Genomic DNA, 40628 nt, shown 5'->3' with positions numbered 1-40628 from the left:
CCCCGCCAAGGGCTCGATGAAGACCAAGATCAAGCGCGCCGGGTGGGACAACGCCTTCCTGCTCTCCATGCTCGGCCATATGCGATAGCCCTGCCTCCATGGGGGAGGGAGGATCGCCGCTCGGCGGCGAGACGGGTGGGGCTGGCCGCTACCGCTTCTTCATACTGCCCAGGATGCCGCGCATCAGCTCGCGGGCGATGGTGCTGCCCGCCTGGCGCAGCAGCGACTTAGTGAAAGCCTCGCCCATCGACTGGCGGTTCGACGCCCGCGGCCGCGGCGCGGCCGGCGCGCGGCCGCGCGGCGCGGGGGCCGGGGCCGGCTGTCCGCCCCACGGCGAGGCCGGCGTCTGGGCGGCCTCGGTGGCCGCCGCCGCCCGCGCCTTCAGCATCTCGTAGGCGCTCTCGCGGTCCTTGACGGTGTCGTAGAGCCCGCGCACCGGGCTCTGGGCCATGATCGCCGCCCGCTCGGCCGGGGTGATCGGCCCCAGGCGCGAGACCGGCGGCCGGATCAGCGTCTTCTGCACCACGGTCGGGGCGCCCCTCTCGTCGAGCACGCTGACCAGGGCCTCGCCGACGCCCAGCCCCTGGATCGCCTCGGCCGTGTCGAAGGCCGGGTTGGCGCGGAACGAGTTCGAGGCCGCCTTCAGCCCCTTCTGCTCGGTCGGTGTGTAGGCTCGCAGCGCGTGCTGGATGCGGTTGCCCAGCTGGCCCAGCACGGTCTCGGGAATGTCGGCCGGGTTCTGGGTCACGAAATAGACCCCGACGCCCTTGGAGCGGATCAGCCGCACCACCTGCTCGACCTTCTCCAGCAGCGGCTTGGGCGCGTCGCGGAACAGGAGGTGCGCCTCGTCGAAGAAGAACGCCAGCCGCGGCTTCTCCGGATCGCCGACCTCGGGAAGTTCCTCGAACAGCTCGCTCATCAGCCACAAGAGGAAGGTGGCGTAGAGCCGGGGGCTGGCGATCAGCTTGTCGGCGGCTAGGATGTTCACATAGCCGCGGCCCGCGCCGTCGGTGCGCATGATGTCGGACAGCTGCAGCGCCGGCTCGCCGAAGAAGCCCCCGCCGCCCTGGTCCTCCAGCACCAGCAGCTTGCGCTGGATGGTCGCCACGGTCGCCGGCGAGACGTTGCCATACTTGGCGCCCAGCTCCTTGGCGTTCTCGGAAGCGAAGGTCAGCGCCGCCTGCAGGTCCTTCAGGTCCAGCAGCAGCAGGCCCTCGTCGTCGGCGGCGCGGAACACCACCGTCAGCACGCCCTCCTGCACGTCGTTCAGGTCGAGCATCCGCGAGATCAGCAGCGGCCCCATCTCCGACACCGTCGCGCGGATTGGATGGCCCTGCTGGCCGAACAGGTCCCAGAACACCGTCGGGGCGGCCTGCGGATTGAGCGTCAGCCCCATCAGCTTGGCGCGCTCCTCGAACTTGGCGTTCGGCGTTCCCGGCTCGGCCACCCCGCAGAGGTCGCCCTTCACGTCGGCGGCGAACACCGGCACGCCGGCGTCGGACAGCCCCTGGGCCAGCACCTGCAGCGTCACGGTCTTGCCGGTCCCCGTCGCCCCGGCGACCAGGCCATGGCGGTTGGCCCGGTTGAGCAGGAGGTTTTCGAGGTGATCCGAGAAACCGATCAGGACGCCGTCGGACATGGGGAGCTCCGCAAGGTTCGTATCCGGCGAAGCTAGCGGGCCGGACGCCCCACGGCGATAGGCTTTCACTTCACCAAGTGTCTCCGCGCCCGGTCTTCGGCCATCCGCGCGAATGGATCCCCGACAGCCGCCAACGCGGCTTCCGGGATGACGCTTGGACTTTGCCCACAGGCATTCCGTCGCGTTCCTGAACGATGTTCACGAAAACTCATTGCCGAATTTTCTGCGGAACCGGTGAGGATAAACCGCAGGAGCACGTCTTATCGGCATAGACACTCCCCACGCCGGTCGAACCGGGGTAGGGATGGTCGAAATTGACGCGGCAGGCTCCGACACTGACAGTCTCGGGGAACCACCACCGCAAAAAGATCTCATGTCCGTCCGAGCTTCAGAGTCCCACACGGTCCGCGTCTCACTCGTCATCCTGGCGGTGATCGCGACCGGTCTTGCCCTCTACCTGCTGCGGGGCATCCTCACCCCCCTGGCGCTCGCCGTGTTTCTGGCCGTGATGGTCGACGGCTTCGCGCGGGTGATCCGCCAGTACATGCCCTGGGTCAGCGAAAAGGCGGCGCTGCCGGTGGCCATCGTGCTCTCGGTTCTGCTGTTCGGCGCGTCCGGTGTGATCATCGCCGAGAACGCCACCACATTCGTCGGTCAGCTGGTCACCTACACCCCGCGGCTCAACAACCTGATCGCCCAGATCGCCGGCCTGTTCGGCATGGACGTGCCGCCGACCATCAGCGACCTGCTGAATCAGCTGAACCCGAGCGCCTACCTGGCCAACTTCGCCAAGGGCCTGCAGGGCTTCGCCTCCGACGCCTTCTTCATCCTGATCTATCTGGGCTTCATCATCGCCTCGCGGCGCGGCTTCCAGCGCAAGGTGGTCGGCCTCTTCCCGCACCATGCCGAGCGCAACGAGGCGATGACCGCCTTCCACCGCATCCGCGACGGGGTCGAGCAGTACCTCTGGGTCCAGACGGTCACCGGCCTGATCATCGCCATCGCCTCGTGGATCGCGATGATCGCGGTCGGCCTCGACAATGCGGTGTTCTGGGCCTTCCTGATCTTCATCGCCTCGTACATTCCGGTGATCGGCGGCGCGGTCGGCATCCTGGCCCCGCCGGTCTTCGCCCTCATCCAGTTCGAGAGCTTCTGGCCGGCGATCATCCTGCTCGGCGTGCTGCAGGCCATTCAGTTCGTGGTCGGCAACATCATCCTGCCGCGCATGCAGGGCGACAGCCTGAACATGGACCCGATCGTCGTGCTGCTCAGCCTGGCCCTCTGGGGCCTGATCTGGGGCATGACCGGGATGTTCCTCTCCACCCCGCTCACCGTCATGGCGATGGTGATCCTCGCCCAATTCGACGGCACCCGCTGGCTGGCGGTGCTGCTGTCGGCCGACGGCCAGCCCGAGAAGCTCCGCGGCCGCCCGGTCGCCGCGCCGACCGAAAAGCCGGTCGCCAAACGCACCCGCCCACCGTCACGCAAGCGTGAAACCAAAGACTGAAAATCAAGGCCTTCAACTTGTTCGCTTCCTCCCTATCTAAGGTCCGTTCGGGCGCCCCCCGAATTCAAGGCGGCTCCGGCCGCTGCGAGCCCCAAGCGCTCCGCCTTCCCCCCCAAGGCGAAGCCACGCGCCGCCGGACTCTCTCCTCCGGCGGCGCCCTCGCATCGGGGGCCGTCCGATGAGCAAGCGACCCAAGCTGACGAGCGCCCAGCGCGCCCTGGTCACGGCCTTCACCGCCCTGGCCGGCGACGACCCCGCCGCGGGCGCCTTCATCGCCCAGGCCGCCGAAGACGCCGCGCCGGACGAACTGCCCGAGCTGCCGGGCAAGGCCCTCGCCGCGCAACTCGCCGACTTCTGGGCCTTCGCCGCGACGCGCAAGGGCGCCGCCCCCGTCATCCGACTGGTCCCGGTCGAAGGCGCCCCGGCGCTCGAACGCCTGGAGATCCTCCAGGACGACGCCCCGTTCCTGGTCGACAGCGTGATGGGCGAGATCGCCGATCAGGGCCTGTCGGTCCGCGCCATGTTCCACCCGGTCGTCGAGGTCGCCCGCGACAAGAAGGGCGCACGCCTGGCCGAGGGTTCGCCTCGCCGGGAATCCATGATCCAGGTCATCCTCGAACGCGTCGGCGCCGACCGCGAGCCCGCCCTCCTGGAGGGCGTGCGCGCTGCGCTGGCCGACGTCGGCGCGGCGGTCGACGACTTCCCCGCCATGCTCGAACTGATGGCCCGCACCATCGGCGAACTGCAGGACGCCCCCGCCGGCCCGACCCGCGACGAGGATCTCGAGTTCCTCCGCTGGCTGCACGACGAGCACTTCGTCTATCTCGGCGCCCGCGTCTACGAATACCCGCGCCTGAAGGACGGCGGCTACGCCAAGGAAGAGCCGCTGTTCCAGCCGCAGGACGGCCTGGGCGTGCTGCGCGATCCGGCCCGCACCGTGCTGCGCCGCTCCTCCGAGCCGGCCCTGCTGACCGCCCAGGTCCAGGCTAGCCTCGATTCCGATCCGGTCATCGTCGCCAAGTCGAACCTGCGCTCGCGCGTCCATCGCCGCGGCTACATGGACTATGTGGGGGTCAAGCGTTACGGCGCCGACGGCAAGCCCTCGGGCGAGATCCGCTTCGTCGGCCTGTTCACCGCCGAGGCCTATGACGAGCCGGCCCACGCCGTGCCGCTGATCCGCGCCAAGGTCGCCGCCGTCCTCGCCCGCGCCGGCAAGGCCCCGGGCAGCCACAACGAAAAGCGCCTGCGCAACATCCTGGAGACCTATCCCCGCGACGAGCTCTTCCAGGCCTCGGAAGACGACCTGCTGGCCGCCGCGCTCGGCATCCTGCACCTCTACGACCGCCCGCGCGTGCGGCTGTTCGAGCGCCGCGACCCGTTCGACCGCTTCGCCTCGGTGCTGCTGTTCGTCCCGCGTGACCGCTACGATTCCGACCTGCGCCAGCGCGCCGGCGAGATCCTGGCCGAAGCCTATGGCGGCCGCGTCTCGGCCTACTATCCGGCCTTCAACGACAGCCCCCTGGCCCGCGTCCACTTCATCATCGGCGTCCAGCCCGGTCACCACGCCGAGCCGAACCTGAAGTCGCTGGAAGCCCAGATCGCGGCCGCCGCCCGCACCTGGGAAGACCGCTTCGCCGCCGCCGTCCGCGCCTCGGGCCGGGCGACGGCGCAGGTCGCCGACATGGTCGCGCGCTACGCCGAGGCGTTCACCGCCGGCTATCGGGAGCGCTACGACGCCGAAGAAGCCCTCGCCGACATCGCGGTCTTCGAGAGCCTCAAGCCGGGCGAGAACGTGCGCATCCGCGCCTTCCGCCGCGCCGCCGACTCCAAGACCCAGCTGCGCTTCAAGCTATACCATCCCGGCTCCCCCGCGCCGCTCGCCGACGTGCTGCCGATCCTCGAGAACATGGGCCTCAAGGCCATGGTCGAGAGCGGCTACCCGGTGATGCCGGCCGGCGGCCGCCGCGTCTATGTCCACGAGTTCGAACTCGACGACCAGCACGGCGAGCACCTGGTGTTCGAGGACGTGAAGACCGCCTTCGAGGACGCCTTCACCGCCGTCTGGACCGGAGCCACCGAGAGCGACGGCTTCAACCGCCTGGTGCTGGAGCTGTCGATCTCGTGGCGCGAGGCGGCGCTGATCCGCGCGCTCGCCCGCTATCGCCAGCAGTCCGGCCTCGACCCCAGCCAGCGGGTCCAGGAGACCGCGCTCTCCAACCATCCGGGCGTCGCGCGGCTGATCCTCGACCTGTTCCGCGCCAAGTTCGATCCGGCCACTGGCGCCGACCTGCCCACGCGCACGGCCCAGGCCGTGGCGGTGATGGACGAGATCGTCCAGGCCCTGCAGCAGGTCGACAGCCTCGACGACGACCGCGTGCTGCGCCGCCTGGCGCTGCTGGTCGGCGCGATCAAGCGGACCAACTACTACCAGCTCGACGAGGCCGGTCAGCCCAAGCCCTACATCAGCTTCAAGGTCGCCTCGGGCGAGCTCGCCGACCTGCCGCTGCCCAAGCCCTATCGCGAGATCTTCGTCTGGGCGACGCACATCGAGGGCGTCCACCTGCGCTTCGGGCCCGTCGCCCGCGGCGGGCTGCGCTGGTCCGACCGCCGCGACGACTTCCGCACCGAGGTGCTCGGCCTGGTGAAGGCCCAGCAGACCAAGAACGCGGTGATCGTGCCGGTCGGCTCCAAGGGCGGCTTCTATCCCAAGCAACTGCCCAAGGGCGGCGCGCCGGACGTGATCCGCGCCGAGGCGGTCCGCGCCTACACCACCTTCCTCTCGGGCCTGCTCGACATCACCGACAACCTCGATCCCGAGGGCAAGGTGGTCCATCCGGCCGGCGTGATCGCCCATGACGGCGACGACCCCTATCTCGTGGTGGCCGCCGACAAGGGCACCGCGACCTTTTCGGACATCGCCAACGGCATCGCCGACTCCTACGGCTTCTGGCTGGGCGACGCCTTCGCGTCCGGCGGTTCGGCGGGCTACGACCACAAGGAGATGGGCATCACCGCCCGCGGGGCCTGGGAAGCGGTCAAGCGCCACTTCCGCGAGCTCGGCAAGGACATCCAGTCCGAACCGTTCACCGTGGTCGGCGTCGGCGACATGTCCGGCGACGTGTTCGGCAACGGCATGCTGCTGAGCCAGCAGACCCGCCTGCAGGCCGCCTTCGACCACCGCCACATCTTCCTCGATCCCGATCCCGATCCGGCGACCTCCTACGCCGAGCGCCAGCGCATGTTCGAGCTGCCGCGCTCGTCCTGGGACGACTACGACCGCAAGAAGATCTCCAAGGGCGGCGGCGTCTTCGCCCGCAGCCTGAAGTCGATCCCGCTCAGCAAGGAAGTGAAGGCTATGCTCGGCGTCGAGGCCGACAGCCTCGCCCCGTCCGAGCTGATGACCGCCATCCTCAAGGCCCCGGCCGAGCTGCTCTATCTCGGCGGCATCGGCACCTATGTGAAGGCCGCGCGCGAAACCAACGCCGAGGCCGGCGACAAGGCCAACGACGCCATCCGCATCAACGGCGCCGACCTGCGGGTCAAGGTCGTCGGCGAGGGCGCGAACCTCGGCCTGACCCAGGCCGGCCGCATCGAGTTCGCGCTGCGCGGCGGGCGGGTCAACACCGACGCCATCGACAATTCCGCCGGGGTCGACTCGTCGGACCACGAGGTCAACATCAAGATCCTCACCGGCATGCTGGAGCGCACCGGGGTCCTCGACCGCAAGAAGCGCGACAAGCTGCTGAAGTCGATGACCGACGACGTCGCCGACCACGTGCTCGACCACAACTACGACCAGACCCTGGCGCTCTCGCTGATGGACCTGGACGCGGCCGGCGAGCTTGAACCTCACGCCCGCTACATGGCCCACCTGGAGGCCCGCGGTCAGCTCGACCGCGCGGTCGAGGGCCTGCCCGACGTCGCCGTCATCGCCGAACGCCGCCAAGCCGGAAAGGGCCTGACCCGTCCGGAAGAGGCGGTGCTGCTGGCCTACGGCAAGCTGGAGCTGAAGGGCGACATGGCCACGAGCCCGGTCGCCGACGACCCCTATTTCGAGGACCTGCTGGAAGGCTACTTCCCCAAGGGGTTGCGCAAGTACGACGATGCCCTGCGCCGTCACCGCCTGCGCCGCGAGATCATCGCCACCGTCGTCGCCAACGACGCCATCAACCGCTGCGGCCCGTCGTTCCCGACCCGGCTGATGGCGGCGGCGTCCTGCGACGTCACCGCCTTCGTCACCGCCTACGAGGCGGCCAAGGCGGTGCTCGGCGTGCCGGCCGCCTGGGACCAGGTCTCGGCCCTCGACGGCAAGATCCCGGCCGCCGGCCAGATGGCCCTCTATCGGCGCCTGGCCTACACCCTGCGCGGCGAGACCTTCTGGCTCGCCCGCCGCGCCGCCCGCGGCGGCCAGGGCGTCGAGGCCCTGGTCAAGCGCTACGGTCCGGGCGCTGCGACCTTGAAGAAGCTGGTGCCGGATATCCTCTCCAGCGTCGAGCGCGAGCGCCTGGAAGCCCAGGTTGCGCGTCTGACCGACGCCGGCGCGCCGGAGGCCCTGGCCCGCCAGGTCGCCGGCCTCCAGCCGCTGACCGTCGCCGTCGACCTCGTCGACCTCGCCGAGGCCTCGAACTGGAAGCTGGAGGCGGCCGCCCGCCTCTATCACCAGGTCGGCGCAGCCTTCGCCTTCGACCGCCTGCGCGCCGCCGCCGGCGGCTTCACGGCCGGCGACGCCTTCGAGCGCACCGCCGTCCGGCGTCTGGTCGAGGATCTGCTGGCCGAACAGGCGGCCGTCACCCGCGCGGTGATGGCCTATGCCGACGACGCCAAGGCCGGCGCCGACGACGAGGCCGCCAAGGCCGCCATCGCCGCCTGGACCGCCGAGCGCCGCGACGTCGCCCTCGCCGCCCGCAAGGCGGTCGAGGAGATCGAGGCCTCCGGCGGGGCCTGGTCCTTCGCCAAGCTCACCATCGCCAACGCGGCGCTGCGCGAACTGGCCAACGTCGAAGCGAAGTAACGCGTCGCACCTTCGGACCAACAAAAACGCCGCGGATCCTCCGATCCGCGGCGTTTCTCTATCTGTCATCCCGGTTTCGGCGCAGCCGAAGACCGGGACCCATGAACACCTGATCTCGCAAGCCCCGGCGGGGCCGCGCCCCTTCCGCGCACTCGGCGCGAATGGGTCCCGGTCTTGCTGCGCAAACCGGGATGACACTCGGATCTAGGTCCTCCCCTCTCGGGGAGGGTGGATCGCAGCGCAGCCGCGAGACCTAGGGAGCCTGCTGACTCAGCGGTGCGCCGCTGCGCGCCGCTGATCCCCACCCAACCTCTCCCCTCAGGCGGGGAGAGGAATGCGCGTCCCTAGTGCCGGAACACCCGCACGCCGGTGAACACCATGGCGATGCCGCGCTCGTCGGCCGCCTCGATCACCTTGTCGTCGCCGATGGACCCGCCCGGCTGGATCACCGCCGTGCAGCCGGCGTCCGCCGCCTGCAGCAGCCCGTCCGGGAACGGGAAGAAGGCCTCCGAGGCGCAGGCCGAACCCTTGAGGTCCAGGCCGAAGTCGGCCGCCCGCAGCGCCGCGATCCGGGCCGAGTCCTTGCGGTTCATCTGGCCGGCGCCGACGCCCAGGGTCTGGCCGTTCCGCGCATAGACGATGGCGTTCGACTTCACGTGCTTGGCGATGGTGAAGGCGAACAGCATGTCGCGCACTTCCTCGTCGGTGGGCGCGCGCTTGGTCACCACCTTCAGGTCGGCCGCCGTCAGGTTGGCGGTGTCGCGGCTCTGCACCAGGAAGCCCCCGGCGACCGAGCGGAAGGTGTCGCCGGCCGCATGCGGGTCGGGCAGGCCGCCGGTCGTCAGCAGCCGCACGTTCTTCTTCTTGCGGAACAGCGCCACCGCCTCTTCGTCGGCGTCCGGCGCGATCACCACCTCGGTGAACACCTCCAGCACCTTGGCCGCCGTGGCCGCGTCCAGCTTGCTGTTGAGCGCGACGATGCCGCCGAAGGCGCTGGTCGGGTCGCAGGCCAGGGCCCGCTCGTAGGCCTCGGCCAGGCTGGCGCCCGTGGCCACGCCGCAGGGATTGGCGTGCTTGATGATCGCGCAGGCCGGAGCCGCCTTGGGGTCGAACTCGGCGATCAGCTCATAGGCCGCGTCGGTGTCGTTGATGTTGTTGTAGCTGAGCTCCTTGCCCTGCAGCTGCTTGGCGGTCGCCACGCCGATCCGCGGATTGGCGAAGCGGTAGAACGAGGCCTTCTGGTGCGGATTCTCGCCATAGCGCATGGTCTGCACCAGCTCGCCGGCATAAGCCTTGCGGCGCGGCGCCTCCTCGCCCAGCGCCTGGGCGAACCAGGCCGAGATCGCCGCGTCGTAAGAGGCGGTGCGGGCATAGGCGCGGGCGGCCAGGGTCTTGCGCAGGGCCAGCGAGGTCGAGCCCGCTTCCTTCAGCTCCGCCAGCACCTCCTCCAGGTCGGCGATCTCCGTGCAGATCGCGACATAGCCGTGGTTCTTGGCGGCCGAGCGGACCATGGCCGGCCCGCCGATGTCGATGTTCTCGACGCAGTCCTCGAAGGTCCCGCCCTTCGCGACCGTCGCCTCGAACGGATAGAGGTTCACATAGACGATATCGATCGCCCCGATGCCGTGGTCGGCCATCGCCTTGGCGTGCTCGGCCGCGTCGCGAACCCCCAGCAGGCCGCCGTGCACGATCGGATGCAGGGTCTTCACCCGCCCGTCCATCATCTCCGGGAAGCCGGTCAGCTCCGAGACGTCCTTCACCGCCAGCCCGGCGTCAGCGATCGCCGCGCGGGTGCCGCCGGTCGAGACCAGCTCCACGCCGGCCGCGGCCAGCGCCTTGGCGGCCTCGATCAGGCCGGTCTTGTCGGAGACCGAGATCAGAGCGCGCTTGGGAACGACGCGGTCGGGAGCGGGCGGGAAATTCGGGGCGGCGGGCACGGCGCAGTCTCCTTCGAAGGGTTCAAAAAGGAAAATGCCCAGGCGAGCGGCGTGATGAGGTCCCGCGCTCCCCGGTGGTCGCCCACCTTAGATTTCGCCAGTCACACGGAACGCCGCCGACTTAGGCCCCCCACGCCCCACGGTCAATGCGGCGAATCCCTCCGCTGTCATCGCGGGACCTACCCCGCCGCCGGGGCCGCGCTCGCCAGTTTCCAGCGCAGCTTGGCGCCGCTCTCGGCCCGGGCCTGGCCGCGCAGCACGACGTGCTGGGTGCGGCGCGGCTTGCCGTCCTGGAAGTAGACGCCGGTCTCGATGTCGGCCGATTGCGCGTCGTTGCGCAGCCACCAGCCGTGGTCGTCGTCGCCGCCGCGCAACAGCACGCTCTTGCCGTCCCGCGCCAGGCTGGCGCTGACGTCTGGGTGCACATGGAAGCGGACCTTGAACGGAATGAACCGCCGGCCGGCCTCGCCCATGTCGCCCTGCTTGACCGGGACCAGCATGTCCTCGCCGCGCAGCTCGTCGGCGACCAGGTCGAGATAGAGCCGCCGCTCGTGGCGCAGGCCGAAGCGCCGGGCCCAGCCGTCGTGCGCCAGCTCCAGCCAGAGCGCCTGCTCGGTCTCGTAGCGGCGCGCCTCGACATGTTCGTAGGCTCCCACCAGCCGCGGGCCCAGGGCGGCGGCGCGGAAACCGCGCAGCGGCTCGCCGCAAGCCTCGTCTGAGATCGACAGGGTCGAGGAGGCGTCGACCAACCGCAGCGCCTGCGGGCCGGCCGCTTCCGGCGACCAGGCGCTGGCCGCGATCAGCCGGCGGCCGTCGGCCAGCACCTCCATGGCCAGCGGCTGGGCGCAGGCGGTGACGCTCCACGCGCCAGCCGCGGGCGGTGCGGCGTCAGCCAAGATCTGCAGGCTCTTGCCTTCCAGCCGGTGATAGCCGTTGCGGGAAGCCGGCGGCTTGGCGGCCGCGCCGCTCTGGCCGGCCTTGGCGGCCGCGACATAGGCCCGGGTGCCGGCCTCGCCGCCCTGCAGCTCCGGCAGCGCCCCGTCGGCCAGGGTGAAGAACCGCACCGCCCCGGCCAACCGGTCGATGGCGCGCATCATCTCCTCGGGGGCCGGCCGGCCGCGCTGCTCGAGCGCGTCGTCCAGGCTGCGCAGGTCGAACAGCAGTTCCAGCGCCGCGCGCGGGCAGCGGCTGGCGTGGCCGCCGTCGGGCGCGACGCTGACCGGCAGCGCTTTGACCAGCCGCATCAGCCCATGCTTCATCAAGAGCTCGCCGGCCTCGCCGCCCAGCGCGGCCCCGGCCAGGGCCGCGGCGCACGCCCGCTCGGCCGCCCGCGCCGGGCCGTCGGCGACCGACAGCAGCTGCCGCGCCTGCCGCGCCAGGTCCTGGGCGATCAGGCCCGCTTCCATGTCCGAGGCCCCGTCGCAGATCGCCTTGGCCCCGCACGCCAGATGCAGCACGCGCCGCTCCAGCACCTCGGGGCTCCAGGAGAACGCGTTCCACTTGCCGAACAGCCCGCGCCAGTCGAGCGTCAGCCGCAAAGCCTCGGTCGCGCCCTCGCCGCCCAGCGCCAGCAGGTCGCGCATCCAGTCGAAGCCGTGCAGCCCGACCGCGAAGCCATGGCTTGGGCTCGGGCGGTCCCAGGGATCGCCGCCGGGCCCGATTTCCATGACCACGCCGGCGAAGGTGAACCGGCCGGCCAGGATCTTCCGACCCGCTTCGGCGTCGGCCGGACGCCAGTCGCGCGGCGCGACGGCCAGCCCCTGCGGACGCGGCCGCGCCAGCAGCGCACGGTGCAGCGGCGAGCCGGCCCAGTCTCGCCGGACCTGGCGCACCACGCCGGCCGCCAGGGCCTGACCCCAGAGGCCGGCTGGATGTTTCGGAATCCTCGGGGGCGCCGCCGCCACCCGGTCAGCCGCCCTTCAGCGCGCGGATGTTCTCGGCGTACTTGGCGGGACCGCCCTTGAACACCGCCGTGCCCGCCACCAGCGCGGTGGCGCCGGCCGAGACGCAGAGCGGCGCGGTCTCCGGGGTGACCCCGCCGTCGACCTCCAGCTCGATGTGCTTGCCGCTGGCGTCGATCATCTTGCGCAGCGCTTCGATCTTGCGCAGCTGCGAGTGCATGAACTTCTGGCCGCCGAAGCCGGGGTTGATCGACATCACCAGGATCAGGTCGATCTCGTCCATCATCCACTGGATGACGCTGGGATCGGTCGACGGGTTGAACACCACGCCGGCCTTGGCGCCCAGTTCGCGGATGCGCTTCAGGGTGCGGTTCAGGTGCGGGCCGGCCTCGGGGTGCACGCTGATATAGTCGGCGCCGGCCTCGCGGAACGCTTCCAGGTACGGGTCGGCCGGGGCGATCATCAGGTGGACGTCGAACGGGATCTTCGCGTGCGGCCGCAGCGCCTTCACGATGTCGGGACCCAGCGTGATGTTCGGCACGAAATGGCCGTCCATGACGTCGACATGCACCCAGTCGGCGCCGGCCGCTTCGATGGCCGCGACCTCTTCGCCGAGCTTGGCGAAGTCCGAGGCCAGGATGGACGGGGCGATGATCGGTGCGGTCATGGTCTTCGACTTAGCCAAGGGTGGAGTTCGGGACAAGGTTGTCTGGGCGACTAAACTTCGCGTCGCAGGCGAGCGACGTAGAAGCCGTCCTGCCCGCCGGGGCGATGATGCGGCAGCAGCCGCAGGGTTCCGTCGGCCAGCAGGCTGGCCTCCGGCGCCCCGCCTTCGCCCGGCGCGGCCGGGGCCAGCTTGAAGTCGCCATGCCGGCTCAGGAAGGCGGCGATCTGCGCCTCGCCCTCTTCCGGCTCCAGCGAGCAGACGCAGTAGACCAGCCGTCCGCCCGGCTTCACCCGCCGCGCGGCCGAATCCAGCAGCCGGCTCTGCACGCCCGCCAGGGCCGCCACGTCGCTCGGGCGCGCGGCCCACAGCACGTCCGGATGGCGGCGATAGGTTCCGGTGGCGCTGCACGGCGCGTCCAGCAGCACGGCGTCGAAGGTCCGCGCATCGTCCCAGTCCCCGGCCTCGGCGGCGACGATCTCGGCGCTCAGCCCCATGCGGTCGAGGTTTTCCTTCACGCGCGTCAGCCGCGCGGCCGAGCGGTCGACCGCCACGACCTGCGCGCCGGCCGCGGCCAGCTGCAGGGTCTTGCCGCCGGGCGCGGCGCAGAGGTCGAGCACGCTTTCGCCGGTCTGCACGTCCAGCAGCCGGGCCGGGATCGCCGCGCTGGCGTCCTGCACCCACCAGGCGCCTTCGCCATAGGCCGGCCAGGCCGCGACGTCGCCCTTGCGGGCCGTGCGCAGGGTCGGACCGGGCAGGATCTCGGCTTCGAGTTCGCCGGCCAGCCGCTCGGCGTCGGCCGCGGACTTCAGGGAAAGATCGGTGGCCGGCTCGTCGGCGATCAGAGCGGCCATGGCCAGCGCCGCCTCGGCTCCGAACGCCGCGCTCCAGCGGGCCAGCAGCCACGGCGGGCAGAGCGCGTCGGGCGCGTTCAGGTCCGGCGGCTCGCGCAGCAGGCCGCGCAGCACGCCGTTGACCAGCCCCTTGAAGGCGCGGGTCGAGGAATGGCTCGCGGCCAGGTCGACGCTGGTGGTCACCGCCGCGAAGGCCGGCGTCTCCAGCACGAAGGCCTGGGCCAGGCCGATCCGCAGGATGTTGACCACGCCGTCGGGCGGCGGCTTGGCCAGCCGGCCCTGCAGGGCGCGGTCGATGGGGCCCAGCCGGCGCAGCGTGGCCATGGCCAGCGCCATGGCGAAGCCGCGGTCGCGGGGCTCGAGATTGCGGAAGGCGGGGCGGGTCAGCGCCTCGTCCAGCCCGGCGCGGCGGGCCAGGGCGGAGGCGAGAATGTCGATGGCGGCCCGGCGGGCGGGCAGGCCGATGTCACGGTCTTCGGTCACCGGCGGTGCGTGCCCTCATTGGGCCCGCGATGCAAGACGCAGGTTGGCGCAGGCCCGGCGAAGCGCTTGGCTCCGCCGGGCCGCCAAGGTGCTTAGAAGCGCTTCGTCACCTGGATCCCGAAGGTCCGGGGCTCGTTGACGAAGGCGGTCAGGTTGTTGAAGTCGATGGCGCCGATGACGTTCGCCTCGTCGGTCATGTTGCGGACGTAGAGCGCCGCTTCCAGACCCAGTTCCGGCGCACGCCAGCCCGCGCGGGCGCCGCCTTCGAAGGCGGTGTCCTGTTGGAACTCGACCGATTCATAGAGGAACAGGTTGAAGTTCTTCTGCAGGACCCAGTCGGTCGAGGCGAACAGCTGCGCGCCGCTCGAAAGGGTGTGCACCCAGTCCAGCGCGATGTTGGCGGTGTATTCCGGCGCCTGCGGGAACGGGTTGCCGTTGATGTTGGCGCGGCGGGTCGTGCCGACGTTCACGATCGGATCGGTGACGGTGCAGTTGGCGCCGCAGAACGCCACCAGCAGGTTGCTGTCCTTGATCTCGGTGTGGTTCCAGGCGAACCCGCCGGTCAGGTTGAAGCCCGCGCCGAGATAGACGTCGCCGTCGATTTCGACGCCGTAGCCCTCGCCCTTGTCGGCGTTGATCAGCTGGTTGAAGTTGCCCTCGCCGCCGATCGCGGTGAACTGCGGGTCGGTGACTTCGTAGAAGTAGGCGGTGGCGTTCAGGCTGGCGCGGCGCTCCCAGAGGCGGGCCTTGAAGCCGGCTTCGTAGGACATCACGGTTTCGGAGTCGGCGGTGGTCACCACGTTCGAGGTGGCGATCCGGCCCTGGATCGACGGGCCGCGATAGCCCTTGGCCACGCGCGCGAAGAGGTTCAGGTCGTCGTTGACCTCATAGAGGGCGCTGACGTCCCAGCTCAGCTGCTCGTCGCCGACCGCCTTGGTCACGTCCAGCGGCGCGCCCAGCGTGCGCTGGCCGCGGAAGTCGCGGCTGTCGTCGGTGTAGCGCAGGCCGGCCGTCAGCTTCAGGGCGTCGTTGACCTGATAGTAGCCCTGGCCGAACACCGACCAGGAGTCCGACTCCTGCACGATGTCGGTGACGATGGTCGGCTGCAGGCCGCCGACGCCGTTGAAGGTCGCCGAGATCAGGTTGAAGCGCTCTTCCCAATAGAAGGCGCCGACCTGCCAGCCGAACGCACCGTCGCCGTTCGAGGCCAGGCGCAGCTCGTAGGTGTCCTGCGTCAGATCGCTGTCCAGGGTGCCGGTCTCGGAGTTAAACGGCGTCTTCCAGGGCGCGCCGGCCGGGGCCGAGGCCACGCCGCCGTCGATGTCGCCGTCGCCGGCCGAGGCGCCCCAGTAGCGGGCGGCCACGCCGGTCAGGGTCGCCGGACCGAAGTCGTAGGCCACCTTCAGCGAGCCCGAGCGGGTCTTCTGCTTCTGGAAGTTGTTGCGGCCGCCGTCATAGTAGACGCGCTCGCGATCGAAATTGGCGTTCAGCTCGTTGGAGCCCTTGGTCAGCACGTTGGCGCGGTTCATCGTGCCGGTGCCTTCGTAGTCGCGGGCCTGCAGGGTCAGCAGGGTCGACAGACGCTCGGTCGGGGCCCAGGCGACGTGCACGCGGCCGGCGCGGTCGTCGAACTCGCCCAGGTCCTTGCCGTTCGGGTCGGCGAAGGCCGGGCTGTACATGTTGTCGACCCAGTCGTCGCGATGGTTCCACAGGCCGGCGACGCGGACCTGCAGGGTGTCGCTGACCGGGATGGTCACGCCGGTCTCGGCGCGCACGGCGCCCAGGTTGCCCATGGCCAGCGAGCCGAAGCCGCCGAACTCGACGCCCGGCTTGACGGTGTCGATCTTGATCACGCCGGCCGGGGTGTTGCGGCCGAACAGCGTGCCCTGCGGGCCGCGCAGCACTTCCAGCTGCTGGACGTCGAACAGCGGGAAGCCCTTCAGGAAGACGTTCTCCAGCACCACGTCGTCGAGCACGACCGAGACCGGCTGCGAGGCGTTGAAGTCGAAGTCCACGTTGCCGAGGCCGCGGATGTAGAAGCGCGGGGCGTAGCGGCCGTTCGAGCTTTCGACCTGCAGGCTGGGCACGCGGGCGGTCATCGACAGGATGTCGCCGCCGCCGGCGGCGACTTGCGCCAGCTTCTGCTCGGTGACCGCGGTGACCGCGAACGGCACGTCGCGGATGTTCTCGCTGCGGCGCTGGGCCGTCACCACGATGTCTTCGACGGTGTAGGCGGCGTCGGCGGTGTCCGCCGTTTGCGACAGGGCGGGCGTGGAAACGAGAAGAGCCAGGCCGCTGACCGTGCAGGCCAACGCGCCGAGACGACGTGACATCAGTATATCCCCGAGGTTTGGATTATGGGCGCCGCCCTACGTTGCAGCGCAAAAAAGAGCCAACACAAAACGGCGTTCGACTCGTGAAATTTTCAAGACGTGACCGCAATCACGCATTGCGGCGTCCCGCCGCGCATTGCCTGTGCGTCGAATTGGTGGAAATCAGGTCCCGTGTCCCAGCCTCATTACCTCACCGACCGCCGCCGTCTGCTCGCCGCGGCCGTCGGGCTCGCCGCAGCGCCGCTGCTGAGCGGCTCGGCCTTCGCCGCCCCCCGCGGCCGTCTGGTCGGGCGCGTGCTGGCGATGTCCGACCTGCATTCGGCCTATGAGCGCACGGGCCAGCTGCTGGCCGCCCTCGCCGCCGAGGTCGCCGCCCACAAGGCGCCGCATGTCATCGCCGTCGACGGCGACGTCTTCGAGCACGGCAACGTCGCGGCGGTGCGCTCCGGCGGCGAGATCGACTGGGCTTTCCTCGCCGCCCTGCCGAAGATCGCCCCGACCGTCGTCAACCTCGGCAACCACGACAACGACATCACCCCAGACCTCGCCGAGGTCGTCGCCCGCATGCGCAGCCTAGGCCTGGCCGTGGTCAGCAACATCGTCGATGCGCGCACCGGCGCCCCCTTCGCCCCGGCCCAGGCCGACCTGCCGCTCGGCAAGCGCACCCTGCGCGTGGTCGGCGTCGGGACCAATTCGATCAACACCTATCCGGCCGCCAGCCGCCCGACGCTGCAGATCCCGGTTCCGGGCGAGTGGGCTCGCGACCACCTCGCCCGCTCGCTGTCCGGCGCCGATCTGGTCATGGTCCTGAGCCACGCCGGCGTCGCTCCCGACCGCGAGATCCTGCCGCTGCTGCCGGACGGGACGCTGATGATCGGCGGCCACAACCACCTGCTGTTCCAGCACCGCCAGGGGTCCAGCCTCTATGTCCACACCGGCTCGTGGAGCAACGCCTACACCGCCGTGGCTCTGTACGCCGCCGGTCCGGGGGACGCGGTCTCGGTCCCGGTCGCCCTCGACGGCCCGATCGCCCCGGCGCTCTCCGAACTGATCCCCGCCGTCCTCGCCCGCACCCTGACCGACGAGGAGCGCGCGATCCTCGGAACCTCGCCCGCCGCCCTCTCGCTCGGCGACACCGGCCGCGCCGTGGCCGCCGCCATGGCCCGCGCCGCCGGCGCCGACGCCGGCTTCATCGGCCACACCACGCTTGGGACCGGCCTGCCGGCCGGCCCGGTCTCGCGCCACGCCTTCGACGCCGTGGTCCGCTTCGAGGGCAAGCTGATGGTCGCCGAGGTCCCGCGCGATCGTCTCGCGAAGTTCCTGGCCCGCGCCAACCAGGACCGCCCGATGCCGCTCGATCAGCGCAACGGCGACTTCCTCTACGGCGAGCAGGTCGCCGCCCCGACCGGCGACGTCGTCCGCATCGCCACCACCGACTGGAACGCCATGAACCAGGGCGAATACTTCGGGGCCAAGGACCTGGCCTTCCGCGAAATCGAAGGCCTGCGCCTCAAGGCGGTGGCGGCGAAGGGTTTGCTGGGCGGAGAGACCTGACTTCCGCCGCTCGGATCAGTCAGGGAAGGTCTCGACGTGGGTCTGAGCCGTGCGGCCGAGATAGACCGCGCGTCGGCCTAAGAACGACACCACATAACCCGTACAGCCGGCCGCCGCGGCCTTCTCGCAAAAGCCCGTGTAGGTGTAACCGTCGACCTGCTGCTGGGCCTCGCGCACCGCGGCCTGCATCCGCGCGCTGTCCAGTTCCGGGGCGATCGGCGTGGTGATGCGATGGGTTTCCAGGTCGAGGCTCCGCCCATCCGGCAGATAATAGGTCGCCCGCGCACGCCGGAAGTCGATCGCATAGCTCTCGAAGCCGGCCTCGATCAGCGTCCCGACGATCTGCGGAAAGGTCATCGCATTGTGTTCCGCGCCGTCGAGACAGGCCTGAGCGGTCTTGCGCTGATGGTCGTTCATCGGAGTGGCTCCCTGGGCTCAATCGGTGGGGACGGCGGCGATGCGGTTCTGCTGCGCGAGACGCCGTAGCAGCGCCTCCAGCCCCGCCCGCTCGGCGGCCGTCAGGGCGTCGAAGAACTCGGCGTCGTTGCGGTCGGCCAGTTCCGCCAGCCGCGGCAGCAATGTCGCGCCGCGCTCGGTCAGGCAAAGCGTCTGGGCGCGGCGGTCGCTGGCGCTGGCGGCGCGGGCCACCAGGCCCTTGGCGATCAGCCGGTCGGCCAGCTTGGTCACCGCGCCGCGCGTCATCGTCAGGTTTTCAGCCAGCCGGCTCGGCGACGTCGGGGCCTGGCCGTACAGCCCGCGCATCAGGCACCACTCGGCCACAGTCACGCCCTGCTCGGCCAGCTTCTGGGAAAAGGCCTGCGATACGTGGTTCGACACCATCCGCAGCCAGAACCCCAGGTGCGCCGTCAGCTCGGAAACCTCTACCGCCATCGCCGCCTCGATTTCGTTGACTAGGAAACTATATGGATATGAATTCCTAGTCAACCAACTGCTTGCGGGCGGTCGCTGGCGCCCGGGCGGAGGAACCTCTATCTCCCTCTCATGAGCGAACCGCCCAACGCCGCCCCGGGGAAGGTGCTGACCCCCGCCGCCCGCCGCGCCCTGGAAGAGGCCGCCGCGCGTCATGCCGCCGAACAGGAGCGCCAGGCCCGCGAGGCCGAGCTCGGCGGCCCCTCCGGTCCCGAGCCGACCCGCTTCGGCGACTGGGAGCGCAAGGGCATAGCGGTTGATTTTTAACCCTTAGGGTTCCCGCGACAGGCGCAAACCGTCGCGTTGCACCCGCGCCCCGCCTAGACTGCCGCCGACAGGTTTCGAACGCGGAGACGACGATGCGGCGATCGACCGGCATGATCATCGGCCTGGCCCTGGCGGCCGCCGGCGCGGCGCAGGCCCAGCCCGCGCCGCAAAACCATACGCCCCGCTTCGCGGCTCCGGGCGAGGCGCCTCAGCCCTACATGCCGCAGGGCCAGGCGCCGCAGGACTTCCGGCCCGCCCCGCAATACCAGCCCGCCCCCCAGCAGGCGCCCGGCCCGCAAGCCTATGGCCCATCCGGGCCCCAGGGCGGTACGCCGCCGAACTACGAGTCCTGGGGCGACGACCAGAACGGCGGCTATCGCTACAGCTGGGGCGATCCGAACGGGCCCGACTACTACGAGGAAGAGTTCCGTCGCCACGCGGTGGGCCCGGAGGTCTACCAGCCGCCGGCCTACGACTACTCCCAGGCCTACGCGCCGCCGACGCCCTGCAGCTGCGGCGGTTATGGCGGCTACGAGATCCCGACCTACGGCTACGCCTCGCAGAACTACGGCTGGCCCGGCCAAGGCTGCTGCGCCGCCGGCGGCGGCGGCGAGGTCAGCTACGCCTCCTCGTCCTCCAGCTGGTCCAGCGGGGTCGGCGGCTATCTGGCCGACGGGGTCTGGCCCGGCGGGTATTGGCCGGGCGGGTACTGGAACGGCGGCTACATGCCGGACGGCCGCTTCGTCGGCATGCGGCGCTGGGACTACGACAGCGGCTGGCGCACCCTGCCCGGCCGCCCGGTGGTCGCCCCGCGCTGATCCCTAACGGTCACCCCGGCTTTGGCGCGGCCGAAGACCGGGATGACACTGACGTCAAACCCCCGCCATCTCGCCGGCCACCCGTAGGGCGGCCGCATGCGGGTCGTTGGCCGCAGTGATCGGGCGGCCGCAGACGATGTGGCTGGCGCCGGCGCGCAGGGCGTCGGCCGGGGTCGCCGCGCGCGCCTGGTCGTTCTTGGCCGACCAGTCGGGACGCACGCCGGGCGTGACGACCAGGAAGTCCTTGCCCCCCAGCTTGCGGGCCAGTTCGGCCTCATGCGGGCTGGCGATCACCCCGTCGGCGCCGGCGGCGATGGCGTGGTGAATGCGGCGCTCGACCAGCGAGCGGGCGGTTTCATTGAACCCCATCTCGATGAGGTCGGCGTCGGTCAGGCTGGTCAGGACCGTCACCCCGAGAATCTTCAGGTTCGAGCGGCCGCGCCCCTGCACCGCGGCCTTCAGCACCTGCGGTTCGGCGTGGACGGTCAGGAAGTCGCAGCCGGTCTCGGCCAGCACCGCGGCCGAGCGCTGGACCGTGGTGCCGATGTCGTGGAGCTTCCAGTCGAGGAACACCTGCTTGCCCTGGGCCTTCAGCTCCTGGGCCAGGGTCATGCCGCCGCCGGTGGCGAACAGTTCCAAGCCCACCTTGTAGAAGCTGACCGACTCGCCCAGCTGCTCGACCAGGGCGCGGGCCTCGGCCACGGTCGGCACGTCCAGCGGGACGATCAGGCGCGGGTCGGCGCGCACGGGGGCTTCGATGACGGCCATGGCGGCGTCCTTTCAGGCAGACGCGCGCCTCCGCGGCGGGCGGTCGGCGGGCGTGGCGAATTGGGCTAAGAAGCCTGCATGAGCCAGTGGGACTTCGCCGTCAACTTCTTCGTCGCCCTGTTCGCGCTGATCGACCCGATCGGCAACGTCCCGCTGTTCGCGGCGGCGACCAACGGCGTGAAGTCCAAGGATGCGCGGCTGATCTCGGTCTACATCGCGCTGTTCGTGCTCGGCTTCCTGACCTTCTTCTACTTCTCGGGCCTGTCGCTGCTCGAGTTCTTCGGCATCTCGCTCCCGGCCTTCCGCATCGCCGGCGGGGTGATCCTGTTCCTGCTCGGCCTCGAGATGGCCCGCGACGACTTCACCGCCGCCTTCGCCGGGGCCGCCGACGAGGAGACCCCGGTCGGCGAGGGCCGCGCCAACGCCCGCCGCCGCTTCGAGCGGATGATCGTCCCGTTCGCCATGCCGCTGCTGATCGGCCCTGGCGCGATCTCGACCGTGGTCATCTACGCCAGCGAGGCCAAGCAGTTCGGCCTCGCCGGCGCCGCGGTCGGGGTGGCGGTGATCGCCGCCCTTTCGATCGTGACCATGCTGATCTTCTGGGCGACGCCGCTGATCAGCCGACTGCTGGGTCGAATCGGCCTGACCATCGTGGTCCGGGTGCTGGGCCTGATCCTCTGCGCCCTGGCCGTGCAGTTCATCATCGCCGGCATCGCGGAGTCGACCGCCGGCGTCATCCTGCGCGAAGCCGCCGCGCCCTACGCGAAGTGATTTTAGGGTGTCATCGGCGACTTTATGGCCTCGGCGCTCGAAAACCTGCCGCTCGCGCCGCCATCGGCAGGCAATACGCCGCGCTATCGTCAGAATCAGCCCCTATCGGCGGTTTTCCCCGCGCCGCTGCCGATAGGCTCAGAGCTTGCCGCGGAAGCGCGGTCCCTGCGACGCCATGAGCGCCAGCGCCCACTCGTCGGGCAGCATCTTCACCCCCGCGGCGATGGCCTTGTTCGGCGCGCCCGGCACGCATATCGGCCGGTTTGCTTCGGCCGCCTCATAGCCCGCGGCGGCGACCTCGTCGGCCCCCAGCCACATCCACGGCGGGGCGCTGCGGCTGATCTGCTCGCGAGTGTCGTTGACGTCGTGGAACTCCGAATAGGTGAAGCCCGGGCAGAGGGCGCTGACGTGCACGCCCTTGTCGAGGGTCTCCAGGTGCAGGCTCTGCGAGGCCTTGATCAGGTAGCTCTTCACCGCCCCGTAGAGCGTCGCGCCGGGCGAGCCGGGGATCAGTCCGGCCAGCGAGGCGACGTTGACGATCCGGCCGAAGCGGCGCTCGACCATGCCCGACAGCACCCGGTAGGCAAGCTCGGTCGGGGCGGTCAGCATCACCCGGAGAAACGCCTCGTGGGTCTCCCACGAGGATTCGAGAAACACCCCCGGCACGCCGTAGCCGGCGTTGTTGACCAGGACGTCGACGCCCCGGCCGTGGGCGGCGAGGTGGTCGAGGATCAGGCCCGGCGCGTCCGGGTCGGCGAGGTCGGCGGCGAAGGTCAGGGTCTCGACGCCATGGCCCAGGCGGATTTCCTCGGCCATCCGCTCCAGGCGATCCGCGCGGCGGGCGGTCAGGGCCACATCGTAGCCGTGGCTGGCGTAGATCCTGGCGAAGGCCGCGCCGATCCCGGCCGAGGCTCCCGTCACCAGCGCCAATCTGCGGTCCATCTGCGCCCCTTGCGTCCCGAACAGAGCGAAGGTGGCGAAACCGCAGGCAAGGTCAAGCCAGACAGGGGTCTGCACCGCTCGCGGCGGCGTGACGCCGGCACGTCGCGATTGTACGCTGGCGAGATTGGGTGTAATCGCGCCCGCCTTTGCGGCATCGGGCCGCGCGTGGGAGCCTCTGTCGTGTTCCCGGAGACCTTGAATGGCTGACTCAGCCGCCGTCGCTCAAGAAGCGACCGAGGAATCTCACTCCCATAAGCGGGAAAGCTTCGCCGCCCTGGCTTTGGGCGCGATCGGTGTCGTGTTCGGCGACATCGGCACCAGCCCGCTCTACGCGATGAAGGAAGCCCTTCACCACTCGCGCTCGGGCGGGGCCAGCGAGCTGGCGGTGCTGGGCGTAGTGTCGCTGGTGATCTGGGCGCTCGTCCTGATCGTGACCGTCAAGTACGTCGTCTTCCTGATGCGGGCCGACAACAAGGGCGAGGGCGGCACTCTGGCCCTGATGGCCCTGGCCCAGCGCCACCTGCCCAAGCGCTCGACCTGGGTGTTCTTCCTGGGCGTGATCGGCGCAGCGCTGTTCTACGGCGACGGCATCATCACCCCGGCGATCTCGGTGCTCTCGGCGGTCGAGGGCCTCAAGGAAGCGCCTGGAGTCGGGGCCGGCATCCAGCCCTACCTTGTGCCGATCGCCGCCGGCGTGCTGGTTGCGCTGTTCATGGTCCAGGCCCGCGGCACCCACCGCGTCGCGGCCTTCTTTGGGCCGATCATGGCCGCCTGGTTCCTGGTGATGGGCGCGCTAGGCGTGTTTCACATCTCCGACGACTGGTCGATCCTGCAGGCTTTCAGCCCGCATTACGGGGTGATGTTCCTGTTCGACAACAGCTGGGTGGGGTTCGTGATCCTCGGCAGCGTATTCCTGGCCGTCACCGGCGCCGAGGCGCTCTACGCCGACATGGGCCACTTCGGATTGAAGCCGATCCGGGTCTCATGGCTGTTCTTCGCCCTGCCCTGCCTGGCGCTGAACTATCTCGGCCAGGGCGCCAACGTGCTCGCCCACCCAGAGGCGCGCTTCAACCCGTTCTGGGAGATGGTCCCCGAGCTGGCCTACTGGCCTGTGCTGGTGCTGGCCACCGCCGCGACGGTCATCGCCAGCCAGGCGGTGATCACCGGCGCGTTCTCCATGACCCAGCAGGCGGTGCAGCTCGGCCTGCTGCCGCGCATCGACATCCGCCGCACCTCCGAGACCCAGGCCGGCCAGATCTTCGTACCGCAAGTGAACACCTACTTGATGATCGGCGTGCTGATCCTGCTGTTCACCTTCCAGACCTCGTCGTCGCTGGCCGCGGCCTACGGCATCGCGGTGACTGGGGCGATGTTCGTCGACACCCTGCTGTTCTTCGTGATCATCCGCCACATGTGGAAGCGACCGGTCTGGCAGGCCGCGCTCGGCGCCGGGGCGTTCGGCGTCATCGACCTGGTGTTCATCGGCTCCAACCTGCTGAAGATCCCGGACGGGGCCTGGATGCCGCTGGTCATGGGCGCCTTCCTGGTGCTGATCATGTGGACCTGGACCCGCGGCGCCCAGATTCTCTCGGACAAGACCCGGCGCGACTCCGTGCCTCTGGTCGAGCTGTCCGAGATCCTCAAGGCCCGCGCGCCGCACCGCGCGCCCGGCACGGCGATCTTCCTCACCTCCGACCCCGACATCGCGCCGGTCGCCCTGATGCACAACCTCAAGCACAACAAGGTCTTGCATGAGAAGAACATCATCCTGACCGTGGTCACCGCCGAGACCCCGCGGGTCCGCGAGGACGACCGCATCCGCATCGAGCCGGTCAACGACGACTTCAAGAAGGTCTTCATCTCCTACGGCTTCATGGAGAGCCCCAACCTGCCCAAGGCGCTGGGCCTGTGCCGCAAGCTCGGCTTGAAGTTCGACATCATGGCCACGAGCTTCTTCCTCGGCCGCCGTTCGATCGTTCCGTCGGCCCAGTCGGGCATGCCGCTCTGGCAGGACAAGATCTTCATCTTCCTTATGAAGAACGCAGCCAACCCGACCGACTTCTACAAGATTCCGCCCGGCCGCGTGGTCGAGCTGGGGACCCAGGTGAGCGTCTGATGAACGTGCTGAGTATCGCCGCCGACACGCTTTGGATCATCGCCCTGTCGATCATGGCCGGCGCCGCGCGGATGGCCTGGCGGCGGATGGACGCAGAGGTGATGGTGCCGATGATCGGGACCTGGCGGCTGCCGCGCAATCTGGCGCTCGTCGTCCCGGTCGCCGCGGCTTTCGTGGTCGGGGTCGTGCTGCTCTGGGGTCACCGCAACGCGGCCGATCTCTCCGCCAACGTCATCTTTTTCGGCCTGCGCGCGACCCTCGCGGCGATCGTCGCGATGGTGCACCTTCAGTGGCTGAAAGGGGCGCTGTCGACGCTCGAGGCCGAGGGCTCGCTTAAGTCCTAGGTCAGCGGGATCTCGTAGCTGCGCTTGACGGTCTCCATCGGCACGTCGGTCTTCACGCTCTGCACGCTCGGGATCCGCGTCAGGTGGTCGGCCTGGAACCGCCAATAGCTGTTGAGGTCGGCGGTGACGATCCGCAGCAGCGCGTCGCACTCGCCTGTCGTCAGATAGCACTCGACCACCTCGGGGAAGCGCCGGACCGCCTCGGCGAACTGATGGGTCATGGCCGCGTCCTGGGTCTTGAACCAGACCCGCGCGAACACCGTCAGCCCGACCCCCACCTTGGCCCCGTCGACCACCGCCACATAGCGCTCGATGACCCCGGCTTCCTCCAGCAGCCGCACCCGCCGCAGGCACGGCGAAGGCGAGAGTCCCACCTCCTTGGCGAGTTCGATATTCTGCATCCGGCCGTCACGCTGCAGGGCGCGCAGGATGCGCCGGTCGATGGCGTCGAGTTTCATGGCGCCGGGCGCCCTTCTGGGAGGCTAGTATGAAATCTGGCGCCAATATCGCGACGAATGTTGGCGTATTTGCAATCCAATTGTTTTGATCTTGGCTTAGGGTGCCGCTCATGAGCACGACCAACCCCCCCATCAAGAAAGTCGTCCTGGCCTATTCCGGCGGGCTCGACACCTCCATCATCCTCAAGTGGCTGCAGACGGAGTACGGGGCGGAGGTCGTCACCTTCACCGCCGACCTCGGCCAGGGCGAAGAGATCGAGCCCGCGCGGGCCAAGGCTCTGGCCGCCGGCGTGAAGCCCGAGAACATCTTCATCGAGGACCTTCGCGAAGAGTTCGTGCGCGACTTCGTGTTCCCGATGTTCCGGGCGAACACCGTCTATGAAGGCCAGTACCTGCTCGGCACTTCGATCGCCCGGCCGCTGATCGCCAAGCGCCAGATCGAGATCGCCCGCCAGACCGGCGCCGACGCCGTCAGCCACGGCGCCACCGGCAAGGGCAACGACCAGGTGCGCTTCGAGCTCGGCTACTACGCCCTCGAGCCCGACATCCACGTGATCGCCCCCTGGCGCGAATGGAACTTCAAGTCCCGCGAGGCGCTGCTGGACTTCGCCGAGAAGCACCAGATCCAGATCACCAAGGACAAGCGCGGCGAGGCGCCGTTCAGCGTCGACGCGAACCTGCTGCATTCCTCGTCCGAGGGCAAAGTGCTGGAAGACCCGGCGGTCGAGGCGCCCGAGTTCGTGCACATGCGCACCATCTCGCCCGAAGACGCGCCGAACGAGCCGACCATCTTCACCATGGACTTCGAGGGCGGCGACCCGGTCGCCATCGACGGCGAGAAGCTCTCGCCCGCCGCGCTCCTGACCAAGCTCAACAAGCTCGGCCACGACAACGGCATCGGCCGCCTCGACCTGGTCGAGAACCGCTTCGTCGGCATGAAGTCGCGCGGCGTCTATGAGACCCCGGGCGGCACGATCCTGCTGGCGGCCCACCGCGGCATCGAGTCCATCACCCTCGACCGCGGCTCGATGCACCTCAAGGACGAGCTGATGCCCAAGTACGCATCGCTCATCTACAACGGCTTCTGGTTCTCGCCCGAGCGCGAGATGCTGCAGGCGGCGATCGACCTCAGCCAGAAGAACGTCACCGGCCAGGTCCGCGTGAAGCTCTACAAGGGCAACGTCACGGTCATCGGCCGCACCAGCCCGTACTCGCTGTACGACCAGGACCTGGTCACCTTCGAGGAGGGCAAGGTCGCGTACGACCATCGCGACGCCGCCGGCTTCATCAAGCTGAACGCCCTGCGCCTGCGCGTGGCCGCCAAGCGCGACCGCCGGGGCTAAGCCTCGACCTTGTTGTAGGGATACTGGTCGCGGATTTCATAGGCGAAGAACTGGCCCTTGGAATCCGCGTCCAGGAAACTTCGGTGCACCTCTCCGGGGACGCCGACATAGACATAGCGGTCGCCGTCGTGGAACGTCACGAACAGCTTGGCGCGATGCTCGTCGTAGGAAATCTCGCGGATCGCTTCGGAGTCGACCTGCATGGCGGGGGCCTCCTATTCTCCGTGGATACCCCTAAACGCGCAGAGCGGGCGAAAGTGTTCCCCCGAGCGGCCCCGCCGTGCCAAGCTCGCGCCGCTAAAGGCCGCGTTCGCCGGCCGATTGAGGGGGAAACATGCAACCGCACAGCTATGTGGCGCTGGTCACCGTCGCCGCGCTTCTGACCTATTTCTGGATGGGCCTGCGGGTGGGCCGGGCCCGCGCCAAGAGCGGCATTTCACCGCCGGCCATGATCGGAGACCCGATTCTCGAGCGGCACATCCGCGTCCACTACAACACCCTGGAGTGGCTGCCGATCTTCCTGGTCGGCCTGTGGCTGTTCGCGATCTACTGGAACGACCTGATCGCCGCCGGCCTGGGCGTGGTCTGGATCGTGGGGCGGATCCTCTATGCGCTCGGCTATGTGGCCGACCCGAAGAAACGCGAAGCCGGCTTCCTGATCCAGTTCGTCGCCGCAGCGGTTCTACTGCTTGGTGCGGCGGGCCGCATCGTCTGGACGCTGGCCGTCGTCGGAGCCTAGCCGAACAGCACCACCGCCTGCCAGATCGCCAGCCCGGTGACCACGAAGCCCACGACCCAGGTCAGCGCCCGGATCGGCATGACCTTGGTCATCCAGCCAGCGATCGGGGCGGCGATCACGCCGCCGGCGATCAGCCCCAGCACCGACCACAGGTGATCGGCGAGGCCCTCGGTTTGCCAGTGGCCGGTGACCAGGGCGGTCAGGAAGGCGGCCGACACGGCGGCGGCGACGAAGGCCTCCGCCGCGTTGGTGGTGCCGATCGCCTTGCGCGGGTCGGCGCCCGATCCCAAAAGGGTCGAGGTCACCACCGGCCCCCAGCCGCCGCCGCCGACGGCGTCGAAGAACCCGCCGACCAGGCCGAGCGGGGCCGGCGACTTCCACGAGAACGGCTTGGGCCGCGCCCCCTTCCAGGCGCGGTAGAGGATCACCAGGCCCATCAGGCCGAGCCAGGCGACCACGAACGGCTTGATCTTCTCGCCGTCGACCGAGGTCAGCAGGTAGGTGCCGGCCACCCCCCCGACGACCCCGCCCAGCGCCAGCAGCGCCAGCAGCCGCCAGTCGACGTTGCGGTGGGCGATGTGCGAGGCGGCCGAGGCCGCGCCGGTGAACACCTTGGCCGCGTGAACGCTGGCCGAGGCGCTGGCCGGGGGCACGCCGTTGGCCAGCAGCACGGTCGTCGAGACCACGCCGTAGGCCATGCCCAGCGCGCCGTCGACCAGCTGGGCGGCGAAGCCGACCGCACCGTAGAGCCAGAACTCAGGACCCATAGCCCCTCCTCATCGCGCGCCGCAACTCGCAGAGCTATCCGACAGGCGCAATGGGGATTACCTCGGGGCGGACTCAGCATTTCTACCTTTCCACTCCGCCGATAGGCCCATGCAGCTCCCCGTCGATCCCGCCCGCTACGGCGCCTTTCTGGGCGTGATGGCTGTCATGGCCGTGACGCCAGGTCCGGCCAACCTGTTCGCCATCGCCACCGGCGCCCAGAAGGGGAAGGCCGCCGCCCTGGTCGGCGTGGCCGGCATGAACACCGCCACCCTGGTGTGGTTCGCCGCCGCCGCCTTGGGGTTGGGCGCGCTGATCCTGGCCTTTCCGGACCTCTTCCACCTGCTGGCCTACGCCGGGGCGGCCTATATCGCCTGGCTCGGCGTCAAGTCGCTGCGCGGCGCGTTCGCCAAGGAGGCCGAGCCGGGACACGGGACCTTCAAGCAGGGCAAGTCGGCCTATCTCGACGGCTTCACGGTGCAGATCGCCAATCCGAAGGCGGTGCTGTTCTTCACCGCGGTGCTGCCGCCGTTCCTGGACCCGGCCCGGCCGCTGCCGGCCCAACTGGCCGCGTTCGCCTGCGCGACCCTCACCCTCGATATCCTGGCGATGAGCGCCTACGGCCTGGGCGGGGCGGCGCTGGCCGCCAAGATGACCGAGCCGCGCTTCGCCCGCGGCTTTGCAGTGGCGGTCGGCCTGCTGCTGCTGACGGCGGCGGTCCTTATGGCTCGCAAGGCTGGCGGAGCTTAACAAGCGCAACCATAATTAGGCCCAGGTGTTTTTCACTAGTGCGCACCTTCCTCGAGGGACGAGGAAATTCGGGTCCGAAAGCCATGTCACGTAAATCCGCCGCCATCGTCGCCAGCCTGGCCCTTACGGCCCTGTTGGGAGCCTGCACGACCGCCACGCCCTACCAGCCGAACATCTCGGGTCAGAAGGTCCAGGGCGGCTATTCCGAGCAGCAGGTCGAGCCCGACCGGTTCCGGGTCACTTTTTCCGGCAACAGCCTGACCTCGCGCGAAACGGTCGAGGGCTATCTGCTCTACCGCGCCGCCGAACTGACCGTGCAGCGGGGCTTTGACTGGTTCGAGATCGTCGACCGCAACACCGACGCCGACCGCCGCACCTACATCGACCGCGATCCGTTCTACAGCCCCTGGTACGGGCCGAGCTACGGCTACTGGCGGCCAGCCTGGCGCTACTACGGCGGCCCGTACGGCTGGCGGACCTGGGACCCCTATTGGGGCGACCCCTTCTGGTCGAACAGCGTCGACGTCCGCACGGTGACCAAGTTCGAGGCCAGCGCCGAGATCGTCATGCGCCGCGGCGCCAAGCCGGCCGACAACCCGGGGGCCTTCGACGCCCGGGCGGTGATGAGCAATCTCGGCCCGCGGGTGCTGCGCCCCGCGCCGTGAGGCGCGGGCGTCAGCCGGCCTTCCGCTCAGCCTCGGTCCAGTCGTTCAGCGGCGCCGGGCGGCCGATCGCGTAGCCCTGCACCTCGGCGCAGGCCTCGCCGCGCAGGAACTCCAGCTGCTCCAGCGTCTCGACCCCCTCGGCGGTGACCGGGATGTCGAGGCTGCGTCCCAGGCCCAACACCGCCTTGACGATGGCGGTCGCCCGGTCGTGGCGGTGGATGTTCTCGACGAAGCTCTTGTCGATCTTTATCTTGTCGAACGGGAACGACTGCAGGGTCGAGAGCGACGAGAAGCCAGTGCCGAAGTCGTCCATGGCGATCCGCACCCCCAGCGCCTTCAGCCGCCGCAGGTTATCGAGCGCCCGCTGATAGTCCTTGAACAGCGCGGTCTCGGTGATCTCCAGCTCCAACCGGCGCGGGGCCAGACCGGTCTCGACCAGGATCTCGTGCACCACCGCCGGCAGGTTGGCCTGGTGCAACTGCACCGGCGAAAGATTGACGGCGATGCGCAGCGGCTTGTCCCAGGCCGCCGCGTCGGCGCAGGCGCGGCGCAGGACCCATTCGCCGAGCGGCAGGATCAGCCCGCTCTCCTCGGCCACCGGGATGAAGTCGATCGGCGCGACCAGGCCGCGATGCGGATGGCGCCAGCGGACCAGGGCCTCATATCCGCAGACCTCGCCGTCCTCGGCGCGCGCCAGCGGCTGGTAGTGCAGCACCAGTTCCTCGGCCGTGATCGCCTGGCGCAGCTCTCGCGCCAGCGCCCGGCGCTCGCGGATCGACTCGTCCATCTCGCGCTTGAAGAACCGGTAGCTGCCGCGCCCGTCCTCCTTGGCGCGGTAGAGGGCCATGTCGGCGTTGGCCAGCAGCGCCTCGCCGCTCGCCCCGTCGTCGGGATAGAGACTGACGCCGAGACTGGCCCCGACCTGAAGCTGCTGGTCGGCATAGGGAGCCGGCACGCTAAGCGCCTCCAGCAGTTCGGCGCAGAGTTCGGCCGCGGCGGCCGGCTGGTCGTCGGCGCCGATCTGCACCACCACGAACTCGTCCCCGCCCAGACGGGCGGCGAAGGACGGGGCGACCACGACCTTCTGCAGGCGGCGGGCGACCTCGGTGAGGATGGCGTCGCCGGCCAGGTGGCCGTGGAGGTCGTTGGCCTCCTTGAAGTGATCGAGGTCGATGCAGATCACCGACAGCGTCTCGCCGGTCAGTTCGATGCGCTCCAGCGCCTGGCCCAGGCGGACCTGCATCATGTTGCGGTTGGCGAGGCCGGTCAGGCCGTCGTGTTCGGCCAGATAGCGGATCTTCTCCTCTGCCGAGCGGCGCTCGCGCAGGTCGCGAACGGCCAGCACCATGACGTCGCCCGCCTCGCCGCCGCCGCGACGTTGCTCGAGCATCCGCCCGAAGGTTTCGACGGGAATGTCCCCGCCGCCGCCGGCCGGGCGCAAGACGCCTTCGCAGCGGGCGTTGTGGGCCACGCACGAGGCGTCATCGAACCTTAGAATCTCGCCGGTCAGCTTGCGGCCGGCCAGTTCGGCCAGCGGAGCGCCGGCCATGGCGCAGAAGGCGGCGTTGGCGTCCTGAATGCGGTCGCCGTGCACGACCACGATGCCCTCGTAGGCGGCGTCGGCCAAACGGCGGATGCGGGTCAGCGCCTGGGCGTTGGCTCCGCCTTCGATCAGCACCGCGCCCAGGCCGCCGAGGATGATCAGGCTGACGATCAGCGCCACAGCGAGCGTCATCATCACCGACGACAGCAGTTGGGCCGGAACGTCGATCGTCGGGTCCGGCACGACGGTGATCGCACCCATGCCGGCGAAGTGCAGGCTGCAGATCGCCACCGTCAGCAACAGGCCGGCCAGCAGCTGCTGCGACAACCGCGAGGCGTCGCGCGCCGCGAACATCGCCGCCAGCGCCACCCCGACGCCTGCCACAACCGAGCCGGCCACGATCGAGAGGTCCCAGGTCAGCACGCCCTCGGTCACATAGGCGCCCATCCCAGTGTAGTGCATCGCACCGACCCCGAGGCCGGCCAGCACGCCGCCCGCGATCCTGCCCGCCCGCCCGGCCGCGAAGGCCGGCGCGGCGAAGGCCGCGGCCATGAACACGCCGGCGATCAGCAATGAGGCGAGCGTGCCCAGCGGCAGGAAGCCGGATCGCAGCCCCGTCTGGTACGACAGCATGGCGATGAAATGGGTGGCCCAGACCGAACAGCCCGCCACCAGGCCGGTCAACAGCACCCAGGCCGCACGCACACCGTGTCCCGGTGCAGTCCGCATCCTTGAGTATAAGCGGAAGGCTGTAAAGCAACCGCCGAAGCACACGAGTCCAGCGACAACAACCAGGCGCAGATCATGCTCTGTCGCAAGGCACGTTAATACTTTGAACACTTTAAAATGAGCCCCAACGGGTGAAACAGGGCTCGCTTCTAGGATTTCGGAGTAAATAAACACCCTCCTTTGATCATAGAAACATAAGCGCTCCCTGCCCCGCGCGGGCAGCTTGCTGCACATCCTCTCGCCACCCCGAGTTGATCAATCCGATTGTCATAAAACCGTCATGCGGGTTAGGGTCCCGGCCTTCGCATGGGGGGCGATCTTGGAAATTCGACTATCCGCGCAGCGGTTGTTCTTTTGGCATGTGGCGGCGATCGCCGTTCTGCTCGCGGCGAACCTGGCCGCCTCTCTGCACGACAGGACCAACGGCGGCTCCAGCAAACTTTTCCGCATGGCGTTCGAGGCCAATGTCCCGACGCTCTTTTCGACGGCTGCGCTCGCTGCGGCGACCGCCGCGGCCTGGTTGCTGTCGCGCGCCTCTACCGACAAGCGCGAGACGCGCGCCTGGACCGTCTTCGCCTGCATCCTCGCCTTCATGGCGATCGATGAATCCGCCCAACTGCACGAGAAGCTCAACCGCTTCGGCGACCGTGGGCCCGACAGCGGCATGTTCAGCAGCATCGGCGTGCTGCCCTACGCGGTCGTGGCGCTGGCGCTGGGCGTCTTCCTCTTCCGGCTGTGGCTCCGGCAGAGCTGGGCCGTGCGTCTGGGCCTGGCCGGCGGCGGCCTGCTCTACGTCGCGTCGGCGATCGGCCTGGAGCTTATCCAGAACGCCGAACGTGCGCTGGACGTCTCGCAGTTGTCTCTGCACATGATCGCCCTGGTCTCGGCCGAGGAGACCGGCGAGATGCTGGCCGTCGCGATCCTCCTGCGGACGCTGCTGACCAAACTCGCGGAACTCGGCGACCGCTATCCGCTGACCTTGCGGCTCGACGCGTCGAACGCAAGGGCCTGACCAACTAGGTCAGGCGCACGCGCGCCAGCCGGCGCCGACCGTTCGCACGGCGGGCATTTCACGAAGGCGGGCGACGAGGCGCCCGGCCGCGTCGGCGTCGATGGCGCCGACCTCGATGCGAATGGAGGTCTGCTCGGCGCTCTCGGCCGCCTCCAGGGTCAGAACCCTCGCGTCGCGGACCGCGAAGAGACCCAGCACGCGCAGCAGGATGTCAGCCTCAGGCGAGGCTTCGATCAGGAACGTCCGGCGCTCGGCCCGGCCCCAGGCGCAGTCAGCCACGTTTCACCTCCGCGCGCCCATAGGCGCGGGCCAGCAGCAGCCGGCCGGCCTCGTCATAGGCGCGCAGCCGCAGGCCCTCGGGCGCCGCTTCGGTGGCCCAGATCAGCTCGCAGGTCGGCGCCGCGCTCGGCCAGGCGAGATCCAGCGCCTGCTCGACGGCTAGCAGCGATTCCAGCCCGCCGGTCAGCGTCGCCTCCAGGCGAGCCGTTTGCTCCAGCAGGGCTTCTTGCGCCAGCGCGGCGGCGAACCGGCGCGCGGCCAGCCCCGCGCTGGCGGGATCGGATGAGAGATTGGCGTAGTCCATGTCAGTCAGTCCTTTCGAAGGTGAAGGACCGACGGAGCGCGCAATAAAAAACCCCGCTGCCTGTTCGGGAGCGGGGTTCCTGATCTTGCGATCCGTCGGCTTGTTTTAAAGCGCGTACGTTCGCCCCGTCCCAATGGTGGGGGTGATAATAATCATGGTCGTGGTTTTCGACGCGCAGGCGGTCGCGGTCGCCGCGGGGCGCGCGTTCGTCAGGCCGGCAAGGTCGAGAGCCAGGGTCATCGCCGGGACCTATAGACCACGCGCGATCATATGCGCAACTCGGCCCGCGAACGACCGGTCCGAAACGCAAAGGGGCCGCCCGAAGGCGACCCCTGCTTGGTCCGATTTTCGATTGGAGCGGGCGAAGAGATTCGAACTCTCGACCCCAACCTTGGCAAGGTTGTGCTCTACCACTGAGCTACGCCCGCACTCCGAAGCGACTTGGTGTTCCGTGCCGCCCGAAAATCGAGAGCGGGCTTATGGCAGAGCGCCCGCACGTTGGCAACACCAAGGACCATCTTTTTTCTCAGCCGAATTTCGGAGCCTTCAAACGGCGCTTGTTGACGTGGTCCTTGGGGGCTTCGCCCGTCTCCTCGGGGAACTCGCCGCGGAAGTAGTAGCGCTGCCAGGCCTCCTTGGTCGCGTCCGGGTCGGCGCGGAAGATTCGCTTGTTGAACTCGCTCCGGTGCTTCTCCCAGGTGTCGTACTGGCCGCGCAGTTCGGGGTTGCGGTCCATGCCGCGGATCACCGGCTGGAACTCGGCCAGTTCGCGGTCCTTGGTCAAGGTGATGAAGCAGAAGGGCTCGCCCTTCTCGAAACGTACGCGGCCCGGTCGCGTGAAGATCCAGTTCATCGTGAACGGGAAGGGGAGCCATTCGGTCTCGACCAGGCCGGCCAGGGGCTGGATGCCGTCCTTGACGTGGTTGGGCGGGCCCTGGGCGATCATCGACCAGCCCGGCGGCGTGCGGAACAGATAGCCCGGGTGGAAGGTCATCACCCCGTGGCTGAAGTGGCTTTTCACGAAGTTGTGGAAATCCGGGTGCGGCCGGTCCGGGACCATCTTGATGTCGTCCTGCATGACCCCGCCGTTCCACTCGGCGGTGAAGGCCATCGGGCAGAGGATCTCCCAGCCGGTGGTGTTGGCCATGGTCAGCGGCAGGCAGCGATAGGGGTGGCGCTCGGCGAAACGGTCCATCCAGGCGCGCTGGGGCCGTCCCGGCACGATTTCCGGCGGCCGCTCGGCGGTGGGATAGCACTCGAGCTCCATGGGCTCCTCCAGCTTGTGTTCTGGCGATTGCTCTAGACCCGCCGGCGGCGCGCCGCTAGCGGCCACCAACGCGCTTGCGCTAAGCAGACGCCATGAAGACCCGGCCTGACCTCATCGCCTTCTTCGACGCGAACGGCGTCGAGCACCACACCACCGACCATGCGGCCGTCTTTCGGGTCGGCGAGGGCGAAGGCATCAAGGACGACATTCCCGGCGCCCATACGAAGAACCTGTTCCTCAAGGACGCCAAGGGCCGGCTGTGGCTGATCTCGGCCCAGGACGACACCCAGATCGACCTCAAGCGCCTGCACACGGTGATCGGCTCGGCGCGGCTGTCGTTCGGCTCGGCGGAGCTCATGGAGGAAGTGCTGGGCGTGACGCCGGGCTCGGTCACCGCCTTCGCCCTGATCAACGACGTGGAGCATCGCGCGACCTTCGTGCTCGACCGCCGGCTTGCCGAGGCCGAGCGCGTGAATTTCCACCCGATGACCAACACCGCGACCACCGGCGTCTCGCAGGCGGGCTTCGCCAAGTTCCTGCAGGCGCTGGGGATCACCCCCCTGATCGTCGACTTCGCGGCCATGGCCGTGGTCGAAGACGCCTAAAGCCCCGTTGAAGCGGCGGCGCTAAGGGACCATTTTAGCGCCCGGACGCGTTACGTTCCGACAACCCCGTTTGGAAGACCTGTCATGAGCCTGATCGGCGAGACCCAGCCCCAAGCCGCCGCCGGCGACCTGATCAAGGACGGCACCGACGCCAGCTTCGTGGCCGACGTCATCGAGGCCTCGAAGGAAACGCCGGTCATCGTCGACTTCTGGGCCACCTGGTGCGGTCCGTGCCGCCAGCTCGGCCCGTCGATCGAGAAGAACGTCCTGGCCGCCAAGGGCAAGGTCAAGCTGGTCAAGATCGACATCGACTCCAACCCGCAGTTCGCCGGCCAGCTGCGCGTACAGTCGATCCCGGCGGTGTTCGCCTTCGTCGGCGGCCGCCCGGTCGATGGTTTCATGGGCGCCCTGCCCGACAGCCAGGTGAAGCAGTTCGTCGACCGCATCGCCGGCCAGGCCCCGGCCAACGCCACCGACGAGCTGCTGGCCATGGCCAAGGAGAGCCTCGAAGTCGGCGACATCGGCGGCGCGGCCCAGGCCTACGCCCAGGTGCTGCAGGCCGAGCCCGATAACGTGAAGGCCATCGGCGGCCTGGCCCGCTGCTACCTGACCGGCGGCGACCCCGAACGGGCGGCCGAGATCGCCGCCATGGCCCCGGCCGACGCCAAGGACGCCGATCTCGACAGCGTGCGCGCCGCCCTGGCCCTGGCCGAGGAAGGCCCCAGCGAGACCGGCGCGTTCGAGCAGCGCCTGGCCAAGGACCCGAACGACCACGAGGCCCGCTACGAGATCGCCAAGGCGCTGGCCGCCCGCGGCGCCTGGGCTGAGGCCTCGGACCATCTGCTTACGATCATCGCCGCCGACCGCGAGTGGAACGACGAGGCCGCCCGCAAGCAGCTGCTGACCATCTTCGAGGCCGCCGGTTCCGGCTCCGACATCACCCGCGCCGGCCGCCGCCGGCTTTCATCCATCCTGTTCTCATGAGGAAGGGCCGCATCATGCCGGCCGCCGCTTTTCGCAGAGCTTCAGACCTCCCGCAGGTGATCCCGGTGTTCCCGCTGGACGGGGCGCTGCTGCTGCCGGGCGGCGACCTGCCGCTGCAGATCTTCGAGCCGCGCTACCTGAACATGATCGACGACGTCATGGCCGGGGACCGCATGATCGGCATGGTCCAGACCCGCGCGGGCGGCGATCGCACGCGGCCGAACCTGGCGAGCGTGGGATGCGCCGGCCGGATCACCAGCTTCTCCGAGACGTCGGACGGCCGCTACCTGATCACCCTGACGGGGATATGCCGCTTCCAGATCCGGGAAGAGCTCTCGGTGGCCACGCCCTATCGTCAGGTGCGGGCCGAGTTCGATCCCTACTCGGAGGACCTCAGCGTCGACGCGGCCGAGATCCCGGCCTTCGACCGTCGCCGCTTCGCCGGGGCGCTCAAGCGCTATCTGAACCGTCGCGAGCTCGACATCGATTGGGAGACCGCCGAGACCGCGCCGCTGGAAAGCCTGGTGACCTCGCTGGCCATGGGCCTGCCGTTCGAGCCGGCCGAGAAGCAGGCGCTGCTGGAAGCCCCCACCGTCGCCGACCGCTGCGAAGCCCTGACCGCCCTGCTCGAGATCGACAGTCTCGAAGCGGACGATGACGGCCCGCAGTCGATCCAGTAGAAGCGCGCCATGTCCGACGCTCTCGCCCCGCTCGCCCTCACCGCCGACGTCGATCCGCGGCTGTTGGAAATCCTCGTCTGCCCCGTCACACACGGGCCGCTGGTCTATGACCGCGCCGCCGGCGAGCTGATCAGCAACGGCGCCAAGCTCGCCTATCCGATCCGCGACGGCGTGCCGATCATGCTGCCGGAGGAAGCGCGGACCATCGACTAAAAATGGATGTCATCCCGGAAAGCGCAGCGCTTGTCCGGGACCCACAAACACCTGATGGCTTTGGCGTTTGCTGGGGCTCGCCCCATTTCTGCAGAGGCGGCGCGACCTACAGCGCCTCGCCGCGCAGCAGACGCGGCAGGTCGCCGGTCGCGCCGCCGGCGTCTTCCATGAAGAACCGCCGCGCCGGGCCGATGCGGTTCACCGCCGACATGCCTATCCCGCGGGCCAGGCGCAGCACCGGATTGTCGTTCGAGAACAGCCGAGTGAACACGTCGGTCGCCGCCGCCAGCATCACGGTGTCGAAGCTGCGCCAACGGGCGTAACGCTCCAGCACAAGCTCCGAGCCGATGTCCTCGCCCAGCCGCGCCGCCTCGACCAGCACCTGGGCCAGCGCCGCCGCGCCCTTGAGGCCGAGGTTCAGCCCCTGGCCGGCGATCGGGTGGATGCCGTGCGCCGCGTCGCCCAGCAGCACCGCCCGCGGCGCCGTCATCCGCTCGGCCAGCTGCAGCGACAGCGGATAGGTGAACACCGGCCCGTCCAGCGTCGCGGCGCCGAGGAACTCCCCGAACCGGCGCTGCAGGTGCGCGTGGAACGCCTGCGGCGAGGCGGCATTCAGCGCTGCGGCCTTGGATCGGCTCTCGGTCCACACCAGGCTCGCCCGATCTTCCGTCAGCGGCAGGATCGCGAACGGGCCGCCGGGCAGGAAATACTCGTGGGCGACGCCCTCGTGGCCGCGGGCCAGCCGCACCGTCGCGACGACGCCGGTCTGCGGATAGTCCCAGCCGGTGACGCCGATGCCGGTCGCCTTGCGCACCACCGAGCCGCGGCCCTCGGCGCCGACGACCAGCGGCGCGCGCAGAACCCGGCCGTCCTCCAGGGTCACGCTGGCCCCTCCGGCGCCCAGCTCGACGCCCGCCACCCGGGCCGGGGCCTCGACGCGGATGCCGGCCCGGCCGACCCCGGCCGCCAGCGCCGCGCGGGTGCGGCGGTTCTCCATCATGTAGCCGAGCGGCTCGCCTTCCGAACGGTCGGCGATCTCCGCGGAATCGAAGCGCAGATAGAACGGCGTCGGCGCCCGCGCGGCCGCCCCCGGCGAAAAGCCGTCGGTGACCAAAATCTGTTCTATGCGCTGAGCGTAGGGCTCGATCTCGGCGGCCAGGCCCAGGGTCCGCCACTGGCGGAACGAGGCGAAGGCGATGGCCGAGGCGCGACCGTCGAAAGTCGGCGCCAGCTGGTCGTCGAACACCACCGGATCGATGAGCAGCGGCTCCAGTCCCGCGCTCTTCAGCGCCAGCGCCAAGGTCGCCCCCGCCATCCCGGCGCCGGCGATGATCACGTCCGCATCGAAGGTCTCAGCCATGGGCGGATATGCCGACGAATGAAGGCAAAGGTCCAGGCCGAACCTCGACGCCGGCGCGGCGAAGGCCGACCTCTTTAGGCCCAAGGAGAGTTGGAGCCGCCATGCCCTTCGCCGCCGACGAACGCGCCGTCCTCCTCGCCGTGAAGGGCGTCGGCCCGACCGTGGTGCAGCGCCTGGAGCAGGTCGGGATCGAGGATCTCGCCGCCCTCGCCCGCCAGGACGCTGGCGCGGTCTGCGCGGCGGCCTCCGCGCTGGTCGGCTCGACATGCTGGCGCAACAGCCCGCAGGCGCGCGGGGCGATCGCCGCCGCCATTGCGGCGGCCCGCGCCCACCTCGCGGACGCCTGACGCCGTGGCTAAGGATCAGCCGCCGTTCGGCGCTTCGGAAGCCGACTACGAGGCCTGGGCACGCGGGGAGGTCACTCGCTGGCGCGGCCAGATGCTGAAGGCCCCGAACCTGCTCGACAAGACCACCCGCGGCGTCCAGCAGAAGATCAACAGCGTCATCCCCGAGCAGGTGCACAAGACCGCCACCGCGGTCATCGAGCAGATGACCCGCGCGATCCTGACCGGCTCCAACGTGGTCACAGCCCCGCCGTTGCTCGATGCGCCGCTGGCGGTCCGCGACGCCCGCGCGATCACCACCATCGGGACCTACCGCACCACTGCGGCGGTCGAGGGCGGCGTGGCCGGGGCCGGCGGCTTCTGGCTGGCGGTGGCCGACTTCCCCGCGCTGATCACCATCAAGCTCAAGCTGCTGTTCGACCTGATGGCGATCTACGGCCACTCGGGTAAGGACTTCTCCGAACGGCTCTACCTGCTGCACATCTTCCAGCTGGCCTTCTCATCGGCCGCGCACCGCGCCGAGGTGTTCCGCGCCATGGAGGACTGGGACGCCCACGCCCATCCCCAACATCTGGACGACTTCGACTGGCGGCGCTTCCAGCAGGAGTACCGGGACTACATCGACCTGGCCAAGATGGCCCAGCTGATCCCGATCATTGGGGCTCCGGTCGGCGCGGTGGTCAACTGGCGGCTGACCCAGCGGGTCGGCGACATGGCTATCAACGCCTATCGCATGCGCCGGCTGGGCTGAGCGCCCTCGCCGCCCCGCGGCTTTCCGTATCGCGCATGTTTCTTGGACGCACTCGTCCACTTTACCCATTGCGGCCTGTCCGAAGTCGCCCTACTTCGGTCTTGATTGGACTAATGCGTCCACTTTTCGATTTTCAGGCGCTCCACATGGCGGTTTTGCCCAAGAAACTCGTGCCCCTGGCCGTCGGCGGGGTCGTTACCGTCGGCCTCGTGATCGGCGGCGGCGCCTGGTGGATGAACAAGCAGAAGTTCGAAGCCACCGACAACGCCTTCATCCAGGCCGACAAGGTCACCGTCGCCCCGCAGGTCGACGGCTACGTCGCCGAGGTGCTGGTCGCCGACAACCAGCACGTCCAGGCCGGGCAAGTGCTCGTCCGTCTCGACACCGCCCCGCTGAAGGCGGCGCTGGCCAAGGCCGAGGCCAACGCCGCGGCGCTGGACGCCGCCGTCCGCGCGGTCGACGACAAGGCCCGCCTGGAACAGGCGCTGATCGCCCAGAAGGCGGCCGGGGTCGCCTCGGCCCACGCCGAGTCCCAACTCGCCCAGGCCGAGCTGGCCCGCTACGGCGTCCTGGCCGGCCAGGGCTGGGTCTCCCCGCAGCGGGCCCAGTCGGCCCGCGCCGCCGCCAGCCAGGCGGCCGCCAGCGTCGACCAGGCCAAGGCCACGCTTGAGGCCGAGCGCCGCAGCGCCGAAAGCCTCGGCTCGGCTCGCGATCAGACCGTCGCCCAAGCGAACGCCGCCCGCGCCGCGGTCGAGCAAGCGCGCATCGACCTCGACCGCGCCGAGATCAAGGCCCCCGCCTCCGGCGTCGTCGGCGCCCGTGCCGTGCGCACCGGCCAGTACGTGCGGCCCGGTTCGTCGCTGATGACCGTCGTGCCGCTCGGCCAAGCTTATGTGGTCGCCAACTTCAAGGAGACCCAGGTCGCGCGTCTGAGGATCGGCCAGCCCGTGACCATCAAGGCCGACGCCTTCGGCAAGCAGGAGATCAAGGGCAAGATC

Annotated in this window: 38 protein-coding genes, 1 tRNA gene and 1 riboswitch (1 of these 40 running past the window's edge); of the genes, 20 read left to right on the top strand and 19 right to left on the bottom strand. The window is 69.5% G+C overall.

Annotation, left to right across the window (positions count from 1 at the left end):
- Positions 1 to 148: 148 nt before the first annotated feature.
- Positions 149 to 1639, bottom strand: coding sequence for a helicase HerA-like domain-containing protein (locus GGQ61_RS17455; RefSeq protein ID WP_183775635.1), 1491 nt, complete (start codon positions 1637 to 1639; stop codon positions 149 to 151).
- Positions 1640 to 2012: 373 nt separating this feature from the next.
- Here GGQ61_RS17455 and GGQ61_RS17450 point away from each other — a divergent pair, with 373 nt between their 5' ends.
- Complete coding sequence (locus tag GGQ61_RS17450) at positions 2013 to 3146, top strand: AI-2E family transporter (RefSeq protein ID WP_183775632.1); 1134 nt, start codon at positions 2013 to 2015, stop codon at positions 3144 to 3146.
- Positions 3147 to 3324: 178 nt separating this feature from the next.
- Positions 3325 to 8157, top strand: a complete 4833-nt coding sequence (locus GGQ61_RS17445; protein ID WP_183775630.1) for an NAD-glutamate dehydrogenase — start codon at positions 3325 to 3327, stop codon at positions 8155 to 8157.
- A gap of 344 nt (positions 8158 to 8501) precedes the next feature.
- On the opposite strand, the gene purH is transcribed toward GGQ61_RS17445, so the two are convergent.
- From purH to GGQ61_RS17420, 5 genes are all read right to left on the bottom strand, one after another.
- Positions 8502 to 10094: a bifunctional phosphoribosylaminoimidazolecarboxamide formyltransferase/IMP cyclohydrolase gene (gene purH, locus GGQ61_RS17440; RefSeq protein ID WP_183775627.1), complete on the bottom strand. Its 1593-nt coding sequence runs from the start codon at positions 10092 to 10094 to the stop codon at positions 8502 to 8504.
- A 29-nt stretch (positions 10095 to 10123) separates the two neighbouring features.
- A riboswitch (ZMP/ZTP riboswitch) is annotated at positions 10124 to 10209 on the bottom strand.
- Positions 10210 to 10273: 64 nt separating this feature from the next.
- Positions 10274 to 11998 carry a heparinase II/III domain-containing protein gene (locus GGQ61_RS22655; RefSeq protein WP_183775625.1) on the bottom strand — a complete coding sequence of 575 codons (1725 nt, stop codon included), beginning with the start codon at positions 11996 to 11998 and terminating at the stop codon, positions 10274 to 10276.
- A gap of 4 nt (positions 11999 to 12002) precedes the next feature.
- Positions 12003 to 12662 (bottom strand): ribulose-phosphate 3-epimerase, encoded by a 660-nt coding sequence (gene rpe / locus GGQ61_RS17430; RefSeq protein WP_183775622.1) that lies wholly within the window; start codon positions 12660 to 12662, stop codon positions 12003 to 12005.
- Between the two features lie 50 nt (positions 12663 to 12712).
- Positions 12713 to 13996 (bottom strand): transcription antitermination factor NusB, encoded by a 1284-nt coding sequence (locus GGQ61_RS17425; protein ID WP_183775620.1) that lies wholly within the window; start codon positions 13994 to 13996, stop codon positions 12713 to 12715.
- Positions 13997 to 14088: 92 nt separating this feature from the next.
- Positions 14089 to 16329 carry a TonB-dependent receptor gene (locus GGQ61_RS17420; RefSeq protein ID WP_183775618.1) on the bottom strand — a complete coding sequence of 747 codons (2241 nt, stop codon included), beginning with the start codon at positions 16327 to 16329 and terminating at the stop codon, positions 14089 to 14091.
- A gap of 171 nt (positions 16330 to 16500) precedes the next feature.
- Between GGQ61_RS17420 and GGQ61_RS17415 the strand changes: the two genes are divergently transcribed.
- On the top strand, positions 16501 to 17883 hold the full coding sequence (locus GGQ61_RS17415; protein WP_343056178.1) for a metallophosphoesterase: 1383 nt from the start codon (positions 16501 to 16503) through the stop codon (positions 17881 to 17883).
- 15 nt (positions 17884 to 17898) lie between these two features.
- On the opposite strand, the gene GGQ61_RS17410 is transcribed toward GGQ61_RS17415, so the two are convergent.
- Together GGQ61_RS17410 and GGQ61_RS17405 are read right to left on the bottom strand one after the other, a co-directional pair.
- A complete protein-coding gene (locus tag GGQ61_RS17410; RefSeq protein ID WP_183775616.1) occupies positions 17899 to 18300 on the bottom strand; it encodes a DUF1398 domain-containing protein in 402 nt (133 codons plus the stop codon).
- 18 nt (positions 18301 to 18318) lie between these two features.
- Positions 18319 to 18774: a MarR family winged helix-turn-helix transcriptional regulator gene (locus GGQ61_RS17405; protein ID WP_183775614.1), complete on the bottom strand. Its 456-nt coding sequence runs from the start codon at positions 18772 to 18774 to the stop codon at positions 18319 to 18321.
- A 111-nt stretch (positions 18775 to 18885) separates the two neighbouring features.
- Here GGQ61_RS17405 and GGQ61_RS17400 point away from each other — a divergent pair, with 111 nt between their 5' ends.
- Positions 18886 to 19080: a DUF1674 domain-containing protein gene (locus GGQ61_RS17400; RefSeq protein ID WP_183775612.1), complete on the top strand. Its 195-nt coding sequence runs from the start codon at positions 18886 to 18888 to the stop codon at positions 19078 to 19080.
- Positions 19081 to 19172: 92 nt separating this feature from the next.
- Entirely contained in the window at positions 19173 to 19898 is a 726-nt protein-coding gene (locus tag GGQ61_RS17395; RefSeq protein WP_183775609.1) for a hypothetical protein, read from the top strand.
- Positions 19899 to 19952: 54 nt separating this feature from the next.
- Here GGQ61_RS17395 and pyrF read toward each other — a convergent pair whose 3' ends face one another.
- Entirely contained in the window at positions 19953 to 20645 is a 693-nt protein-coding gene (gene pyrF, locus GGQ61_RS17390; protein ID WP_183775719.1) for an orotidine-5'-phosphate decarboxylase, read from the bottom strand.
- 99 nt (positions 20646 to 20744) lie between these two features.
- Between pyrF and GGQ61_RS17385 the strand changes: the two genes are divergently transcribed.
- Complete coding sequence (locus tag GGQ61_RS17385; protein WP_183775607.1) at positions 20745 to 21437, top strand: MarC family protein; 693 nt, start codon at positions 20745 to 20747, stop codon at positions 21435 to 21437.
- Positions 21438 to 21575: 138 nt separating this feature from the next.
- Here the strand turns inward: GGQ61_RS17385 and GGQ61_RS17380 are convergent, their stop codons facing one another.
- Positions 21576 to 22379 (bottom strand): SDR family NAD(P)-dependent oxidoreductase, encoded by an 804-nt coding sequence (locus GGQ61_RS17380; RefSeq protein WP_183775604.1) that lies wholly within the window; start codon positions 22377 to 22379, stop codon positions 21576 to 21578.
- Positions 22380 to 22578: 199 nt separating this feature from the next.
- On the opposite strand from GGQ61_RS17380, the gene GGQ61_RS17375 reads away from it, so the two are divergent.
- Together GGQ61_RS17375 and GGQ61_RS17370 are read left to right on the top strand one after the other, a co-directional pair.
- On the top strand, positions 22579 to 24495 hold the full coding sequence (locus GGQ61_RS17375; protein ID WP_183775602.1) for a potassium transporter Kup: 1917 nt from the start codon (positions 22579 to 22581) through the stop codon (positions 24493 to 24495).
- Positions 24495 to 24839 (top strand): hypothetical protein, encoded by a 345-nt coding sequence (locus GGQ61_RS17370; protein WP_183775600.1) that lies wholly within the window; start codon positions 24495 to 24497, stop codon positions 24837 to 24839. The genes GGQ61_RS17375 and GGQ61_RS17370 overlap by 1 nt, the downstream gene beginning before the upstream one ends.
- Here the strand turns inward: GGQ61_RS17370 and GGQ61_RS17365 are convergent.
- The gene (locus GGQ61_RS17365; RefSeq protein WP_183775597.1) at positions 24836 to 25297 is read right to left on the bottom strand and encodes an Lrp/AsnC family transcriptional regulator; all 462 of its coding nucleotides are present in this window, start codon (positions 25295 to 25297) and stop codon (positions 24836 to 24838) included. The genes GGQ61_RS17370 and GGQ61_RS17365 overlap by 4 nt on opposite strands.
- 110 nt (positions 25298 to 25407) lie before the next feature.
- On the opposite strand from GGQ61_RS17365, the gene GGQ61_RS17360 reads away from it, so the two are divergent.
- The gene (locus GGQ61_RS17360; RefSeq protein WP_183775596.1) at positions 25408 to 26640 is read left to right on the top strand and encodes an argininosuccinate synthase; all 1233 of its coding nucleotides are present in this window, start codon (positions 25408 to 25410) and stop codon (positions 26638 to 26640) included.
- Here GGQ61_RS17360 and GGQ61_RS17355 read toward each other — a convergent pair.
- Positions 26637 to 26843 carry a KTSC domain-containing protein gene (locus tag GGQ61_RS17355; RefSeq protein ID WP_183775595.1) on the bottom strand — a complete coding sequence of 69 codons (207 nt, stop codon included), beginning with the start codon at positions 26841 to 26843 and terminating at the stop codon, positions 26637 to 26639. The genes GGQ61_RS17360 and GGQ61_RS17355 overlap by 4 nt on opposite strands.
- 131 nt (positions 26844 to 26974) lie before the next feature.
- Between GGQ61_RS17355 and GGQ61_RS17350 the strand changes: the two genes are divergently transcribed.
- Positions 26975 to 27379, top strand: a complete 405-nt coding sequence (locus tag GGQ61_RS17350; protein ID WP_183775594.1) for an MAPEG family protein — start codon at positions 26975 to 26977, stop codon at positions 27377 to 27379.
- Here GGQ61_RS17350 and GGQ61_RS17345 read toward each other — a convergent pair.
- Positions 27376 to 28146 carry a sulfite exporter TauE/SafE family protein gene (locus tag GGQ61_RS17345; RefSeq protein ID WP_183775593.1) on the bottom strand — a complete coding sequence of 257 codons (771 nt, stop codon included), beginning with the start codon at positions 28144 to 28146 and terminating at the stop codon, positions 27376 to 27378. The two genes, GGQ61_RS17350 and GGQ61_RS17345, sit on opposite strands and share 4 nt — an antisense overlap.
- A 109-nt stretch (positions 28147 to 28255) precedes the next feature.
- Here GGQ61_RS17345 and GGQ61_RS17340 point away from each other — a divergent pair, with 109 nt between their 5' ends.
- Positions 28256 to 28894 (top strand): LysE family translocator, encoded by a 639-nt coding sequence (locus tag GGQ61_RS17340; RefSeq protein ID WP_183775591.1) that lies wholly within the window; start codon positions 28256 to 28258, stop codon positions 28892 to 28894.
- Positions 28895 to 28977: 83 nt separating this feature from the next.
- Positions 28978 to 29559 (top strand): CC0125/CC1285 family lipoprotein, encoded by a 582-nt coding sequence (locus GGQ61_RS17335; RefSeq protein WP_183775589.1) that lies wholly within the window; start codon positions 28978 to 28980, stop codon positions 29557 to 29559.
- A gap of 10 nt (positions 29560 to 29569) precedes the next feature.
- Here the strand turns inward: GGQ61_RS17335 and GGQ61_RS17330 are convergent, their stop codons facing one another.
- Entirely contained in the window at positions 29570 to 31942 is a 2373-nt protein-coding gene (locus tag GGQ61_RS17330) for a bifunctional diguanylate cyclase/phosphodiesterase (protein WP_343056176.1), read from the bottom strand.
- Positions 31943 to 32054: 112 nt separating this feature from the next.
- Between GGQ61_RS17330 and GGQ61_RS17325 the strand changes: the two genes are divergently transcribed.
- On the top strand, positions 32055 to 32843 hold the full coding sequence (locus GGQ61_RS17325; RefSeq protein WP_183775577.1) for a hypothetical protein: 789 nt from the start codon (positions 32055 to 32057) through the stop codon (positions 32841 to 32843).
- 9 nt (positions 32844 to 32852) lie between these two features.
- Here GGQ61_RS17325 and GGQ61_RS17320 read toward each other — a convergent pair whose 3' ends face one another.
- The 4 genes from GGQ61_RS17320 to GGQ61_RS17300 form a co-directional block, all read right to left on the bottom strand.
- Positions 32853 to 33122: a hypothetical protein gene (locus tag GGQ61_RS17320; protein ID WP_183775575.1), complete on the bottom strand. Its 270-nt coding sequence runs from the start codon at positions 33120 to 33122 to the stop codon at positions 32853 to 32855.
- A complete protein-coding gene (locus tag GGQ61_RS17315; protein WP_183775573.1) occupies positions 33115 to 33426 on the bottom strand; it encodes a hypothetical protein in 312 nt (103 codons plus the stop codon). Before GGQ61_RS17315 ends, GGQ61_RS17320 begins: the two co-directional genes overlap by 8 nt.
- A gap of 353 nt (positions 33427 to 33779) precedes the next feature.
- Positions 33780 to 33854, bottom strand: a tRNA-Gly gene (locus tag GGQ61_RS17305).
- Between the two features lie 98 nt (positions 33855 to 33952).
- Positions 33953 to 34693 (bottom strand): DUF6065 family protein, encoded by a 741-nt coding sequence (locus GGQ61_RS17300; protein WP_183775564.1) that lies wholly within the window; start codon positions 34691 to 34693, stop codon positions 33953 to 33955.
- 92 nt (positions 34694 to 34785) lie between these two features.
- Here GGQ61_RS17300 and GGQ61_RS17295 point away from each other — a divergent pair, with 92 nt between their 5' ends.
- The 4 genes from GGQ61_RS17295 to GGQ61_RS17280 all read left to right on the top strand — a co-directional run bounded on the left by GGQ61_RS17295 (position 34786) and on the right by GGQ61_RS17280 (position 37175).
- Positions 34786 to 35298, top strand: coding sequence for a prolyl-tRNA synthetase associated domain-containing protein (locus GGQ61_RS17295; RefSeq protein WP_183775562.1), 513 nt, complete (start codon positions 34786 to 34788; stop codon positions 35296 to 35298).
- 84 nt (positions 35299 to 35382) lie between these two features.
- On the top strand, positions 35383 to 36282 hold the full coding sequence (locus GGQ61_RS17290) for a thioredoxin family protein (RefSeq protein ID WP_183775558.1): 900 nt from the start codon (positions 35383 to 35385) through the stop codon (positions 36280 to 36282).
- Positions 36283 to 36296: 14 nt separating this feature from the next.
- Complete coding sequence (locus tag GGQ61_RS17285) at positions 36297 to 36962, top strand: LON peptidase substrate-binding domain-containing protein (RefSeq protein WP_183775556.1); 666 nt, start codon at positions 36297 to 36299, stop codon at positions 36960 to 36962.
- 9 nt (positions 36963 to 36971) lie between these two features.
- Positions 36972 to 37175, top strand: a complete 204-nt coding sequence (locus GGQ61_RS17280) for a Trm112 family protein (protein WP_183775554.1) — start codon at positions 36972 to 36974, stop codon at positions 37173 to 37175.
- Positions 37176 to 37281: 106 nt separating this feature from the next.
- On the opposite strand, the gene GGQ61_RS17275 is transcribed toward GGQ61_RS17280, so the two are convergent.
- Complete coding sequence (locus GGQ61_RS17275; protein ID WP_183775552.1) at positions 37282 to 38535, bottom strand: UbiH/UbiF/VisC/COQ6 family ubiquinone biosynthesis hydroxylase; 1254 nt, start codon at positions 38533 to 38535, stop codon at positions 37282 to 37284.
- Positions 38536 to 38636: 101 nt separating this feature from the next.
- Here GGQ61_RS17275 and GGQ61_RS17270 point away from each other — a divergent pair, with 101 nt between their 5' ends.
- The 3 genes from GGQ61_RS17270 to GGQ61_RS17260 form a co-directional block, all read left to right on the top strand.
- A complete protein-coding gene (locus GGQ61_RS17270) occupies positions 38637 to 38882 on the top strand; it encodes a helix-hairpin-helix domain-containing protein (RefSeq protein ID WP_183775550.1) in 246 nt (81 codons plus the stop codon).
- A 4-nt stretch (positions 38883 to 38886) separates the two neighbouring features.
- A complete protein-coding gene (locus tag GGQ61_RS17265) occupies positions 38887 to 39630 on the top strand; it encodes an EcsC family protein (protein ID WP_343056174.1) in 744 nt (247 codons plus the stop codon).
- A 146-nt stretch (positions 39631 to 39776) separates the two neighbouring features.
- Positions 39777 to 40628 carry the 5' portion of an HlyD family secretion protein gene (locus tag GGQ61_RS17260; protein ID WP_183775548.1) on the top strand. It continues 249 nt past the right edge of the window, so only the first 852 of its 1101 coding nucleotides appear in the window; its start codon is at positions 39777 to 39779; its stop codon lies beyond the right edge, outside the window.

The organism is Phenylobacterium haematophilum (genome assembly GCF_014196295.1).
GTDB classification, from domain to species: domain Bacteria; phylum Pseudomonadota; class Alphaproteobacteria; order Caulobacterales; family Caulobacteraceae; genus Phenylobacterium; species Phenylobacterium haematophilum.
This window is presented reverse-complemented; position numbering and strand designations above follow the sequence as displayed.

Bases quoted from the DNA above. Each gene is read 5' to 3' on its own strand.
- GGQ61_RS17420 (WP_183775618.1), bottom strand. From the start codon at position 16,329: ATGTCACGTCGTCTCGGCGCGTTGGCCTGCACGGTCAGCGGCCTGGCT.
- GGQ61_RS17385 (WP_183775607.1), top strand. From the start codon at position 20,745: ATGAGCCAGTGGGACTTCGCCGTCAACTTCTTCGTCGCCCTGTTCGCG.
- GGQ61_RS17290 (WP_183775558.1), top strand. From the start codon at position 35,383: ATGAGCCTGATCGGCGAGACCCAGCCCCAAGCCGCCGCCGGCGACCTG.
- GGQ61_RS17455 (WP_183775635.1), bottom strand. From the start codon at position 1,639: ATGTCCGACGGCGTCCTGATCGGTTTCTCGGATCACCTCGAAAACCTC.
- GGQ61_RS17450 (WP_183775632.1), top strand. From the start codon at position 2,013: ATGTCCGTCCGAGCTTCAGAGTCCCACACGGTCCGCGTCTCACTCGTC.
- GGQ61_RS17295 (WP_183775562.1), top strand. From the start codon at position 34,786: ATGAAGACCCGGCCTGACCTCATCGCCTTCTTCGACGCGAACGGCGTC.
- GGQ61_RS17355 (WP_183775595.1), bottom strand. From the start codon at position 26,843: ATGCAGGTCGACTCCGAAGCGATCCGCGAGATTTCCTACGACGAGCAT.
- GGQ61_RS17445 (WP_183775630.1), top strand. From the start codon at position 3,325: ATGAGCAAGCGACCCAAGCTGACGAGCGCCCAGCGCGCCCTGGTCACG.
- GGQ61_RS17350 (WP_183775594.1), top strand. From the start codon at position 26,975: ATGCAACCGCACAGCTATGTGGCGCTGGTCACCGTCGCCGCGCTTCTG.
- GGQ61_RS17275 (WP_183775552.1), bottom strand. From the start codon at position 38,535: ATGGCTGAGACCTTCGATGCGGACGTGATCATCGCCGGCGCCGGGATG.
- GGQ61_RS17270 (WP_183775550.1), top strand. From the start codon at position 38,637: ATGCCCTTCGCCGCCGACGAACGCGCCGTCCTCCTCGCCGTGAAGGGC.
- rpe (WP_183775622.1), bottom strand. From the start codon at position 12,662: ATGACCGCACCGATCATCGCCCCGTCCATCCTGGCCTCGGACTTCGCC.
- GGQ61_RS17365 (WP_183775597.1), bottom strand. From the start codon at position 25,297: ATGAAACTCGACGCCATCGACCGGCGCATCCTGCGCGCCCTGCAGCGT.
- GGQ61_RS17370 (WP_183775600.1), top strand. From the start codon at position 24,495: ATGAACGTGCTGAGTATCGCCGCCGACACGCTTTGGATCATCGCCCTG.
- GGQ61_RS17300 (WP_183775564.1), bottom strand. From the start codon at position 34,693: ATGGAGCTCGAGTGCTATCCCACCGCCGAGCGGCCGCCGGAAATCGTG.
- GGQ61_RS17280 (WP_183775554.1), top strand. From the start codon at position 36,972: ATGTCCGACGCTCTCGCCCCGCTCGCCCTCACCGCCGACGTCGATCCG.
- GGQ61_RS17410 (WP_183775616.1), bottom strand. From the start codon at position 18,300: ATGAACGACCATCAGCGCAAGACCGCTCAGGCCTGTCTCGACGGCGCG.
- GGQ61_RS17340 (WP_183775591.1), top strand. From the start codon at position 28,256: ATGCAGCTCCCCGTCGATCCCGCCCGCTACGGCGCCTTTCTGGGCGTG.
- GGQ61_RS17395 (WP_183775609.1), top strand. From the start codon at position 19,173: ATGCGGCGATCGACCGGCATGATCATCGGCCTGGCCCTGGCGGCCGCC.
- GGQ61_RS17285 (WP_183775556.1), top strand. From the start codon at position 36,297: ATGCCGGCCGCCGCTTTTCGCAGAGCTTCAGACCTCCCGCAGGTGATC.
- GGQ61_RS17315 (WP_183775573.1), bottom strand. From the start codon at position 33,426: ATGGACTACGCCAATCTCTCATCCGATCCCGCCAGCGCGGGGCTGGCC.
- GGQ61_RS17360 (WP_183775596.1), top strand. From the start codon at position 25,408: ATGAGCACGACCAACCCCCCCATCAAGAAAGTCGTCCTGGCCTATTCC.
- GGQ61_RS17345 (WP_183775593.1), bottom strand. From the start codon at position 28,146: ATGGGTCCTGAGTTCTGGCTCTACGGTGCGGTCGGCTTCGCCGCCCAG.
- GGQ61_RS17400 (WP_183775612.1), top strand. From the start codon at position 18,886: ATGAGCGAACCGCCCAACGCCGCCCCGGGGAAGGTGCTGACCCCCGCC.
- GGQ61_RS17405 (WP_183775614.1), bottom strand. From the start codon at position 18,774: ATGGCGGTAGAGGTTTCCGAGCTGACGGCGCACCTGGGGTTCTGGCTG.
- GGQ61_RS17380 (WP_183775604.1), bottom strand. From the start codon at position 22,379: ATGGACCGCAGATTGGCGCTGGTGACGGGAGCCTCGGCCGGGATCGGC.
- GGQ61_RS17335 (WP_183775589.1), top strand. From the start codon at position 28,978: ATGTCACGTAAATCCGCCGCCATCGTCGCCAGCCTGGCCCTTACGGCC.
- GGQ61_RS17375 (WP_183775602.1), top strand. From the start codon at position 22,579: ATGGCTGACTCAGCCGCCGTCGCTCAAGAAGCGACCGAGGAATCTCAC.